56 protein-coding genes and 1 pseudogene (1 of these 57 only partly in view) are annotated in these 57,236 nt (G+C 54.9%); 23 read left to right on the forward strand and 34 right to left on the reverse strand.

The features are described from left to right. Window positions 1-406, reverse strand: the beginning of a protein-coding gene (locus tag CLV58_RS15925) for a sensor histidine kinase (RefSeq protein ID WP_106138825.1). Its footprint begins 1,622 nt before the window's first position; 406 of the gene's 2,028 nt are visible here — the first part of the coding sequence; its start codon is at window positions 404-406; its stop codon lies beyond the left edge, outside the window. Between the two features lie 79 nt (window positions 407-485). Beyond that, window positions 486-1,175 carry a LytR/AlgR family response regulator transcription factor gene (locus CLV58_RS15930; RefSeq protein WP_245882348.1) on the reverse strand — a complete coding sequence of 230 codons (690 nt, stop codon included), beginning with the start codon at window positions 1,173-1,175 and terminating at the stop codon, window positions 486-488. Window positions 1,176-1,364: 189 nt separating this feature from the next. Between CLV58_RS15930 and CLV58_RS15935 the strand changes: the two genes are divergently transcribed. From CLV58_RS15935 to CLV58_RS15960, 6 genes are read left to right on the forward strand one after another with little or no spacing between them, the layout of a single operon-like run. Beyond that, window positions 1,365-2,213 (forward strand): hypothetical protein, encoded by an 849-nt coding sequence (locus tag CLV58_RS15935; protein WP_106138827.1) that lies wholly within the window; start codon window positions 1,365-1,367, stop codon window positions 2,211-2,213. A 25-nt stretch (window positions 2,214-2,238) separates the two neighbouring features. Next, window positions 2,239-2,847, forward strand: a complete 609-nt coding sequence (locus CLV58_RS15940) for a cupin domain-containing protein (protein ID WP_106138828.1) — start codon at window positions 2,239-2,241, stop codon at window positions 2,845-2,847. Between the two features lie 15 nt (window positions 2,848-2,862). After that, window positions 2,863-3,474 carry a hypothetical protein gene (locus tag CLV58_RS15945; protein WP_106138829.1) on the forward strand — a complete coding sequence of 204 codons (612 nt, stop codon included), beginning with the start codon at window positions 2,863-2,865 and terminating at the stop codon, window positions 3,472-3,474. Next, complete coding sequence (locus tag CLV58_RS15950; RefSeq protein ID WP_106138830.1) at window positions 3,471-4,019, forward strand: hypothetical protein; 549 nt, start codon at window positions 3,471-3,473, stop codon at window positions 4,017-4,019. Before CLV58_RS15945 ends, CLV58_RS15950 begins: the two co-directional genes overlap by 4 nt. A gap of 2 nt (window positions 4,020-4,021) precedes the next feature. Further along, complete coding sequence (locus CLV58_RS15955; RefSeq protein ID WP_106138831.1) at window positions 4,022-4,714, forward strand: hypothetical protein; 693 nt, start codon at window positions 4,022-4,024, stop codon at window positions 4,712-4,714. Window positions 4,715-4,716: 2 nt separating this feature from the next. Continuing rightward, window positions 4,717-6,249: an IPT/TIG domain-containing protein gene (locus CLV58_RS15960; RefSeq protein WP_106138832.1), complete on the forward strand. Its 1,533-nt coding sequence runs from the start codon at window positions 4,717-4,719 to the stop codon at window positions 6,247-6,249. Between the two features lie 122 nt (window positions 6,250-6,371). On the opposite strand, the gene CLV58_RS15965 is transcribed toward CLV58_RS15960, so the two are convergent. The 20 genes from CLV58_RS15965 to leuS all read right to left on the reverse strand — a co-directional run bounded on the left by CLV58_RS15965 (window position 6,372) and on the right by leuS (window position 24,407). Then, window positions 6,372-7,073, reverse strand: a complete 702-nt coding sequence (locus CLV58_RS15965) for a class I SAM-dependent methyltransferase (protein ID WP_245882349.1) — start codon at window positions 7,071-7,073, stop codon at window positions 6,372-6,374. A gap of 23 nt (window positions 7,074-7,096) precedes the next feature. After that, on the reverse strand, window positions 7,097-8,299 hold the full coding sequence (locus CLV58_RS15970) for a glycosyltransferase family 87 protein (RefSeq protein WP_106138834.1): 1,203 nt from the start codon (window positions 8,297-8,299) through the stop codon (window positions 7,097-7,099). Between the two features lie 133 nt (window positions 8,300-8,432). Continuing rightward, window positions 8,433-9,095 (reverse strand): Uma2 family endonuclease, encoded by a 663-nt coding sequence (locus tag CLV58_RS15975; protein WP_106138835.1) that lies wholly within the window; start codon window positions 9,093-9,095, stop codon window positions 8,433-8,435. A gap of 39 nt (window positions 9,096-9,134) precedes the next feature. Then, window positions 9,135-10,388, reverse strand: coding sequence for a sulfate adenylyltransferase subunit 1 (locus CLV58_RS15980; RefSeq protein WP_106138836.1), 1,254 nt, complete (start codon window positions 10,386-10,388; stop codon window positions 9,135-9,137). Continuing rightward, window positions 10,389-10,631 (reverse strand): HepT-like ribonuclease domain-containing protein, encoded by a 243-nt coding sequence (locus tag CLV58_RS29185; protein WP_106138837.1) that lies wholly within the window; start codon window positions 10,629-10,631, stop codon window positions 10,389-10,391. It lies immediately after the preceding gene. Beyond that, entirely contained in the window at window positions 10,583-10,819 is a 237-nt protein-coding gene (locus CLV58_RS15990; RefSeq protein WP_106138838.1) for a hypothetical protein, read from the reverse strand. The genes CLV58_RS29185 and CLV58_RS15990 overlap by 49 nt, the downstream gene beginning before the upstream one ends. Further along, the gene (locus tag CLV58_RS15995) at window positions 10,803-11,093 is read right to left on the reverse strand and encodes a nucleotidyltransferase family protein (RefSeq protein WP_106138839.1); all 291 of its coding nucleotides are present in this window, start codon (window positions 11,091-11,093) and stop codon (window positions 10,803-10,805) included. Before CLV58_RS15995 ends, CLV58_RS15990 begins: the two co-directional genes overlap by 17 nt. An 18-nt stretch (window positions 11,094-11,111) precedes the next feature. Further along, the gene (cysD, locus tag CLV58_RS16000) at window positions 11,112-12,008 is read right to left on the reverse strand and encodes a sulfate adenylyltransferase subunit CysD (protein WP_106138840.1); all 897 of its coding nucleotides are present in this window, start codon (window positions 12,006-12,008) and stop codon (window positions 11,112-11,114) included. A 17-nt stretch (window positions 12,009-12,025) separates the two neighbouring features. Continuing rightward, on the reverse strand, window positions 12,026-12,616 hold the full coding sequence (locus CLV58_RS28050) for a hypothetical protein (RefSeq protein WP_146141449.1): 591 nt from the start codon (window positions 12,614-12,616) through the stop codon (window positions 12,026-12,028). After that, a complete protein-coding gene (locus tag CLV58_RS16005; protein ID WP_106138841.1) occupies window positions 12,613-13,347 on the reverse strand; it encodes a phosphoadenylyl-sulfate reductase in 735 nt (244 codons plus the stop codon). Before CLV58_RS16005 ends, CLV58_RS28050 begins: the two co-directional genes overlap by 4 nt. Window positions 13,348-13,356: 9 nt before the next feature. After that, window positions 13,357-14,451, reverse strand: coding sequence for a Gfo/Idh/MocA family protein (locus CLV58_RS16010; protein ID WP_106138842.1), 1,095 nt, complete (start codon window positions 14,449-14,451; stop codon window positions 13,357-13,359). Further along, window positions 14,448-14,906, reverse strand: a complete 459-nt coding sequence (locus CLV58_RS16015) for a PIN domain-containing protein (RefSeq protein WP_106138843.1) — start codon at window positions 14,904-14,906, stop codon at window positions 14,448-14,450. Before CLV58_RS16015 ends, CLV58_RS16010 begins: the two co-directional genes overlap by 4 nt. Next, entirely contained in the window at window positions 14,903-15,250 is a 348-nt protein-coding gene (locus CLV58_RS16020) for a UPF0175 family protein (RefSeq protein ID WP_106138844.1), read from the reverse strand. Before CLV58_RS16020 ends, CLV58_RS16015 begins: the two co-directional genes overlap by 4 nt. A gap of 27 nt (window positions 15,251-15,277) precedes the next feature. After that, a complete protein-coding gene (locus CLV58_RS16025) occupies window positions 15,278-16,504 on the reverse strand; it encodes a trans-sulfuration enzyme family protein (RefSeq protein ID WP_106138845.1) in 1,227 nt (408 codons plus the stop codon). Between the two features lie 106 nt (window positions 16,505-16,610). Beyond that, entirely contained in the window at window positions 16,611-17,672 is a 1,062-nt protein-coding gene (locus CLV58_RS16030) for a sulfite exporter TauE/SafE family protein (RefSeq protein ID WP_106138846.1), read from the reverse strand. Between the two features lie 272 nt (window positions 17,673-17,944). Continuing rightward, entirely contained in the window at window positions 17,945-19,078 is a 1,134-nt protein-coding gene (locus CLV58_RS16035) for a glycoside hydrolase family 76 protein (protein WP_106138847.1), read from the reverse strand. Between the two features lie 583 nt (window positions 19,079-19,661). After that, window positions 19,662-20,522: a glycerophosphodiester phosphodiesterase family protein gene (locus CLV58_RS16040; protein WP_106138848.1), complete on the reverse strand. Its 861-nt coding sequence runs from the start codon at window positions 20,520-20,522 to the stop codon at window positions 19,662-19,664. Window positions 20,523-20,531: 9 nt separating this feature from the next. Beyond that, the gene (locus CLV58_RS28990; protein WP_281257920.1) at window positions 20,532-20,660 is read right to left on the reverse strand and encodes a hypothetical protein; all 129 of its coding nucleotides are present in this window, start codon (window positions 20,658-20,660) and stop codon (window positions 20,532-20,534) included. Between the two features lie 127 nt (window positions 20,661-20,787). Next, window positions 20,788-21,306 (reverse strand): hypothetical protein, encoded by a 519-nt coding sequence (locus CLV58_RS16045; protein ID WP_106138849.1) that lies wholly within the window; start codon window positions 21,304-21,306, stop codon window positions 20,788-20,790. A gap of 230 nt (window positions 21,307-21,536) precedes the next feature. Further along, window positions 21,537-24,407: a leucine--tRNA ligase gene (gene leuS, locus CLV58_RS16050; protein WP_106138850.1), complete on the reverse strand. Its 2,871-nt coding sequence runs from the start codon at window positions 24,405-24,407 to the stop codon at window positions 21,537-21,539. Between the two features lie 252 nt (window positions 24,408-24,659). On the opposite strand from leuS, the gene CLV58_RS16055 reads away from it, so the two are divergent. The 9 genes from CLV58_RS16055 to CLV58_RS16095 all read left to right on the forward strand — a co-directional run bounded on the left by CLV58_RS16055 (window position 24,660) and on the right by CLV58_RS16095 (window position 35,421). Next, window positions 24,660-26,504 carry a hypothetical protein gene (locus CLV58_RS16055; protein WP_245882351.1) on the forward strand — a complete coding sequence of 615 codons (1,845 nt, stop codon included), beginning with the start codon at window positions 24,660-24,662 and terminating at the stop codon, window positions 26,502-26,504. A 272-nt stretch (window positions 26,505-26,776) separates the two neighbouring features. Beyond that, the gene (locus tag CLV58_RS16060) at window positions 26,777-27,709 is read left to right on the forward strand and encodes a D-2-hydroxyacid dehydrogenase (RefSeq protein WP_106138852.1); all 933 of its coding nucleotides are present in this window, start codon (window positions 26,777-26,779) and stop codon (window positions 27,707-27,709) included. 142 nt (window positions 27,710-27,851) lie between these two features. Next, the gene (locus tag CLV58_RS16065; protein WP_106138853.1) at window positions 27,852-30,563 is read left to right on the forward strand and encodes a DNA gyrase/topoisomerase IV subunit A; all 2,712 of its coding nucleotides are present in this window, start codon (window positions 27,852-27,854) and stop codon (window positions 30,561-30,563) included. A 26-nt stretch (window positions 30,564-30,589) separates the two neighbouring features. Further along, window positions 30,590-31,291 (forward strand): SanA/YdcF family protein, encoded by a 702-nt coding sequence (locus CLV58_RS16070; protein WP_211300865.1) that lies wholly within the window; start codon window positions 30,590-30,592, stop codon window positions 31,289-31,291. Between the two features lie 179 nt (window positions 31,292-31,470). Then, window positions 31,471-32,085 (forward strand): CAP domain-containing protein, encoded by a 615-nt coding sequence (locus CLV58_RS16075; RefSeq protein ID WP_106138854.1) that lies wholly within the window; start codon window positions 31,471-31,473, stop codon window positions 32,083-32,085. Window positions 32,086-32,210: 125 nt separating this feature from the next. Further along, window positions 32,211-32,996: a hypothetical protein gene (locus tag CLV58_RS16080; RefSeq protein WP_106138855.1), complete on the forward strand. Its 786-nt coding sequence runs from the start codon at window positions 32,211-32,213 to the stop codon at window positions 32,994-32,996. 299 nt (window positions 32,997-33,295) lie between these two features. Beyond that, complete coding sequence (locus tag CLV58_RS16085) at window positions 33,296-33,856, forward strand: DinB family protein (RefSeq protein WP_106138856.1); 561 nt, start codon at window positions 33,296-33,298, stop codon at window positions 33,854-33,856. A 142-nt stretch (window positions 33,857-33,998) separates the two neighbouring features. Further along, window positions 33,999-34,406, forward strand: a complete 408-nt coding sequence (locus CLV58_RS16090; protein ID WP_106138857.1) for an EVE domain-containing protein — start codon at window positions 33,999-34,001, stop codon at window positions 34,404-34,406. Between the two features lie 418 nt (window positions 34,407-34,824). Continuing rightward, window positions 34,825-35,421 (forward strand): MiaE family protein, encoded by a 597-nt coding sequence (locus CLV58_RS16095; RefSeq protein ID WP_106138858.1) that lies wholly within the window; start codon window positions 34,825-34,827, stop codon window positions 35,419-35,421. A 78-nt stretch (window positions 35,422-35,499) separates the two neighbouring features. Here CLV58_RS16095 and CLV58_RS16100 read toward each other — a convergent pair whose 3' ends face one another. Next, window positions 35,500-35,661, reverse strand: coding sequence for a lmo0937 family membrane protein (locus tag CLV58_RS16100; RefSeq protein ID WP_106138859.1), 162 nt, complete (start codon window positions 35,659-35,661; stop codon window positions 35,500-35,502). A gap of 250 nt (window positions 35,662-35,911) precedes the next feature. Between CLV58_RS16100 and CLV58_RS16105 the strand changes: the two genes are divergently transcribed. Further along, complete coding sequence (locus CLV58_RS16105; RefSeq protein ID WP_106138860.1) at window positions 35,912-38,911, forward strand: PD-(D/E)XK nuclease family protein; 3,000 nt, start codon at window positions 35,912-35,914, stop codon at window positions 38,909-38,911. A gap of 8 nt (window positions 38,912-38,919) precedes the next feature. Here CLV58_RS16105 and CLV58_RS16110 read toward each other — a convergent pair whose 3' ends face one another. The 6 genes from CLV58_RS16110 to CLV58_RS16135 form a co-directional block, all read right to left on the reverse strand. Next, window positions 38,920-39,417, reverse strand: a complete 498-nt coding sequence (locus CLV58_RS16110) for a hypothetical protein (protein WP_106138861.1) — start codon at window positions 39,415-39,417, stop codon at window positions 38,920-38,922. Between the two features lie 170 nt (window positions 39,418-39,587). Further along, window positions 39,588-40,733, reverse strand: a complete 1,146-nt coding sequence (locus CLV58_RS16115) for an efflux RND transporter periplasmic adaptor subunit (protein ID WP_106138935.1) — start codon at window positions 40,731-40,733, stop codon at window positions 39,588-39,590. Window positions 40,734-40,779: 46 nt separating this feature from the next. Continuing rightward, the gene (locus CLV58_RS16120; RefSeq protein ID WP_106138862.1) at window positions 40,780-44,034 is read right to left on the reverse strand and encodes an efflux RND transporter permease subunit; all 3,255 of its coding nucleotides are present in this window, start codon (window positions 44,032-44,034) and stop codon (window positions 40,780-40,782) included. Window positions 44,035-44,137: 103 nt separating this feature from the next. Beyond that, window positions 44,138-45,544 (reverse strand): TolC family protein, encoded by a 1,407-nt coding sequence (locus CLV58_RS16125; RefSeq protein ID WP_106138863.1) that lies wholly within the window; start codon window positions 45,542-45,544, stop codon window positions 44,138-44,140. A gap of 227 nt (window positions 45,545-45,771) precedes the next feature. Continuing rightward, window positions 45,772-46,188: a type II toxin-antitoxin system VapC family toxin gene (locus tag CLV58_RS16130; protein WP_106138864.1), complete on the reverse strand. Its 417-nt coding sequence runs from the start codon at window positions 46,186-46,188 to the stop codon at window positions 45,772-45,774. Further along, entirely contained in the window at window positions 46,170-46,391 is a 222-nt protein-coding gene (locus CLV58_RS16135) for a hypothetical protein (RefSeq protein ID WP_106138865.1), read from the reverse strand. The genes CLV58_RS16130 and CLV58_RS16135 overlap by 19 nt, the downstream gene beginning before the upstream one ends. Before the next feature lie 268 nt (window positions 46,392-46,659). Here CLV58_RS16135 and CLV58_RS16140 point away from each other — a divergent pair, with 268 nt between their 5' ends. The 5 genes from CLV58_RS16140 to CLV58_RS16160 all read left to right on the forward strand — a co-directional run bounded on the left by CLV58_RS16140 (window position 46,660) and on the right by CLV58_RS16160 (window position 52,283). Continuing rightward, window positions 46,660-47,337, forward strand: a complete 678-nt coding sequence (locus CLV58_RS16140) for a response regulator transcription factor (RefSeq protein ID WP_106138866.1) — start codon at window positions 46,660-46,662, stop codon at window positions 47,335-47,337. Then, window positions 47,334-48,641, forward strand: coding sequence for a sensor histidine kinase (locus CLV58_RS16145; RefSeq protein ID WP_106138867.1), 1,308 nt, complete (start codon window positions 47,334-47,336; stop codon window positions 48,639-48,641). The genes CLV58_RS16140 and CLV58_RS16145 overlap by 4 nt, the downstream gene beginning before the upstream one ends. A 67-nt stretch (window positions 48,642-48,708) precedes the next feature. Beyond that, the gene (locus CLV58_RS16150) at window positions 48,709-49,098 is read left to right on the forward strand and encodes a DoxX family protein (RefSeq protein ID WP_106138868.1); all 390 of its coding nucleotides are present in this window, start codon (window positions 48,709-48,711) and stop codon (window positions 49,096-49,098) included. 789 nt (window positions 49,099-49,887) lie between these two features. Beyond that, window positions 49,888-51,225, forward strand: coding sequence for a phage integrase SAM-like domain-containing protein (locus tag CLV58_RS16155; RefSeq protein ID WP_106138869.1), 1,338 nt, complete (start codon window positions 49,888-49,890; stop codon window positions 51,223-51,225). A 551-nt stretch (window positions 51,226-51,776) separates the two neighbouring features. Next, window positions 51,777-52,283 (forward strand): hypothetical protein, encoded by a 507-nt coding sequence (locus tag CLV58_RS16160; protein ID WP_106138870.1) that lies wholly within the window; start codon window positions 51,777-51,779, stop codon window positions 52,281-52,283. 7 nt (window positions 52,284-52,290) lie between these two features. On the opposite strand, the gene CLV58_RS29060 is transcribed toward CLV58_RS16160, so the two are convergent. The 4 genes and pseudogenes from CLV58_RS29060 to CLV58_RS16170 all read right to left on the reverse strand — a co-directional run bounded on the left by CLV58_RS29060 (window position 52,291) and on the right by CLV58_RS16170 (window position 54,042). Next, window positions 52,291-52,452, reverse strand: a complete 162-nt coding sequence (locus CLV58_RS29060; RefSeq protein ID WP_342748919.1) for a DUF4113 domain-containing protein — start codon at window positions 52,450-52,452, stop codon at window positions 52,291-52,293. A gap of 36 nt (window positions 52,453-52,488) precedes the next feature. Beyond that, window positions 52,489-52,719, reverse strand: a pseudogene (locus CLV58_RS29065) (DinB/UmuC family translesion DNA polymerase); the annotation flags it as partial. A gap of 12 nt (window positions 52,720-52,731) precedes the next feature. Beyond that, window positions 52,732-53,574, reverse strand: a complete 843-nt coding sequence (locus tag CLV58_RS16165; protein WP_342748918.1) for a Y-family DNA polymerase — start codon at window positions 53,572-53,574, stop codon at window positions 52,732-52,734. A gap of 3 nt (window positions 53,575-53,577) precedes the next feature. Further along, on the reverse strand, window positions 53,578-54,042 hold the full coding sequence (locus CLV58_RS16170) for a LexA family protein (RefSeq protein ID WP_106138936.1): 465 nt from the start codon (window positions 54,040-54,042) through the stop codon (window positions 53,578-53,580). A gap of 140 nt (window positions 54,043-54,182) precedes the next feature. Between CLV58_RS16170 and CLV58_RS16175 the strand changes: the two genes are divergently transcribed. Further along, a complete protein-coding gene (locus tag CLV58_RS16175; protein ID WP_106138871.1) occupies window positions 54,183-54,500 on the forward strand; it encodes a hypothetical protein in 318 nt (105 codons plus the stop codon). Between the two features lie 373 nt (window positions 54,501-54,873). On the opposite strand, the gene CLV58_RS16180 is transcribed toward CLV58_RS16175, so the two are convergent. Next, a complete protein-coding gene (locus CLV58_RS16180; RefSeq protein WP_245882353.1) occupies window positions 54,874-55,884 on the reverse strand; it encodes a hypothetical protein in 1,011 nt (336 codons plus the stop codon). Window positions 55,885-56,187: 303 nt separating this feature from the next. Here CLV58_RS16180 and CLV58_RS16185 point away from each other — a divergent pair, with 303 nt between their 5' ends. Next, the gene (locus CLV58_RS16185; RefSeq protein ID WP_106138872.1) at window positions 56,188-56,934 is read left to right on the forward strand and encodes a hypothetical protein; all 747 of its coding nucleotides are present in this window, start codon (window positions 56,188-56,190) and stop codon (window positions 56,932-56,934) included. Window positions 56,935-57,236: the final 302 nt, after the last annotated feature.

A 57,236-nucleotide genomic window follows, 5' to 3' on the forward strand; every position in this document is an offset into this window, starting at 1 on the left:
ACCGGATGTTCTGTTCGGCCACACCCAGGTTATTGACCGTACCCGCCAGATTCCAGGTGTCGTTTAGCGGTTTGTAAATCGCGACGGCTTTCAGCAGGTGATACCGGCACGAATCATAGTTGCCTTTTTCGCTGTAGGCCCGCCCGATGTAGGTGTTGAACACACCGATCCCTCTGGGCCAGTTCATGCGGGTAGTATGCTGCAAGCCCAACCGGCTGTAATACAGTGCCTGATCGACGCTGAGAAAAAAGGATTCGTCGGTAATCACCCGATACAGTCGGCCTTTCACCGTGTCGTTGGCCGCCCGGGGCAGTTCGGCCACCAGCGAATCGATCAGCGCACGGCCCTGCTTCTGGGCGTGGGCGGGTATCGAAAACAAAAGGAGAAAGAGTAAAGCACGAGTCATTTTTTTCGACAGGATTTACGGGATTGACAGGATTAACAGCCGGGTCACCAGGCGGATATAACCGAATAAAAAAATCATGTCAATCATGTAAATCCTGTCGAAAAACAGACCGGTAGCTCCGGCCGACCGGCAACGTAAACTGGCGAACGTGAACCTGTTGGGCGTCGATCCGGTCGATGTAGTGCCGCTGTACGGCGTAGCTCCGGTGGATGCGCAGAAACGACTGAAATGGCTCATTCTGCAACAGATTCCCGATGGACGACAGCACCGTGTACGGCTGGGTCGTCGTCACAATCCGCGTATAGTCTTTCAACCCTTCCAAGTAGATCACCTCGTGCAGATTGAGTTTGATCTGCCGGTGGCCGTCCTTGATAAAAATCGTATCGGCTCCCAGACTCAGGTCGAATAGCTGGGCTTTTCGTTTCAGCTCGAAAAATTGTTCAACCCGGCTCACGGTGTGTCTGAACCGGTCGGCCCGGATGGGTTTCAGCAGGTAGTCGAGCGCATCGACCGCAAAACTATCGGCGGCATAATCGGGGTAGGCCGTGATGAACACACAAACTGGCACCTGCATCAGTTGCGCCCGCAGTTCCAGCCCGCTCAGGCCCGGCATATCCACGTCGAGCAGCAGCACATCGACGGCCCGATGCTGCAGGCTGGCCAGCGCGTCGGTAGGCGACTCGAACATTCCCACAACGTCGAGCGTCGGATACTGTCGGGCGTGGGCCAGTGCCGTCAGCCGATCAATTTCATTGTCATCGACAATCATACAGGAAAACGGGGGGTGCTGCATGGCCGGGCGGTGGTTTACCCAAATGTAAGCGCTTCTCTAACAACAAGTCAACCACTCGCCCAAGGCAATGAGCCATTGGTCGATTTAAACCGTCGTTGGTCGATTCAGTGTTGCGAAAACCTGTCCGCCGGGGCAGTTTCGTCCCATCAACGCCGACAGTATACTATGAAAAAGCTGCTGTTTCTGCTCTTGCTGGCCGGTTGTTCGCCTGGCGTGGATTCGCCCGACAACCCACAACCTGACCCCGGCACTACTAATCTTGGCAACGGCCAACCGGGCGTAGTGGGGCTGGACGGTATCGACGCCTGGGATAAACTGGCTTCGTCCGAAAAAGAACGTATTAAAAGCTGGAACACGCTGTTTCTGCACCAATCGGTTGGGCAGGATCTGGAGGAAGGTGCCAAAGCCAATGGCATTACGTTCGACTATTTTGGCTCGAAAGACGTAGTAGACAAAGGCTCCCAGGGCAAGGGGCTGCGGGGTGGAATTTTTGTCGATGTCGGCGGCATTTCCAACGGCAATCCCGCCGACAAAATGCGGGTATTCAAAGAAGCCGCGCTCCGGAGCAAAACCACCCTCAGGATTGCCATTTTCAAATTTGGCTATGCCGATATTCTGGACGCCAACCGCGACGGGGTCAAAACAGCCTACAAAACCTTTGTCGATGAACTCCGGCAGCAGATTCCGGGGCTGCGGTTCGTCCACGTAACGCCCCCGCTCGTGTACGCCACCACCGCCGACGAAGGCAACGCGGCCAAAGCCAGCGTGGGGCAGTGGATGCGCGATACGTTCAAAAACACCGACGTCATTTTCGACCTGCAGTCCCTCGAAACCAACAACGGAGCCTGTCAGCAGAATACCGTACCGCGCATTTGTCCCGACAACCGGGCCAGCATCACCGACCCGTCGGAAGTGAATGGCGTAGACAGCGACGGGCAGGGCCATCTGGGCAAAAAAGCGGCCCAGCGGATCAGCAAAGCCTTTTTATACGCCATTTATCAGGCGGGAAAATAACCTACAAACGCAACAATCAGGAACTATGGAACGTCGCGATTTTTTAGTCACCTCCGCCCTGCCGGGCCTGCTGTTGGGCATAAACCCAACCACCGCCGAAGCCACCAGCTTCGATCCGCTGAAGCCTTTCTACCTGCCCCCGATGCCCCCGCTGGAACCGGGTCCGCGCGGGCTGAACATCCGGACCCGCGTTCGGCAGAGCCAGACCAACGGCCAATTTTCCTGCGTGGAATTTGCCCTGGCCGCCAAAAAAATGGGACCGGCCCCGCACCTTCACAAGGCACTCGATGAACTGATGTACGTCGTGGAAGGCACCATTACGGTACTGGTTGACCAAACGGAATACCAGGTACAGGCGGGCGGCTGGCACCTGCGGCCCCGGGGCATCGTGCATACCTTCTGGAACGCCACCGACAGGCCCGCCGTCGGGATCGACTGCTATTTTCAGCAACCGTTCGAGGACTACCTGGAAGCTTCCACCTACACCATTCCCGAATACGCCCGGACCCACGGCCTGTCGATGGACGCGCCCGACATTCAGGCCAAATATAAAGCCCTGCACCAGCAGTTCGGCATGGTTGGCTTTCCCGAAAAACGACAACCGATAATCGACAAATATGGCTTGATTGCGTAAAAAACTGCTTTTACGATGGCAAGCCGTACCCGAATTCTCCTGTTCGTTGTCGTTCTGATCACCCTGAGCTGGGGGGTGTATGAGTGCAAGTATTACTACAGCTACTACGCCGATCTGAAGGACCGCCCGTGGGCCTACAGCCGCGACGAAAACACGCCCCTGCTGGTGGGAACGTGGCAGGGCGAATTCCGCGATCCCGACAACGTAGCCAAAACGATCCGACTCACGATTGAGCCGCCCGTTTCGGACGAAGAACGGTCCCGGAAAGCGGCCCGCCGAACCCGCAAACGAAGCAGTTTTTCTCGGACCGACAAGAAATGGTTCGGCGGAGAGGCTACCGTCACCAGTGTTCGGGGTAAGGAAGAATACAGCCTCAGCGGCCACGTCAGGACCGACGACGGGCACCAGCTCGGGCCGGTTCGGTTCTCGACCGACGACGGTATCGGCCCAGTCCGCAGCAATTTTAATCTGCACTCCGCCAGCGAAGGTGGTACGTGGCAGGACGACGAGTTGACGCTCACGATTGGCTTTACCTATACCACCAAAACGGGGTCGAGCCACTGGAGCAGCGCCGACCCCCGCTACGACAAAAAAGCAACGATTCATTTCTCGCGCATCAAACCATGAAAAAGCTATTGACTTTTAGTCTGTTACTGACCGTTCTGCTGGGCAATTCGGGCGCGGGTTGTAGCGGCTCAAAAAGCGACGATCCGCAACCCGATCAATTCATCAGCCTGATTGGTCGGTGGGAACTGACCGAGGGCGAGGTCTACGTCCAGGATGCCGGGCAACCGCAACGCATGATCGGAAAATCGGGGCCGGGGCTGGCGTATATTTTTTATACCGACGGCTCCTACGACGGCTGCGTACTGCCCGGCTCCGAATGGGACAATACCAGCCAGTTGGGGCAGTCAGGAAGCTGGAACTGCACATCCAACAAGCCCGGCCGGTGGGCGCTGAAGGTGACCAAACTCGACGGAAAAACCATCGACGACGGCACGCTGACCCTCACCGCCCCGACGCTGCCCAGCCCGTTCGTGCTGGAAAAACTGTTTGTCGGCACGGCTTCCGGCGGCTCCGCCAACGTGACGGTGCTGGTGGGTGATACGCCCGTAAAAACCGATGCCAGCGGACGAACCTCCTGGGCTACGTATCATTTCGTCAAAAAATAGCCATGACACCCCTGCTCCTGCGTTCGCTGCTGCCGGTATTCGTGCTGCTCATCGGGCTGTCCTGTTCCCGACCAGAACCCGTCCCCGCCGACCCCATCGCCAATACGCAGTGGTACGGTACGTTTTCGTACAATGGCGAAACCCTGCTGCGGGTATTCACCATCCAGTTCGGCAAGGACAACGCGTTTGTGTGGCAGGATCTGAGCGGTTCATATTCGGGCCGTTGGACCCGTACCGACAACGACGTAACGATTTCGTTTACTGTCAACAACATTCAGACCCGTTTTCAGCTTGTCGGGACGAATCAGCTCACGAATCCCAAAAACCTGAACCATACTACCTGGACGGTTAAACAACTGGCCCGCATCGAGTCCGAAGCCACTCTGAAAATCGGAACTGTGCTGCCGAAAACCAACTGGGCGGGCAGCCTGCTGCTGGCCTTCGATGCCGACAACCCCAACACCCTCGTGTTCCGGCCCGGCGCAGTAACGTACTACAATGGGCGGGGCGATTACACCACGACGGGGCCGGTTCTGCAAGTGAAAAATGCCCACTGGAACGCTACGTATTCCGTCCTGTTCTTCGGCGTGTTCATCAACGAAAAAACCCTGATCGGCAACTTTCAGCAGAAATCACTATCCGACCAGACTGGTCCCTACAAGCCCCTGCCCCTCGAAGAATTTACCCGGAAATAATCATGAAAACCCACTGGCTTATCCTTCTACTCGGTCTCGTCTGGGCCTGCAAAAAGCAGGAAACACCCAATCCCTTCGGAATCGAACGGTTCGACCCCGTGCAGGGCGTCGCTGGTACGACCGTTACGATCCAGGGAACGGGTTTCTCGACCGACGTTACCAAGAACAGCGTAAAATTCGGGGGGAGTTCTTCCGCCACGGTTACGTCGGCCAACCCGACGCAACTGGTCGTCACCGTGCCGGGCACCGCCAGAACGGGCCGGATCACCGTGGAAGCCGACGGCCAGACGGTGACCTCCGCCACGGATTTTACGGTACCGACCGGCCCCGGCCTGACCAGCTTCAGCCCCGAACAGGGCGAAGAAGGGGATGCCGTTACGCTCAAAGGCTACAACTTTACCAGCACGCTGACCGTGAAATTCAACGGAGTGGCCGTTCAGCGAACCAACCTCGTCCAGATCGGGACGTCGGAGTTGCGGGTTGTAGTGCCGGACGGAGCCACTACGGGTAAAATTACCCTTGAAGACGCCAGCGGTCAGACCGCTTCGTCGAAGGAGTTTACGGTTATCGTTCCCCTGTCGGGCAAAGCGACCGTTAGCAAACTAGCGGCCCTGCCGGCCTACGCCAGTGCCGGAGCCGACGGGGTTCGGCTGGCGTTGGGCAACGGCTCTGCGGGAATCGGGAACAATCTGTTTATCACCGGCCCCGGTCAGAAAACCGTTTACCGGATGGACCTCGTCACCCTGGCCGTGGCCCCCTTCCAGACCATCGCCAACGCCCCCGTGAGCATTGCCGTTGCGGGCGACCAGCTGGTGTTCGGCGATACCGACGACGGCTATTACTACACGTGTCGGTTCGACAGGCTCTCCAGATCGACCACGGCCAATGACCAGGCGCGGTCTTTCTCGCTGAAACCATCGGGCCCACTGTACCGGGAGTTCAATTTGATCGGTACCAACAGTGAGAACGAGCTCATCGGCATCAACAGCAGCACGGCCGGTGGAAATACCGCGTCCAGTTTTACGGCGACGATTGTTAATTCCCAGCTTAAGGGATCGCCCCAGCGGGCCAACGCCCATCTGGCCACCAACGGCAAAAGTGTGTTCGTTTTCTGCAATCAGACGCTCTGGAGACTCCAGGCCGACAAAACCCTGAAACGAGTGGCCGGATCGCCCGGTCAGGCGGGTTACGTGGATGGGCCGGCCGATGCCGCGCGTTTTCAGGATGGCGGCTACGCCCGGGGCAATGCCATCACGGTCGATCAGAACGACAACGTGTACGTCGCCGACTACGGCTCCGGGTGCATTCGCCGGGTGGATGCTTCGGGTACCGTAACGACCGTTGCCGGGAATCAGAAACTGGCTAATTCGACGGGTAGCACCAAGCCGGGACGCAGCCATCGCATGGCATTCCGGTTCGATCAGTTCGACCTGGCCATTGATCCGAATACGGGCGTGCTGTACGTGATCGCCAACAACAACGAGTCCGGTACTACGCTTCGGTTCGCCCTCTATAAAGTTATTTTCGATGCTTAATCCGCTCTACATTGTGACGGCCTGCGGTAATATCACAGACGTTACCGCCGAATTGACATAAGCCATGCCTTGCATACCCGACAATTGATATTCGTTTCTAGTCGGCGGGGGGCTGCGTGTTCCTAAAACTGAATCAGCAGGCTCTGCCGTTCCTGCTGCATGGTGATCGGTTCGTCGATAAAACGGGCGTTCAGCTTCAGGCGTTTGCACATCGCCAGCCACTCATTTTTTGGAATCACCAGAAAGCCGTTTTCCTGCCGCACCTTGTAGTAACTCGAAAAGCGCAGCCGGAACAGCAGGTTCAACATCGACAGAAGCTTGCCTTGGCGTAACGACCGACCCAGAATGCTTAGCACATCGCCAAGAACGCCTTCTTCCACAATCAGGTCACAGACCAGTGCTTTCGCCCCCGGTGCTGCCAGCGCTTTGATATTGGCCAGCAGTTTTTCTACCTCGGCCGCGTCGCGGTAATACTGCACCACGCTCATTACGATAATCAGATCGAACTGTTTACCGGCAACAACGTCGAAATTCAGGTAGTCGTCGGCGGGGATGTCGTGGAAAAATACGTTGGCATGGGCCGCATGTTTAGCGCGGGCAATCTCATTGTACCGCTGCGAAATATCGAGGCCGTGTAGTTCGCCGACGCGGTCGTGCCAGGCATCTTCGAGATTGGCCGGACCGGAGCCGATGTCGAGTACACGCAGCGTCTTGTTCAGCGGAGCATAGCGCTCAACCCGGTCCAGGAAGTACGCGTAATTGGCCGACATTGAGTTGTCGAACTCATTTTCTTTTTGCCAGAAATCAAGCCAGGTGGAGGGCATTATCGGTGTACAGTTTTCGGTTTCTAGTTTACGGCGGTCGATGTTCCGAGAGTACCGCCGTGGCCTGGTTGTAAATGGACCGATTGATCGGTCACGGTGGGGGGCGCGGGCAGTAGCATTAGCCAGACAATGCGGAACCAGATCAGTACGCAGGGCAGGGCTTTTAGCGCGTAGGGCAGCACGAAGGTCTTGCGCAGGTAAGGGGGGAAAATATCAGTCGGCGATAGAACGGTCAGCACGAAGCAACTGATAAGCAGTACCCGGTCGAGTGTCGTACGTGGACTGACTACCCACCAGCAAACAACGCCGGTTATGGCCGTGATATAGGTTGGCGACTCGGCTACCGGATTGAATATGACCTGAAAAATCAGCACCGACGCCAGCATCAGTATCCGGTAGGTGTACTCCCGATAGCGACTAGTCCGAAGGTAAGTCGTGCAGAAAATAACCACGCCGACACCGATGATAGCCGCCGTAGGAACCGTCGGCGAGATCGACAGGTGAATCAGGCGGTGAATGGACGTGTTCGCCCAGATGTCGCCGTCTGACTTAATCATCAGCTGCGTTACCCATAGCTCATACTGATGGTACAATTCGGCTGGCGTAGCGAAGAGCAGCGGGAGGACAGCTAGTACAATGGTCCACAGCACCATCGACGCCAGGAACTTCAGTTTTTGCGGGTACAGAATAAACAGACCGGCCGCTACGAGACTGTATATCTTTACGTTGAAGCCCAGCATGATAAAAAAGGCGGCCCAGAACGGCTGCTTTTTCTCGAAGCTCAAAAACGCAAACACCGACAGGGCGGCAATCATCGGATTGGTCTGACTGTTGACGAGTGAGGTAAACAGTTCCTGCACGCCAAACCAGTACGCAAATACTTTCTGCTGATGGGTAAGCGGCAGCTTGTAGATGGCGTATACCCACACACCCGTAAACAGGAAATGCCAGAGAAACAGCCCGACTGAATAGGGAAGGGCGAAAATGGGGGAGAACAGAGCCGCGAAGGTCGGCGCGTAATGGTAATGGTCGGAGTACTGCTGAGGATATTCGGCGTACAGGCTCTGATTGTTGATGAGGTGTTCCAGCGAATAGTAGAAAATGCTGTAATTGTTCGAGCCCTCCCAGAAAACGATGCGAACACTGGCGAACAGGGTCAGCACAAAATATACGGCGAAAATAAACCGGAAATCGCTGAACAGCGGCTTTTTAAAGAAGTCGATCATGCAGACTAAACGAGTCGGTGGGCGGTATTAAACCAACCTGACAATCGACAAAGATAAGGAGAAAGCGTCGGTAAGTGGGACCACAAAAAAGGACCGGCCGTAGACCAGTCCTTTTTGTTCCGTTATCGGTTAGTTACGCAGTAAGCAACGCACGCAAGGCGGTCACATTGGCTCCCGCATCGAATACTGCTTTGACCGGTATGGTAAAGCCGGTGATCACCTGACTGCTGACGGACTGACCAACTCGGAACAGACCCGTTGCGGCATATTCGCTCGTGTCCGCATCGATAGTAAACGTTTCGATCGTCTCGCGAAGGGGATCAACGAGCCAGTACTCCGTTACATTATGAGCGGCATAATCTTCAAACTTTACCCCCCGATCGTTCTGTTGTGTACTCTTCGATAGGACCTCGATAATCAGGTCGGGAGCGGGGTAATAGAGTTGATCCGGTTCGATAATAGCGGCTTTCTCATTGGCAAAGAAGACGATGTCCGGTTCATAACTGTTACGAGACAATTCAATAAGTGCTTTTTCAACGCGAACCATACCCATGCCTCTATCGTCAACAAAAGCATTTAGCAACATACCCAACCGTAGAACAGCAGCATTATGCCGTTCTAAAGCTGGCGAATGAACGACGACTTCGCCGTTGATAAACTCGGCTTTCATGTCGTCGTCCATCCACTCGTAAAAGGCTTGTCGGCGTTTGTGTTCGTCGTTCAGTATAGCCTGCACCTGCCGGATAATTTGCGGGGCCTTCGGCGACTCTAGTAACTGGGCTGCTAATTCGGTCATTGTCTGGTGTGTTTTTCCAAATATACCGAAAAAAGTGGGTTAGGCTTCGCCGATCAGCATCAGCGCGCCAACGGTTACGTTGCTGGTTTCGTCGATCAGGATAGCGCCCCCGGTTGCCCGGTTCTGCTGATACGAGTCGAAGCTGATGGGCTGGGCCGTCCGCAGGACGATCTTCGCCATGTCGTTCAGTTTCAGACTGTCGACGTCTTCCGTTTCTTCGTAGGTGTTGACGTTCAACTGGTACGCGATCTCCCGCACAGAGCAGCGCGTCCGGGCGGTACCCACCTGCAAAACGTATTTGTTACCGACTTTAAACTCTTTGGTGTCCATCCAGCACAGCATGGCTTCAACTGTCTGACTACTCGTCGGCAGGGCGTCGGACCGGACGATCAAATCGCCCCGGCTGATGTCGACATCGCTCGACAGGTGCAGCACGACCGATTGTGGCGCTTCGGCCATATCGAGGTGATTGCCAGCAATTTCGATAGCGTCGATGGTCGAGGTTTCGCCGGACGGAAACACCGTGATCGTATCGCCTTTGTGGAACGTACCGCTGGTAATCTTACCCGCGTAGCCCCGGTAGTCGTGCAACTCGGCGGTTTGCGGACGAATGACATACTGCACCGGAAAACGGCCCGGTAGCTGAACGCCAAAATCGTTGCTCAGCTCGACAGTCTCCAGATGCTCCAGCAGCGTCGAGCCGTCGTACCACGGCATAGCGCCCGACCGGTCGACTACGTTATCGCCATTTAACGCCGACATTGGAATGTACGTCACCTGCTCAACGTTCAACTTCTTCGCCAGGTCGGCATACTGAATGCATATGTCCGAGAACACATCCTGCGAGTAATCGACCAGATCCATTTTGTTCACCGCCACGACGATGTGCGGAATACCGAGCAGGCTGGCGATGAGCGAATGACGGCGGGTCTGTTCAACGACGCCGTGTCGGGCATCGACCAGCACGATGGCCAGCTGGCAGTTCGACGCACCGGTTACCATGTTGCGAGTATACTGAATATGCCCCGGAGCATCGACGATGATAAACTTGCGTTTGGGCGTCTGGAAATACCGGTACGCTACGTCGATGGTGATGCCCTGTTCGCGCTCCGAACGAAGGCCGTCGGTTAGCAGGGCGAGGTCGATTTCGCCGTCGTCGCGGCTTTTGCTGGCCCGCTCGATGGCTTCGAGTTGATCGACCAGAATTGATTTTGAATCGTAAAGCAGCCGCCCGATGAGCGTGCTCTTGCCGTCGTCAACCGAGCCGGCGGTTATGAAGCGAAGTAAATCCATTTACTGAATGTCAGAAAAATTGATGTGTCGATAGTAATTACTTTCTTTCGACAGTGTATAATCTGCTGTTGCAAACAGGCCGCTTGTCAAGCCGTCTCGAATGAGTTGCTCAAGCTGCTGTTTAAAGGTGGGCAAGCTGAAGCGGATGGTTTTGAACACAACCAACTTGTCGATGCCGACGTAGTCATGCGCGATCAGGTTACGGAGCCCTTTGATGTCGATCCAAGGAATGGACGGGTCGATTCACCAAGCCGGTTTACCTGCTCACCGATGTGCAACAACTGCAACAAGCAGGCATTAAAATCCTTTTGATCGTTCGCGTCGAAAAAGGCAAAAGGATCTTCATATCCGTTGGCATAAATCGTTATTTTGCCAATAGCTTCCAGAATACGCAGGCAATAAACGAGATCCGTTTTAGGCGCGGGTTGCATACCGAATATCGTTCAGAGCGCGGTTTAGAATTATTGGTTCCGCGTAGGCCCGCAACATCACATCCACCGAATAACGTAAATCGTTCTGGAGTTTTTCGCGCAGCGCAATCAACTGCTGATAGGGAATTGGCTCGTCAATCAAGAGGTCAATGTCCCGAAACGATTCGCCACGTGCGAACGAGCCGAACACGCCAATCTGAGATAAACCAAACTGGTCGAATACCTGCTGATCACGCAGATACTGTTCAAATGAGCCAAAATCGGTTACGAGCATTGCGTCAGCTGTTATTGCTTAAAAATACCCCCCTTTTTTGCGGTCTTCCATAGCGGCTTCGGAGAGCTGATCGTCCATGCGGGTTTCACCCCGTTCGGAGATGCGCGTTGCCTGAATCTCGTCGATGACAGCGTCGAGCGTAGCGGCTTCCGAGGGCGATGCGGCCGTACAGGAAATGTCGCCGACGGTGCGAAACCGAACCTGACGGGTGACGATCTGATCATCGGCTTCGGGTTTGATGACGCCCCCGGCCGTTGCCATCAGCTTGCCATCGCGCACGATCAGCTCCCGCTCATGGGCAAAGTAGATACTGGGCAGGTCGATCTTCTCGCGTCGGATGTAATTCCAGACGTCGAGTTCGGTCCAGTTCGAAATGGGAAACACGCGCACGTTTTCGCCCTTGTGAATCCGGCCGTTGTACAGATTCCAGAGCTCCGGTCGCTGCCGCTTGGGGTCCCATGAACCGAACTCGTCGCGCACGGAGAAGACCCGCTCTTTAGCCCGTGCTTTTTCCTCGTCGCGCCGGGCACCACCGATACAGGCGTCGAACTCAAACTCTTCGATCGTGTCGAGCAACGTGAAGGTTTGTAGCCCGTTGCGCGTGGCATTGCGGCCGGTCGGTTCTTTCAGCTTCTTCGTGCGGATGGTATCTTCGACATAACGCACGATGAGTTTTTCGCCGATGCAGTTCGCCAGATCGTCGCGGAAGTCGAGGGCCTCCTGAAAGTTATGGCCCGTGTCGATATGCACGAGCGGGAACGGGAATTTACCGGGCCGAAAGGCTTTCAGCGCTAAGTGGACGAGCGTAATCGAGTCTTTACCGCCCGAAAACAGCAGGGCGGGGCGCTCAAACTGTCCAGCCACCTCCCGCATGATGTGAATCGCTTCCGATTCAAGTTGATCCAAGTAGTCCATATAGTTATTTGAGATGTCTAATTGAAAAATTTGTAGACATCAGGGTTTGTAAGTAAACTCGATAAGACACCTGATAATACATCACTGCCAAAACTGCCGAGTTTGTCTTTGAGACTACTCTTTTTGTCTTCGAGATCACTCTTTGATTTTATGATAGAGTCGATCTCGTTAAACTGCTTACCAGTCAGTTCTTCTCGCAATGAGCTGATTACTACGTTAAGATTAACCGTCTGCGATTGGTTGACGTGTATGTTTATACCGTTATGACCAGAAGAAGAATTTTGAGATGGAAGGCCAAGAACTGTGAGTTCTCTGACAAATGCAGTTAGAAGTTTACGAGATTGATCAATGCAGTGAACTAAATTGTCTTGAGGTACATACATCGGAGGTTCGTATGAGTCAAACCTTGAACGTGAGCCTAATCGAATTGGTGGTGTGCTGTGCCAATATTTGATCTCTTCTAGCTGCTTAACTTGTGAACTACTTTCCCCAAAAGATCGACGTAAGATATTAGCACTCGACTGCTGCCATATTTTAAAATCACTCCCATTCTTGATAGTAGAGATTTCTTCTATTTGGCTATTCAGTATTGATATATAGTCGGTCATGCTTTAAATGATTCTTCATGACTATGAAGGCCGCATTCCTTTTTTGAGTTGTCTTCCCACCACCAGCGACCGGCGCGGAAGTCTTCGCCCGGCTGAATGGCGCGGGTGCAGGGCTGGCAGCCGATGCTGACGAAACCCCGGTCGTGCAGGGGGTTATAGGGCACGTGGTTAACGTTGACGTATTCCTTCACCTCATCGAACGTCCAGTTCATCAGCGGGTGAAACTTGAACAGATCGTGGGCGTCGTCGCGTTCAACCTGTGTCATCGTCTGCCGATTGGGCGACTGCTCGGCGCGGATACCCGTAATCCAGATTTTCTGCCCCGACAAAGCCCGGTTCAACGGTTCGACTTTGCGGATGCCGCAGCACTCTTTCCGGTTTTCGACCGAATCGTAGAAGCTATACGGCCCTTTCTCGGTCATCAGCTGTTCTTCGGCGGCCCGTTCCGGGAAGAACGTTTCGATTTTAGCTGCATACCGGTCGTTGGTCTTTTTCCAGACTGAATACGTTTCGGCAAACATCCGGCCCGTGTCCAGTGTAAAGATGCGGATGGGAATGTCGTTGGCCAGAATCATGTCGGTGATAACCTGATCTTCGTACCCCAGACTGGTCGAAAAGACAATCTGACCGGGGTATAATTCGGCCAGCCGACGCAGCGCATCGACTTCCGACAAGCCCGCCAGTTGCTCGGTCAGGCTCTCCCGCGTGTGGTTGGTTGGTTCTACTAGCATAACAAAGACTCAATTTAATTGAACAACCTTTCCTGTTTTGGCTGATTGACGGGCTGCGTCGAGGATCTCCACGACAATCAGGTTGTTTTCCAGCGACGTCAGCTCGTCGGGTTTGGTTTCGCCCCGTAATAGTTTCGCCAGATATGTAAAGGGATTCGTGGCCGGCGCGTCCGACGCGGTAGCCTGCAACTCGTGCTCAGCTTTTTCGTTGGGCAACCGCTCCCGCATCCGCGTCGCATCGATCGTTGTTACGTAACCCGTCCGGCCATAAACGGCCATGTCTTTGCGGCTGAACGGCCAGTTCCACGACGCCTGAATAATCGTTTGCGTCTTCGGATAAGTCAGCACAATCGTTGCTTCGTCGTCCACCTTCGGATAGATGTCGGGCTTGATCTGCTGCGTGACGGCCATCACCGTGGTGGGCCGCTGATTATGCAGCAACCAGGTAGACAGATTCGCGCCATAACATCCAAAGTCGAACAGGGCACCGGCCCCATTGGCAACCGGGTCGGTCAGCCACGCCAGAAACTCCGGGTCGACATTGATTTCTTTCGGACCCTCGTGACCATCGTGCACGACGATCTTACGAATGTCGCCAATGGCTTTGTCACGGTTCGCGATGGCGTAGGCTTTGTGATTGCTGCCGTACCAGGTCGTTTCGTAGTTTGTCAGCAACTGTGTATTGTGCTTCCGCGCCAGTGCCGCCATTGCTTTTGCGTCGGCGTACGTCGTCGTCAGGGGTTTTTCAACCATGACATGAATACCGGCCGGCGCACAAACCTCGACCGTTTTGCGGTGGTCGACAATCCGGCCGTAGTCGGTAACCGCTTCGGGCTTCGTTTTGGCGACCATCTCCGCTACCGTTGGATACACCATACTCATCGGATACCCGTACCGTTTGGCGAATCGCTCGGCCAGTTCGCGGTTGGGTTCTGCAATACCCACGACCTCGATCTCCCCCGACTTGCCGATCGTGCTCAGAATCTGATGCACATGCGAATGTACCAGTCCGGCCACGCCCACCCGCAGCGGCTTCTTCTGCGCGAAACCTTGGGTGAGGGTAAGTAATAGGAATATGATCAGGAGTCGATATCGGGTTGTCATGCTCCGAGGTTGTTCAAACGTATGTACGCAACGTTGACGTACTGACTATGTAGGTGGTCGAAATCTCGATCCATTGTAAGTAGCGTAGCGCCAAGTACAGAGGCTGTTGCCGAAATCCAAAGATCGTTTTTGCTCATGTTCCGGGCGGAGCCGGAAAGCGGATTGGTAGCCAAGCGTCCCTGGCTGTATGCGTCGATAATCGCGTAACGCTGAATAACAGTCTCTACGTTTATATCTGTCACAAGGAAGCGATTCAAGTAGTCGTTCAATAGCGTCGTTCGCTGTGTGCCCCAATTATTTTGCAAGGCAAGTGAGCGTAATTCTCCTACTGTCACGACTGAAATAAACGTGTCATTCTGACTGCTCAGAATATCGTACGTATCATCAATGAACTGGGCCAACGGATGCTTTCGCAGGTACGCTATGACAATGTTCGTATCCAGCACATACCTCATTTGGCGACCATGCTGATGAGTTCATCAAATGATTCCTGGATATCCATTTTATCCGCAATGTGATCAAGTTGCTGTCTGTCTACGCCAGTATAGTGTTTCACTTTTTTCATCGCTTCGATATCAAAATCTAGCTGTTTAGTGGCAAGCATATCGGCTATCTCACTACTGAAAATAGAAAACCCGTAACGACCAATCGTCTCAATAAACTCCCGTTTCGAGACTCCCGCTAAATCAGCCGCTTGCCCGTACGTGTAGATGCCGTTTTCCATGAGAAAGCCAGCGACGCGCATCCGCATATCCTGTTCATCTTCGGAATCCGGTAAATTTATTGTCAGCGTTTTCATACGATCAGCGTTAGTCTGGGGGGGTATTTACGCTACGTTTTCCTTAACCACGTCGGCCGTTACCACGGTGGCCGCTACCACGTCGGCCGATTTTTCGATGGCCTGCGTGAAGTCAGCGATGAGGTCTTCGATGGCTTCCAGGCCAACCGAAATCCGGATCAGGCCGGGCGTGATGCCGAGAGCGGCTTTCTCTTCCGGCTTCAGCTTGGCATGGGTCGTCGTGTTCGGGTTGGTAACGATGGTGCGGGAGTCGCCGAGGTTCGACGACAGCGTTGGAATCTGTAGGGCAGCGAAGAAAGCACTGACCCGCTCGAAGCCACCGTCCAGTTCAATCGTCACGATGGCGCCACCGGCGCTCATCTGCTGCTTCGCCAGCTCGTACTGTGGGTGCGAAGGCAGAAATGGGTATTTCACCAGTGCTACATCGGGATGCACGTCGAGTGCTTCGGCCAGGGCCAGGGCATTACTACAGTGCCGATCCATGCGCAGCTCCAGCGTTTCCAGGCTTTTCGACAGTACCCAGGCGTTGAAGGGCGACAGCGACGGACCCGTATGCCGGGCGAAAAACCGAATTGGCTGAATCAGCTCTTTCGAGCCCACGACAATCCCACCCAGCACGCGGCCTTGCCCATCCATGTATTTCGTTGCCGAGTGAATCGATAGATCAGCGCCGAGGTCGATGGGTAGTTGCAGGATGGGGGTAGCAAAGCAGTTGTCGACGTTCAGGATGAAGCCGTATTTGGCTTTCAGCCGGGCAAGCATTGTCAGGTCAACCAGTTCGAGGCCGGGGTTCGACGGCGTTTCTAGGTAAACCATTTTCGTTGGGTTCGCCTGAATCGCTTCTTCCCACTCCGCTTCGGTTGCCGTCGCATCGAGGTAGGTGTGCGTGATGCCCCACTTGCTCAGAATCTGGGTGATGATCTGATGCGCTGAACCGAACAGGGCCCGGCAGGCCACGATGTGATCGCCTGATTTAAGCAGAGCCGCCATGCTGGCAAACACTGCCGCCATACCCGTACCCGTCGCGATGCCGTCTTCTGCGTTCTCCAGCATACACACCTTATCGACGAACTCGGTGACGTTGGGGTTCGAAAAGCGGCTGTAGATGTTCCCGTCTTCGGTTTCGTCAAACAGGGCTTTTCCCTGTTCAGCACTCTCGAAGGCGAAACTGGACGTCAGATACAGCGGCACGGAATGTTCGCGGTTTTGCGATTTGGCCGCCTGGGTACGAATGGCTTTGGTTTGCTTTTTCATAGGAGTAGAAGAAAGAAGATAGACGTAAGAAGAAAGATGTTACAGCGAAACAAAACTCAAAGTGAGTAACTGTCTATCTTCTTTTGTCTATTCTCTTTTTTCTTGTTTAAAAGAACAAAATAATCTTTCTGAGGCTGACGATGATAATGACGATACCGACCAGAATCATCATCGTTTTAACAGGCAGGCGCTGGGCGAGATGCGCGGCAATGGGTGCAGCAATCATACCACCTAGAATCAGCCCCAAAATTACCATTCCGTAGTTGCCTAAACCAGCGTAGAGGGCGAAAACTACGGAACTGGCGAACGAGACAAAGAACTCCGCCAGGTTGACCGAACCGATTGTGTAGCGCGGATGACGACCGGCGGCAATGAGCGTCGAGTTGACAATCGGGCCCCAGCCGCCACCGCCAATGGCATCGACGAAGCCGCCGAACCAGGCCAGCAGACCGATTTTGCGAACCGGCTTTTTCTCCGTTCGCTTCACCAGTGCCTTCTGCAAAATCAGGACGCCCAGAATGGCCGTGTATACCGAAATGACAGGGGAGAGGTACTTAGCAATGATTTCCATGTCCGACAGGGCGGTGATGAGAAACGCGCCCAGTGCCGCACCGATGACGCCCGGTATCAGCACGGCTTTGAACAGGCGGCTGTTGACGTTGCCGAACTTGAGGTGCATATAGCCCGACACGCCCGACGTAAAGATCTCTGAACTGTGAACGCTGGCCGTCGCGAACACCGGACTGATGCCGACACTGGTCAGGAACGTGGTGGCTGTGACACCGTAGGCCATACCCAGCGCGCCGTCGATCATCTGCGCGACAAAGCCGGCCATTAGGTAATAGAAAATATCGGGTGTAAGCTCAACGGAATGTGCGATCAGCGAGATGCGATCCAGCGTGAAGTAGCTGAACAGCAAATGACCAACGATCATCAGCGCCAGCGACGCGAAAACGTAAATCGCAATCTCGGTACGTGTCCGTCGGCGAAGCAGCAGCGAATCGGTAGTCAGTGTGGCTGTGCCGGGAGCCATGATCTTAGCCGCCGGAAAGGTAGTTCGCAACGCCTTAGCCTGCTCGTTTGCCCGTGGCCCCTGTACCGTTACTGTCAAGCCATTCAGGTCGATGGAGGGAGCGTCCGGTTTGATCAGCTCGTCCGATTGATTCATAGTTCTTAAATTCTATCGACTTAATAGGTTTTTATATCTATGAAAAGCGGCACGTTGGAGTGCCGCTTTAGTGCAGGGTTAAGTGCTGCAAATGTACACAACTAACCGAATATGTGCGCAGTTGATTCACGGGGTTCAGGAGAAAGGCGCGTGGTGCACCTATGTTTTGCCCGTATGGATCGTACCACTGTTCGCTGATATAGGTCGACCATAACCAGCTCGCTTTCTCTTTTTTCAGCCAGACAACCGGATCGTATCCTGCTGGTTTGCTGCTAGAATATCCGGCTGCGCTCCAGAAGTGAGGTTGCTTCGAGGAGCATGATGCCGCTGAGCTGCGTAGGCAGGTCGGTGTGACCACCGGCGGGCGGGCGTTGCCAGAACGTGCCGAACGCCAGCGCCGGGCGGGCCGTACCCTGCTGCCAGAGGGTTTGCGCGTTGGTCCGCAGAAAGGCTGCGTATCGGTTTCGGCGGGGCTTGTCGAGGCCGGGCTCCAGGACCAGTTGCGTGAGGTAGCGTACGAGGACACCTTTGAACAGGCCACCGTCGCCTTTGCCTTCGTCGCGCATCAGCCCGTTGGTCGTCAGCGTCGGATCGGTCAGCGACAGGTCGGCGGTTTTGACGGCGTCGGTCAGGTAGGCCCGGTCTTTGGTGATCTTGTACAACTCGTGCGCGCCACCGATCCAGACGCCCTGGCAATACGTGAATTTCCAGCGGGTGTTCAGCTTACCGTCGTTGTCCTGGTTGATGCCATCGTAGACCAGGCCGGATGCCGCATCGACCAGTGTCTTTTTCTCCCAGTTGTAAATGCGTTTGGCCCAGGCAAGATCGGCAGGGCGACGCAGCAGGCGGTGGAGCCGGGCCGCGAGGATGATCGCGGGGCCGTTGGCGGGGGTATTTTTGTAGTACCGCTGCCCTTTCCGCCAGGCAATTCCTCCGCCCATGGTTTCATTCCAGCCTGTTTTGATGTCTTCCCAAAGTGTCAGCGTCGCCGTGAGCCATTTTTTGTCGTGCGTGGCTTCATAGACCCGCAGCATCGCCAGCGCATTCCAGAGCATGTCGTCGTAATATTCGTTGAGAAAGGTGTTGCCGTTTTTCCGGCGAACCCCGTCCATCCATTCGTTCATCCGGGTCAGGTAGCGCGGGGAGCGGGTGCGCAGATAGGCGTCGGTCAATACGTCGAGGGCGTGGGCTTGTGGCCAGTAGTGAAAAGTCGTGTCGCCCCGGTTTGAGTTGTGGTAGTAATGTGTGTTGGGGTCGTAGAAATCCCGGTCAAGCGTTGCGGCAGCACTGTCGGCGGCTTTGTTCCAGTTGATGGTAGCGGTGGCCGATGACGGGGCTTGGCCGTGGGCGACGCTGATGAGTAGGCAGAGCGCACAGAGGGGCAGAATACACCGGAAAACTGTCATGGAGAATCGTTGAGTTCACGCCCCAAAGAAGCGTAGCCGATCACTCCTTTACTTGATCTAGCTGCGATTTTACACGAGCTACCCCATTTTTTAAATTCGCCGAGAGGCAGGGTGGTTGTCAACGACTGGTCTTTTCACCTCTAAATCCCCAGACGGGCAGGGCTGTTAAGTTCTTGAATTGGCGCTGACTTAGCCCAATTTCCTTCGGTCCACTACCCCCCAGCCCCCTAAAGGGGGAGTAGTTTCTTCGTGGAACGCTCCCCCTTTAGGGCTAACCTTGTAGGGGTTTTGAGCCTTCAAAACCGAGCACTTCGCAAAGGAGCTTTTTTACCCCTAAATCCCCTGAAGGGCGGTCGGCCGCTGCCGGACTTTTTCTAAGTGCGAGTAAAGTCCCCTTCAGGGGATTTAGGGGTAAAAAAGCCTGTCCATAAAGCCAGTTAAGTACAGGACGTGAAACCCCTACAAGATTAGCCCTTTAGGGGGCTGGGGGGTAGTGGACTAGAACTTAACAACCCTGTCCAGCAGGACGGTTGGCAGCGACCGACCGTCCTACTGGGGATTTAGGGGTGAATCAACGCAACGCTTACGGACGTACGGCCTGCCAGACTTCTAGGGGGCGGTCGGTCGACATGACGTCGGCACCGTTGCGGGCAAACTGTTTGTATACCTGATCACCCTTGGCGGCTGCCTGTTTGTCGAGGTTACCGAGCGTACCCAGGATGCAGGCAATGCCTTTCTGGTGCAGAAACTGGTACAGGTCAGCGTCGGGCTCTTTTACACCTACGAACGCAAGCATGCGGTTGTCGGGAATACCCAGGTCGTGCAGCCGATCGTATTCGGCGCGGTTCCGGATCGTCACTGAGATCATCAGGTTCGGGTCGAGTTTGTTGACCTTCGCTGCGTCGGGCGCGTTGTAGGTAATCACGGCTACATAGTCGCCGGCACCCGTCCGGTGTACCATGTCGATCACCTTGTCGAATGATACATTCCGCTTCACGTCGAGGGTAAACGTGACTTTGCCTTTTCCCCAACGCAGCACCTGTTCGAGCGTCGGGATTTTGTAGGGCGTCAGGTTGCCCATATTGTCTTCGAGCCGAAACGGAGCCAGTTCGGCATAGGTTTTCTCGATGAGCTTACCCGTACCGGTGGTGGTACGGTCGAGCGTCTGGTCGTGCATCATCACCAGTACGCTGTCTTTGGTCAGGTCGATGTCGCACTCGATCACGACCGGCATTTGTTTCGCCAGATAGGCAAACGATTCGAGGCAGTTTTCGGGGTATCCTTTCAGGTCGCCACCGCCCCGGTGCGCTGAAATTTTGGGAGTTTGATTCGGGTGGTATCCGAAGAAATCGGCTGATTTTCCCGCCGGAACGCGAGTATAGGTCTTTGGCGAACAGCCCGCCAGCGAAAGCACCAGCAGACCCGCAGCAATGCAGTTTTTCATTGGGCAAAGCTAGCGAATTCGGGCGCAGATAGCGGTAATGAACAGAGCCATGATATGAAAAGGACTGAACTTGCCGGCCAGTATGCTGCCTTCTACAGCTGCAATGACATGGATAAGGCCGATGGTCGAGAGGGGCATGGTCGGTTCGGGTTGCGTTGACTGTACGAGCCGACCGGTACCTGACCTCACCGTAATCGCAATTCCGACGAACAGGACTTATACTGGCGTGAACCGGGGCGTCTGTCCGGCCAGCGTTCAATCGAAACTACCGCTGTTCGCTCAGTACGACCGTTCCGGTCACGTGTTTGTCGATCAGAACAGCCAGGAAAGGCCGTGTCGTGTAGGTCTGAGTGGCCCCTGTCTTCTTCCTGTAGCTGAATACCAGCTTTCCATCGGCGCGTTTGACAAGGCTTACCGGCAGTAGCTCCGTGGCCCGATTCGTTTCGGGACTGATAACCGCAATGACGGATTGGTTGGCGAAATCGATCGACGTGGGCAGGCCATTCGTACCCATAACCGCAGCCGCGCCAAACAGCTTGTCGAACGTAGCCCGATCGTCAATTCGGGGGTTGGCCGGTGCGTTCTTGACCGTGTTTTTAACAAAATAGCGCTGAATTACCGTAAACGGAACAGTTACCATCGGTGGAGCTACAGCCTTGATTTGTGGCAAATGCCGGGCCGTTGATTTGGACAGATTGGTTGTAACACGCTGCGTAGCTTCGCTGGTGAAACTAGCGAGTGTTGCGACTAGCGCTAGTCCGAAAGCCATCTTTTGATAGATCATGATGCGTTTGAGAGAATGGTGAAACAAGGCAGTAGAGAGTTTGCTTGACGAACAGGACAGAACAGGCTGCGACTTTGCTAAAGAGAGCGCAAGACAATGACAAGCGTTGTAAGCGAATCGCCGTTTTCATCGAGATATAATGACGCTACCTGGTGCCTGAACGTCCTGTACGACAAAGGTCCGACCAGCTAACCAGTCGGACCTTTATCGAATGAAGTACGCGAACGTAATTAGATCACCACGTTGACGATGCGCTTGGGCACGACAACGACTTTCTTGGGCGTCTTGCCTTCCAGCCACTTCTGCACAACCTCGTCGGCCAGTACCTCGCTCTCGATTTCTTTCGGTGCCCGGTCGACGGGGAAGCTGAGCGTGGTACGCACTTTTCCATTGATCTGAATTGGGTACTCGAACGAGTCTTCGACCAGGTAGTTCGGGTTGAAGACCGGGAACGGTGCGTAGGATACCGTACCGGGTTCGTTGCCCAGTTTGGCCCACAACTCCTCCGCAACGTGGGGCGCGTAGGGCGACAGCAGCAGCACCAGTTCCTGCAAGATGCTCCGCTTGTGACAGTTCAGACTCGTCAGTTCGTTGACGCAGACCATGAAGGCCGACACTGACGTGTTGAACGAATACGTTTCAATGTCGTTCTCCGCTTTCTGAATCGTGCGGTGCAGCACTTTCAGTTCGGCAGGCGTGGGCGTTTCGTCGGTGACAATCCATTCGCTTTCCCCGGTTGCCGTGTCTTTGTAGAACAGCCGCCAGAACTTACGGATGAAGCGATACACGCCGTCGATGCCATTGGTATTCCAAGGTTTGGCCTGCTCCAGCGGCCCAAGGAACATTTCGTACAGCCGCAAGACGTCGGCCCCGTACTTGGCGACGATGTCGTCGGGGTTCACCACGTTGAACTTCGACTTCGACATCTTTTCCACTTCCGCACCAACGATGTATTTGCCGTCGGGTTCGGTGACGAACTCGGCACCTTCCGTCAGATCAGGGCGTGACTTTCTGAACGCATCGATGTCGAGCACGTCATTGTCGACAAGGTTCACGTCGGCGTGCAGGGGCGTTACATCTTGTCCGTTGATCTGGTTGAGCGACACGAACACCGGCGCAACGCCTTCGACACCAGTGCCTTTGATCCGGTACACGAAATTACTCCGGCCCTGAATCATGCCCTGGTTGATAAGCTTTTTGAACGGCTCATCCTGTGGCACGTAGCCCCGGTCTTTCAGGAACTTGTTCCAGAACCGGCTGTAGAGCAGGTGACCCGTTGCGTGCTCGGTACCACCGATGTACAGGTCCACGTTCTGCCAGTAATCGACCGACGATTCGCTGGCGAAGCGGTCGGGGTTTTGCGGGTCCATGTAGCGATACCAGTACCACGACGAGCCCGCCCAGCCCGGCATCGTGCTCAGCTCGTAGTCGTAGTCTCCCTTGTATTTCCACCCCTCGGCGCGGCCCAGCGGGGGCTCGCCCGTCTCGGTCGGCAGGTATTTGTCGATGGCGGGCAGTTCGAGTGGCAGGTCGCTCTCGTCAATCAGGTACGGTAAACCAGCTTCGCCGAAATACACCGGTACGGGTTCGCCCCAGTAGCGTTGCCGACTGAAAACGGCGTCGCGCAGGCGGAAATTGACTTTGCCTTTGCCCAGACCACGTTCTTCCAGCCAGCTAATCAGCGTCGCCGTGGCTTCCTTATAGGTCATGCCGTCGATGATGCCCGAATTGATATAGTGACCTTCTTTGGTGTTATCGGCCTGCTGATCGATGTCTTTCTGAGCGTCGAGAACCGGAATGATCGGCAGGTTGAAATGCTTCGCGAAACCGTAGTCGCGCTGATCGCCCGACGGAACGGCCATGACCGCACCCGTGCCGTAGCCTGCCAGCACGTAGTCGGCCAGGTAGATGGGGACCGGCGCGTCGTTCAGCGGATTGAGACAGTAGCTGCCCGTAAACACGCCCGACACACCTTTCACATCGGCCATCCGGTCGCGCTCCGAGCGCATCTTGGCTGCGTTAATGTAGTCTTCGACGGCCCGCTGCTGTTCGGGTGTCGTCAGGCTCGGCACCAGTTCGTGTTCGGGAGCCAGCACCATAAACGTCACGCCAAAGATGGTATCGACGCGGGTGGTGAAAACCTCGATATAGTTTACGGCGTTTCCGGTTTTCGGTTTTCGGTTTTCGGTGGCTGACGTACTGTCCGTAGACTGTAAACCGGAAACCGGAAACCGAACCGATGCGCCGACGGATTTGCCGATCCAGTTGCGCTGCTGTTCTTTGATCGATTCGGTCCAGTCGATGGTGTCGAGGCCGGTGAGCAGCCGGTCGGCGTAGGCGGTGATCCGCATCATCCACTGCCGCATCAGCTTCTGCTCGACGGGGTAGCCACCCCGCTCGGATACGCCGTCTTTTACTTCGTCGTTAGCCAGTACCGTGCCCAGGGCCGGGCACCAGTTCACGACCGCATCGGCCAGGAACGTCAGGCGGTACTTGAGCGTAATCGCGTATTGCTCCGTTTCGCTCAGGGCGTTCCACTCGTCGGCGGTGAAGCTTGGTGCGTCATCATCACAGGCTGCCCGAACGCCCGCCGTTCCGTTGGCAGCAAACTTGGCGATCAGCGTTTCGATAGGCTCGGCTCGGTCCGTTTCCTGGTTGTACCAAGACCGGAACAGCTCCATGAAAATCCACTGCGTCCACTTGTAGTAAGCCGGGTCCGACGTGCGGATTTCGCGGGTCCAGTCGTAGCTGAAGCCGATATTTTTCAGTTGCTCGATGTAGCGCGTCAGGTTGGCATCGGTGGTTACGGCCGGGTGCTGCCCGGTCTGAATGGCGTACTGCTCGGCGGGCAGACCAAAGGAGTCGAAGCCCATGGGATGCAGTACGTTATACCCTTTCAGTCGTTTGTAGCGGGCAACAATGTCCGACGCGATGTACCCCAGCGGGTGGCCGACGTGCAGCCCCGCCCCCGACGGGTAAGGAAACATATCGAGCGCGTAGTACTTTGGTTTGTCGGTGTCGGTTTCGGGGCTGAACGTGTTGTGCTCATCCCAGAACTGCTGCCATTTTTTTTCGACTTGCTGGTGATTGTAATCGGCCATACGGAGTAGATGGGGGGATGTCGGCACGACGATCCCGCAAAATGAATTGCAAAAATAGCCGTTTACCGAGACTTTTGCCCGACCAGATTTTTATTGACAGGATTACAGGATTGACAGGATTTTATTTAAGTCATAACGTGTCAGGTCAGGCTGGGCTGACGTTCCTGACCTGACCCCAAGGCGATGAATGAATCACATAAAATCCTGTCAATCCGCCCGGCGGCCCGGCTGTAATCCTGTCAAAAACTATTTATGTCTAGCTTAGCCACTCCTCCAGTCGTACCGCATCGGAAAATCCGCTATCCGCTATGGTTGGCGTGGATGGGGTTGGGCGTGCTGACGGGGCTGCTGGCGATCGGCATCGTGGGTGATTTCAGTCGGCCGCTCTCCGACGGTACCGATACCGATCAGTTCGAGTACGTGGGCTATGTGTTCATCAAAAACCTGACGCTCTGGCCGTGGCCGTACCTGCACCTGCTCAACAACCAGACGTTTTACCCGTATGGCATCAACCAGATTTTTCTCGACTGGGGCTTCGAGCGTGACTACTGGTACGCGGTCTGTTACTGGCTATTCGACGGACCGGGACCGTACCTGCAATACTATTACGTCTACACCCTGCTGCTGACGGCATTGGGTAGCTGTGCGCTGCTGACGGCGCGCTATGGTTTTGTCAAAAGCGCGCTGTTTGGGCTGGCCGTGTCGGTCTTTAATATGTATGCGACCTGGAAATTTCCGGTGCATATGAACGTCTGCATCGACCACTGGACGGTACTGTGTATGGTAGCGACGTACCGCCTGCTGCGCGACGTACTCGACCGCCGACCGCTCTCGCTGCCGTTTGTGCTGGGCTGGGTGTGGCTGCACGTGCAGGTATTGGGTCAGGAACTGGCGTACGTGGCCGGCTATGCCCTGACGTTTACGACGCTGGCGCTGCCCGTGCTGGCCTGGGGACTGTGGCGGTGGTATGCATCGGCTACTGCGCCGGAGCTAATATCCACGCAAGCAAACAGGGCGATTCTGGCAAGCCCAATCTTTAGGGGCGTACTCAAGCCCGATCCAGTTGGTGCCTTGAGCGGGTTAATGATTGGGCTGATTCTGATGAGCCTATGGTTGTATCTGCCGCTGACGATTCAGATTGCCTTCGGGGCGTGGGCGTTTGACTTCGCCGAGGTGCCACTGGCCCCACTCTGGTCGAATCCGGCGCGGCTGCTGATTCCGTATCTGCCCGGCCTGCACCCGTTCGATCGTGAGTACTCGGCGCTGATTCACGATGCGTACGAAAGTTTCGGGCAGGGGAGTCCGGGGCTGGGGTTGGTTATCCTGGCCGGGCTGGGTCTGTGGCAGCTTCGTCGACGGATGGCGTTGTGGTTGCCGGTCGTACTGATGCTGGTGCTTTGTCTGCTCTACCACCCAACGCTGTTACCGACGCTCAAACTGTTTCCCTGGTTTACGTATAACCGCCACGGTGGTCGGGCCAGTCTGGTGTACCCGGTGCTGTTTGGGTTGCTGGCCTTATCGGTGCGGTGGCCCCGGCATCGCGTTGGCGCACTGGTTGGCATAGGCGTGCTGGGGTTACTGGGCGCGGAATGGTACACGGTTTACCGGCTCCGTAGCTCTGTGCCGACACCGATGGTATCCGACGACGTACTGCACTACTGCGCCGTGATCCGGCAGCAGCCCGGTGTGGCCGTGCTCGATTTTCCATTCTGTACGGTCGGGGCCGATGGTATAGGTCGGAACGAAGGACTTTGTCCGTACTACCAGCAGCAGAACGCGGTGTTTACGTTTCGGCGCTTCTACGACAAAAAAGGTGTCGGGCAATACTTTGGGCGGCTGCACCCCGATCAGATTCAACCGTTTCTGCGCGACAACTGGCCCCGTCTGCTGGCACCCGGCCATACCTTCACGGACGCAGACTGGCGTTTTCTGGATAGTTTCTTGCGAACCAATCACTTCGCCGGTATCAACCTGTACCCCGACCTGCTGACTCCCGCGCAACTGGCTGGCTTCTACCAACGGTACGGCCCGCCCATCGCGCAAACCCGCTTCCCCGAAGCCGGACGCGTCGTGTTTGTGCCTGTAGCCGACTTGTAGCCCAGACGTCCACGTCTGGAGGCCGTCAGGCCAATTGCATCAAAGGGAATAACCGGACGGATGGGTTAGCCGTGGACGCCACGCGGTGGACGCCACGCGGTGGTCGTCACGCGGTGGTCGTCACGCGGTGGTCGTCACGCGGTGGTCGCCACGCGGTGGGCGCTATCGTGGCGCGGACCGATCCAGGCTACAGGCTATGCAAAATAATCCAATCAATCGAATCAACTGTTACTACCGTATAACCAGAATCGACAACCTAACTACGCTTCATTATGCAACTCTTCATATATCCGACACTGACTGAACCCGTAAAAAAGCAGGTACAGCAGGGCGTGTCCGACGACGTGACACTGGTGTTCCGGCAGGACTTGCCCGAGTCGGAGCAGGAGCAAGCTTTTCAACAATCGGACGCGCTGTTGGGTAATCCACCGCCTGACTGGTTTGCTAACGGCCCGGCCAAACTGGCCTTCTGGCAGATCGACTCGGCGGGTTTCGACAAATTCAGCCAGGTGGAAACGGCCGCGCAGGTCGCCAACATGGGCGATTATTTTGCATGGCCCTGCGCTGAAACCATGATCGCGGGCATTCTGGGCTTGTACCGGCGTATTCCGGAGCTGGCCCAGCTCCAACAGCGCAGCGAGTGGATCGGCGCGCCTTTGCGGGAACAGATGCAGGTGATGCGGGGGAAGCGCGTGCTGATACTCGGTACCGGGACCATCGGGCAGGCCGTCAGGCAGATGCTGACGGGCTTCGACTGCACAGTCCGGATGCTGGCGCGCACCGATCCGCAGGCCGACCTGCACACGACGGAAGAACTACTGGCGGAACTGCCTGACACGGACCTGGTCATCAACTGCCTGCCCGGTACCGCACGAGGGTTCGTCTCGGCCGACGTCATCGCTGCCATGCCCCCGACCTGCGTGTATGCCAACGTCGGGCGGGGGAGTACGACCGACGAACCGGCCCTGATCGACGCGCTGCAAGCGGGTAAACTGGCCGGGGCGGTGCTCGACGTCACGGAAGTCGAACCGCTGCCCGCCGACAGTCCGTTGTGGACCCTGCCGACCGTGCTGCTGACCCAGCATACCGGTGGCGGACTGCCCAATGAGGATGGTGGAAAAGTAGCGCAGCTGCTGCGGAACCTGAGCCGTTTTCAATCAGGACAACCCCTCGAAAATGCGATTGAACTAGGCCGGGGCTATTGATCGCAGCCGGCTACGCTTTCAGGCTTTGTAGCGAATAGGACGGGTTTTTTTAACATTTTTTCGTATATTTAGGGAATCGAACGGCGGCTGTTTTGGTCACAGGCAGCCGTTCGATATTCATAGCAAGTTTGTGTAATCATTCATGATAGACGAAGAAAATCTGGACCCGATGGACGAGTCGGCTGAGCAGCCTGGCGATACCACTCCCGCCAATGCTGAGCCACTATCGACCACCGAACCCGATGGACAGTCGGCTGACTCCTCTCCTGAAAGTCAGGTGCTGCATGACCAGACGGTCGTGTCGGGCCTGTACGAAAACTACTTCCTCGATTACGCGTCGTACGTGATTCTGGAACGGGCTGTTCCGGCCGTCGAAGACGGTTTCAAGCCTGTTCAGCGACGCATTCTGCACGCGCTGCGCGAGATGGACGATGGTCGCTTCAACAAGGTGGCCAACGTAATCGGGCAGACGATGCAATACCATCCCCACGGCGACGCGTCGATTGGTGAAGCACTGGTCAACATTGGTCAGAAAGAGCTGCTGTTCGACACGCAGGGAAGCTGGGGCGACGTGCGTACCGGCGACGGTGCGGCTGCCCCCCGCTACATCGAAGTACGGCTGTCGAAATTCGCCCACGATACGGTTTACAACGAGAAGACGACCGAGTGGCAACTGACCTACGATGGTCGGAAACGCGAGCCGGTAACCCTGCCGGTGAAGTTTCCGCTGCTGCTGGCGCAGGGCGTGGAAGGAATTGCCGTGGGCCTGTCGACAAAGGTGCTGCCGCACAACTTCAACGAGCTGATCGATGCGTCGATTCAGATTCTGAAAGACAAGCCGGTGCAACTCTATCCCGACTTTCAGACGGGCGGTCTCATCGACGTCAGCAACTACAACGACGGGCATCGGGGCGGTAAAGTCCGGGTGCGGGCCCGCATCGAAGAGGTCGACAAAAAGACGCTGGCGATCCGCGACGTTCCCTACGGCGTAACGACCTCGCAACTGATCGATTCCATCGTCAAAGCGGCTGAGCTGGGTAAGATCCGGATCAAAGCGCCGAGCCGTAACGTGGCCGCCGTGGTCGACAATACGGCCCGCGACGTCGAGATTCTGGTGCACCTGCAACCCGGTGTCTCGCCCGACGTTACGATCGACGCGCTGTACGCCTTTACCGACTGTGAAGTCAGTATTTCGCCCAACGCCTGCGTCATCATCGGCGACAAGCCCCACTTCGTCAGCGTTACCGACATTCTGAAAGTCAACACGCACCAGACCGTCAGTCTGTTACAGCGTGAACTGGAGATTCGCCGGAGTGAGCTAATGGAACGGCTGCTGTACAGTTCGCTGGAAAAGATCTTTATCGAAAACCGCATCTACCGCAAAATCGAGGAGTGCGAGACCTTCGAGGCCGTTCTGCAAACGATCGACAAGGCGCTGAAACCGTTCAAGAAGCAGTTTTACCGTGAGATCGTCGAAGATGACCTGATCCGGCTGACCGAGATCAAGATCAAGCGGATTTCGAAGTACGACGGCTTTAAGGCGGAGGAACTGATGCGGAAGCTGGAACAGGAACTGGCCGAAGTGGAAGACAACCTCGCCAACCTGACCCGTTACGCCATCGCGTACTTCAAAGACCTGCAAAAGAAATATGGCAAGGGGCGCGAGCGCAAAACCGAGATTCGGGGCTTCAACACCATTGCCGCCAGCGTGGTGGCCGCTGCCAACCAGAAGCTGTACGTCGACCGCGAAAACGGCTTCATTGGCTACGGGCTGAAAAAAGACGAGTACGTCAGCGACTGCTCCGACATCGACGATGTTATCGTGTTCCGGCGCGATGGGGTGTGCATGGTGTCGAAAGTGCAGGATAAAGTATTCGTCGGTAAGGATATTATTTACGTATCGGTCTTTAAGAAGAACGACGAACGGAAAATCTATAACCTTGTGTATCTGGACGCGAAATCGGGCATCTCGATGATCAAACGATTCCCCATCACGGGCGTTACCCGCGATCGCGAATACGATCTGACGATGGGTAGTCCCAAGTCGAAGATCACGTACTTCAGTGCCAACGAGAATGGGGAAGCCGAGGTAATTACGGTGAACCTGACGGCGCAAAGCTCGGCCAAGATCAAGCAGTTCGACTACGACTTTGCCAGCGTCGGTATCAAAAACCGCTCGGCGCAGGGGAATATCCTGACCAAATACCCCGTGCGGAAGATTACCCAGAAAAGTGGCGGGGTATCGACCCTGGGTGGCGTCGACATCTGGTACGACGAACACCTGGGCCGGCTCAACCGCGACGAGCGGGGCCGTCTGCTCGGTAAGTTCGATGCGAAGGACAGCATTCTGGTGATCTACAAAGACGGCCAGTACGAACTGACCAGCTTCGACCTGACGAATCGCTACGAGCCCAACGAGATTCAGTCGTTGAGCCGGTTCGAGCCGGAAACGGTGGTGTCGGCGGTGTATTACGAAGCCAATCAGAAAGCCTGGTACGTGAAGCGATTCAAGGTAGAGACAACGACGCTCGATAAGAAATTCAGCTTTATCGGCGACGTGAAAGGATCGAAAAACCTGGCCGTGACCACGGATCGTTACCCACGGATCGAAATCGTACATCAGGTAAAAGATCGGGGGCCGGTAGAAAAAATGGTGCTGGAGCCGGAAGGGTTTATCGAAATACGGGGCTGGAAGGCCCTTGGCAACAAACTGCCCTTTGCCCGCGTAAAGGACGTTAAACTGCTGGAACCAAAAGTCGTCAAAGAAGCACCCGCTGCCGTTCGGGAGCCGGAACTGGTAGAAACTGATGAGCCGGAACCAAAAGAAACGGCACAATTAGGGTTGTTTTCTTAATTTTAGCCATACGCTGCGATCAGGTTATGAACACCACCTTTGCCACCGATTATGCCGACGACATGCCCCATACGGAGGATGCGAGCGTGCGCGTGGTAAAGCGCATTCTGAAAGGTATCATCATCCTGTCGTTTGCGGGGGTGGTGCTCATACTGGCCAGCAACTGGTGGGTGGTGTACAATACGCGGCAGCAGACCTACTTCGATATTCACAAACTGCCCGCCAACGATGTTGGCCTGGTACTGGGCACCAGCAAGTTTGTGCGCTCGGGCAAGGAAAATCTCTTTTTCCGCTACCGCATGGAAGCGACGGCCCGGCTCTGGAAAGAAGGGAAAGTAAAATACCTTGTGCTGAGCGGCAACAACGATTCGGAGTACTATAACGAGCCGGCTGATATGCAACGGGCGCTCGTCAAGCTGGGTGTCCCGGCGTCGGTGATGACGCTCGACTATGCCGGGTACCGCACCTTCGATTCGGTCGTTCGCTGCAAAGAGGTATTCAACCAGGAGAAAATCACGATCATCTCGCAGAATTTTCACAACACGCGGGCGCTCTTCATCGGGAATCACGAAGGTATAGAAGCCGTCGCGTTTGCGGCACAGGACGTGCCCGACGGCTACTCGTTCCGCACGCTTATCCGCGAATACCTGGCCCGGCCCTACGCCATTCTGGACGTATACTTATTACGCCCCAACGTAGAAACCGGTAACTGGCGCGTCGGGAAATAAGTGCTCGGTATCCTATCCGGTATATAGTTTACGGTTTTCAGCAACGGGTTCACACCTGTTGCTGATTTTGTTTGCAGGGAAGGCCGTCCCCGACAGCTGGAAGCTGCCCAAGACAATAAGCGCACGGATGTACTAAGTTGAGAAAACTGCCGTTTAATCAACAAATCACCTTACGCTTTATGCAACGTATTTCTTACCTGTTTGTCGCGCTGGCGCTTCTGGCCAGCGTGACCGCCTGCCAGACCGAGTCGGATTCGTCAGTACAAACACCCGCACCGGTGCAATCATCGACTTATATAGAACGTAGCGACCTTACCTCAGATGGGATTACCGTAACGCCCGATTTGTCGGGAGCCAGAGTGGCTGCGGCTACCTCCGCGCAGCAGCAGGAAATGCTGACCTATATCAATCAGGCCCGGTCGAAGTCGTGTCAGTGCGGAACGACGACGTACCCGGCCGTTCCGGCCCTGGCGCTCAACACGCAACTCAACACCGCTTCCGACGCGCACGCGGTCGACATGGCGACCAACAATTACTTCAGCCATACGGGGCGTGATGGGTCGCAACCCTGGGACCGGATGACGCGGGCCGGCTACAACTGGCGGGCAGCGGGTGAAAATATCGCAGCTGGTTACACAACCGTTCGCGCGACGGTCGACGGCTGGCTTAAATCGCCGGGCCACTGCAAAAACATCATGAGCGCCAATTTCACCGAAGTCGGCGTGGGCTATGGCTACAATGCCAATAGCACCTACAAACACTACTGGGTGACGGATTTTGGCAAGCGCCAGTAAGGCCGTTGTTCGGCAAGCTCTCCACTCGTTGCTTTCCGGCAATGGATGAACAAATGGTGAACAGATGTGTATCGGCGGGGGGATCTGTTGGGGACGTTGTATGTTTGCGGCATTGACCATGCCGTATGAAACATTTCTCCTTACTGATTGCATTCGCTTCGCTGATGACTTCCTGCGCCAGTTTGCACCAACGATCCGAGATTCTGGAACTGGACGATATTTTTCAGGTTCGACCCCGGCAGACGCTGTTTACGTATCAGAACGGGGAGGTCGTGTCGAAACTAAACACGCAGTTGACAAAAGCTGGCCTGTACGAACGCAACGATACGCTGTTTGCCGAGTTTATCGCCCAGTCGCTTCCCCCGGCTGATACCGATCCCGGTACACTCGATCAGTCGGACTCGGCGGCTGTGCTGTTTGTGCACCACAATCCCGTGCTGAAGCGCATCAAGGAAGAAAGTCCCTGGTTCAATTATCAGCTTAAATCGTTCGACGTCGATCTGTTTACCGTGCCGTTTAAGTTCCGGTTTCCGCAGGAAGGCCGTCCGGGGCAGTTGAATACCAACCCGAACGTGGGCGTTTACGTTGGGCTACGCTATGACCGTGGTGGTTATCGAACACTGTTCTTTCGGCGGGAACGCCGATCCGAAATCCGGTCGCTGAGTTTCGGGCTGGGTAGTTTTGCCAGTATCGGCTCGGCACTGGTCAGTTCGTTTACGACCAACGGCGTCGTCTCGGATGAATACGAAGCATTGGGGCTGAATTACGGATTGGCCAGCATTGTCGGCTACAAAACGTTCACGGCAGGGCTGGCGCTGGGATTCGAAAACCTGATAAGCGCCGATAACCGGGTCTGGATTTACCACAACAAGCCTTACCTCGGGGTGACCATCGGGCTGAATCTAAACTAATCGATAGACGGCTGGCCTGGTAATAACGGATAGTACGCGATACCCGTTTAATCAGGCTGACGCGCCGTGTATGTTGCCGTGGACACCATTATTGCCGTACCTTTGTCATAAATGCAATTTTAATAGCGTTACTGAATACGAGCTATTGGCTGGTTGCCGCAAAACCGCCAGAACTACGCAGACAATACTATGTTGCAGCAGTAGCCAACATAAATCGATTCGAATAAGTAGTACACAGTATTGCGACTGCTTTTCGACAGATTTTTACCAACGCTCACTGCTGTAGCCCCCCGATCACTATGGTGCCTAATGACGAATTAATACGGATCATCGACCTGCTGAACACAACCTATGAAGGTGAAGAAGCCTGGCATGGTCCGTCGGTGGTGGAAGCGTTACGTGGTGTGACGCCCGACATGGCTGGTCGCCGAATCGCGCCCAACACCCACAACATTGCCGAACTGGTGTTTCACATGACCAGCTGGCGAATCTTCTGCGTCAAGAAAATGCAGGGCGACGCCAACTTCGATATCCTGACGCCCGATAAGAATTTCGGTGCGCTCCCCGACAAGATTGATGATTTCGAGTGGGAAGCCCTCGAAATGGAGCTGAGCCTGAGTCAGGAGGAGTTGATCAACGAACTCGACAAACGCGACGACGACGAATTTCTGGAAGACATCGTACCCGGTCGTGATTACACGTATTACGACATGCTGCACGGTATCATCAACCACGACCTCTATCATACGGGACAGGTGGTGATCCTGAAGAAAGCCCTGGGTGCCGGATCGAAATACGCCGACGAGGACGATTACAACGACCCCTACGGCAATGGACAGGACCACGACGATTATTATTGATAAATCTTGGTTGAATGATTGAATTATAGAATGACAGAATGATTGACGGCTCCCCGTGCGTCTATAGTCTGTTGCCCCATGATTCGTAAGTCTACCATTCAACAATTCAATCATTCGATCAGTCTATCACTCAACATTCCCCTTGAACTTCTGGCTTGTTAAGTCTGAACCCGACAAGTACGGGTGGGACCATTTTACTACGCAGGGCCGCGCCGTCTGGGATGGTGTACGCAACTACCAGGCTCGCAACAACCTCAGCGCCATGAAACTCGGCGATCAGGTCTTGTTTTACCACAGCGTTACCAAACCTGGCGTGGTTGGATTGGCTAAAGTCGTGCGGGAAGCCTACCCCGACCCGACAAGCCCCGACGATCCGCGCTGGGTGGTTGTCGAACTGGAGCCGGTGATGAAATTCGCCAAGCCGGTTACGCTGGCCCAGATCCGTGCGGATTTGCTGTTGGGGCGCATGGCGCTGATCAAACAATCGCGGCTGTCGGTAATGCCCGTCCGCCCCGACGAGTTCGACCTGATCCTAAAAATGGGCCAGTAAAAACGGTATACGGTTCATGGCAGGACTGTTAAGTTCTGATCCGCCCTACCCACAGCCCCCTAAAGGGGGAGCTGTTCGTGTGCAAATTTCACCCCCTTTAGAGGTTGTTTGGGGAATGGTTTTGTCATCCCGAGCCTGCGAGGGATCTTCACTAAAAGGCGGTTTTCTTTGCTATTTTCCGAAGATCCCTCGCAGGCTCGGGATGACAAAAAAGGCTATTTTACATGGTTGACGCCTTCCCCAAACAACCTCTTAGGGGGCGGGGGGTAGATGAACCGAAGGAAATTTGCCTATTATCATTGCTAAATCGGAGAACTTAACAGCCCTATGGTTCATGGTATTCAGTTTACGGTGAGTAACTGTCGTTAGCGTGAGAACCGTGAACCGTATACCGAAAACTGTAAAACCTGGAAGCAACATGGCACTCACGACGCTTGGCCTGGAACTGCCGACCGACCCACGCTGGGTCAATATCGCTGAGATGAACATTGGCGACATCCTGATCGATCATGCCTACTGCGAGCAGAAAGCGGCATCGTCGTGCATTTCGCTGATCGTACAATATTCCGACAAGGCCGAACTGGTAGAGGTACTGACGCCCGTCGTGGCCGAAGAGTGGGGCCATTTCCAGCGTGTGCTGAAAGAGTTGAACAAGCGCGGCATTCCCCTGGGGCGGCAGCGCAAAGACGAGTACGTCAATCAGTTGCGTAGTCGCCTGCGTCGGCCCATCGGTGATCCCAAGGAACAACTGATGGATAACCTGCTCATCAACGCCCTGATCGAAGCCCGCAGCTGTGAACGGTTCAAACTACTGTCGGAACACATCGCCGACGAAGGGTTGCGGAAGTTCTACCGGGAGCTGATGATTTCCGAAGCAGGGCACTACCGTAATTTTATCGAACTGGCGGAAACGTATTTGCCCGCCGAACGGGTGCGTGAACGCTGGAAGGAGTTTCTGGCCGTCGAAGCCGACATCATGGCTAATCTGGACGTTCGGGCGGATCGCATGCACTAACAAACGTATAGCTATTAACAAGAAAAGCCAGTTCTTTTCAGAGCTGGCTTTGTTTGTTTTCGTAGGGAGTGTGGATTATCAAACCCCGCGCCCCTGAATGAGTCGAAGAATGATAGCAATGACGGCGATAACCAGCAGTACGTGAATGAGACCACCAAGACCAAAACTGTTGAAGCCCAGAAAACCCAGCAGCCAGATGATGATCAGTACGACTGCGATGGTATAAAGTAAGTTGCCCATGATCGTTGGAGTGTTTAGCGATGGAATTAGGTGAATTTGCTGTTATTAACCGGACGGGGGGCAATATGTTCTGAAATTCGAGAGAAGGGTGAAGGATACAGCGTTCGTTTGCGGCCGAAACCACACAGGTGAGCAACGATCAGTCGGGCAGAACGATAACCCTGAGCGTGGCGACCGCGAATTTGTCGGATGGGTGGGCGGTAGTTCGTCGGCGGTGGGGTATCTTTACTAATTGACTGAGTAGACTTTAATGACGTTTCTCCAACAGGCGGCTCAACGCATTTACGAGTACCACGGGGCCAGTATGCGCGATGTCTGGGTAATTCTGCCCACGCGCCGGGCCGTGTCGGTGTTCCTGGGCGAACTGGCGCAGTGTTCCGATCGCCCCTTCCTGGCCCCGCGTGCGCTGGCCGTCGATGACTTTATAGCCCAGGCTGCCGACCGGCAGCAGATCGACTCGGTAAGCCTGCTGTTCGACCTGTTCGATGTGTTCCGCGAAATCGATCCGACCGTTGAGTTCGAGCAGTTTGTGGGCTGGGCACCGGTACTGCTTACGGATTTTGACCGCATCGACCAGTACCTGATTCCGGCCACCCAACTGTTCGATAACATGACGGCGGTTAAACGGCTCGAAGCCTGGAACCTGGAACTACCCAAAGGTGCCGCCACTATCACCGAAACCGAAGGGACCAAACGGTACTTCGAACTCTTCGACAACCTCGCCAAAGCGTACAACGAACTCCGAAAGCGTCTTGACAGCCAGGGCTTAGCCTACCGGGGAATGGCGTACCGGCGTCTGGCCGAGAACGTCGGCACGCTGATCCGGGACAACACGGCTTACGAACGGCTGTGGTTTGTGGGGTTCAACGCGCTGAGTGCCGCCGAAGAACGGATTATCGAGGTGCTGTCGAAGGCCGGGAAAGCTGCGCTGATCTGGGATGCCGACAACTACTACGTCGACGATCGCTTGCAGGAAGCCGGTACGTTTCTGCGCAAATACCGAAATAATAGTCTGCTGTTCAGCCGGGAGAATCACGACGACCTGAACCAGCCGTCGCAACTGCTGACAACCCCAAAAACGATGCGGGTGGTGGGTGTCCCCAACGCCAGCATGCAGACAAAAGTCGCCGGCAAACTGTACCAGGACTGGCAACGGGACGACGCTGTACCGGGAGCAGCCGCGCAGAAAACGGCGATTATTCTGGCCGATGAAACGCTGTTGGTGCCAACGCTCTACGCGCTCGACGAAAGCGTGACGAATCTGAACGTGACGATGGGCCTGTCGCTGCGCAGTTCGCTGCTGTTCACGCTGATCGACACCCTGTTCGAGATGCAGCGAACGGTGCACGAGTTTCGGGCCCGCGATGGTCGCCACCTGAAAATTCCCAAGTTCCACCACCGGCACGTGGTCAAGGTGCTGAACCACCCGTTTGTGAAGCAGTACGAGCGGATTCACCAGTGCATGTGGCCCGGTGGGATAGGTCATAGGGGTGAGGAACTGCCACCCGAACCGCTGTTTCAATGGATGGCTAAGGACATTGTGCAGAACCAGCGCGTATACCTGACCCGCGACGACATGCTGGAACTGAGCAATAACGAGCCACTGATCGACCTGCTGTTCAATCGCTGGAAAGACGATCGGCCCGGCCGGGTCATTCTCGTGTTTTACGACCTGATCGACAAGCTGCGCGAGGTGTACCGTACCAGTCAGGATGCGATCGAGATCGAGTACCTGTACCTGTTCCATACGCTGCTCCGGCAACTCGAAACAACGCTGCGTCGACAGGCCGAACTGCGGAAGGCAGACCGGCAGGCATCGCCCGTGACGGTAAAGAGTTTCCGCACGTTTCTCTACGAACTGATCCGGCAAACCAGCATCCCGTTTACCAGCGAAGGTAACAGCACGTTGCAGGTGATGGGTATGCTCGAAACGCGGGGGCTGGATTTCGACCGGGTCATCATCCTGTCGGTCAACGAAGGTATACTGCCCAAAGCACGGAAGATGAACTCGCTGATTCCGTTCGACATTGCGCAGGAAATCGGCCTGCCGACCTACCGCGAACAGGAGTCGGTGATGGCCTATCACTTCTACCGCCTGCTGCAACGGGCGCGTGAGATTGTGCTGATTCACACGACCTCGACCGACGCGTACGGATCGAGTAAGGGAGAACCCAGTCGCTACATCCGGCAGATCAAACACGAACTGATTCCAGCCAACAAACTGATTACGCTGACGGAACCGACCGTACGGTTCGGGCGGGAGAGCGACGCGAAGCTGGCCGAAAAGCAGGTAATGAGCGTACCCAAGACGGCAGAGATTACAGACCGCATCCGGTCCATGCTGACGCACAAGGGGCTGTACCCGTCGCAGTTGAATCAGTTCGTCAGTTGCTCGATGCGCTTCTATTTCAGCCGAATCGTGAACATCAGCGAGGAAGACGATATCGAAGAACGGATGGGTGCGGCCGACTTCGGAAACTGGCTGCACAAGGTGCTCGAACGGCTCGACCTTGACTACCGGCTTAAAGGGCAACCTGTCAGTGAGCCGATCATCCGCAGCCTGCTCGAAGAAGAATTTGCCAACAGCATGAAAGGGCGGGTCGTCGAATCGGGCATGAACCTGCTGCTCTACGACATGGCCCGGCAACTGATGCTCGACTTTCAGCGGCAGCAGAACAGCCTGCCCGACCTGACCGTGATCGGCACGGAGCAGACGCTGCGCACGAAACTGCGGGTGTCGATGGGCGAGGGGCGCGAACCGCTGGAGGTGACGATTGCCGGTAAGATCGACCGGATTGAGCGCTTCGGCGACCGTATCCGCATCGTCGATTACAAAACGGGGAAAGTCGACCTGAACAGTAAAATCGGCCCTGAACAACTCCGCGAAAAACTACTCAGCGACGGTGGACAGGAGAAGATGCGGCAGCTGTGGCTGTACCGGTACCTGGCCCTGAAAACGATTCAGGAGAAAGGCGGCCTGCCCCGTAGCGAGACCAACGGCGACATCTATCCGGCCGTGGGCATGCCCGTCGAAGCGGGTTTCTATTCGTTCCGCGACGTCAATGGCGGCTTCAAAACCAATCCCGTGCAATTCGGCGATGGGCAGTCGGTAGCCGATTACATTGCCGAATCGGAAGAACTACTGGGCGAACTGATTCGGGCCATGCTCGACCCGGACGAGCCGTTCAAACGCACCGATCAGCTCGCGACCTGCGAATACTGCGATTTCAAAGGCATCTGTGGCCGGTAATCGACAAATTACTTGCCGGTCGGCCGCTGCCTGTCTGCTTGGTTCAAAAGTGAGCGGAGTTTACCGTTGGCCAGCGTTGGCAGCAATTGGGCATCACGCTGCCCGGCGATCTCCAGGTTGTGTCGGGTAAGCGGGACGAGTTCGCTGGTCGGACTGAGGCTGAAATAGATCCGGTCCTGCGTTGATCCGCCGAGGTCGGCCTGTCGGTAGATTAGTAACGGCTGACTGTCGATTTCTTCGTAGAACGCACCCTGATAGAGCCGGAAGCGCGGGCCACCGGTTTGCTGTATCCCCCACAGCTGACCGGGATGCCGGGTCTCGGTCGCGCCCGTCGGTGTGATTAGTTGCAGGCGGTAGGGATGCTGGCGAATCCGGGCAGCACGGAAGGGGGTTGTACCGACGAAGCGGTTCCCCGTTTCGCCGACGTACACCGCCCGATACGACGGTTGGACACGGTGACAGCCGCTCAGTGCCAGCAGCAGTAAACAGATTCCGAAAACGTACAACAGCCCCTGTTCATGCTGCCTTTGGTCATCCCGAGCTTGCGAGGAATCTTCGCGAAGGGAATCAGGATGGCTATTGGCCGAAGCTCCCTCGCAAGCTCGGGATGGCAAAAAATACACTGATCGTGGCCCGACACCCGACTTGTGAAAGCGGAGAAGTGGTTGCCTGTAACTCATCGCTGCCGGGCGTTAACAGACTGACCATCCCGAATCTCCTCGGATGCGGTACGGACGATCGTCGTGCCCGGTTGCAGATCACCGAACACTTCGACCAGGCTGTCGACAACATTGCCCTTCTGTACCGACACCCACTGCGCCCGCCCGTCGCGCACGCGAATGACGAACTGTTTTTCGCTCGAACTGACCACCGATGTTTTTGGAACGAACAGCGTTTTACCTGACCGTTCGATCGGCAGCTTCACGTCGGCGTACATGCCCGATTTTAACTGGTGACTGGCGTTGTTGACGTCGAACTCGGCCATCATCGCCCGGTTGGCTTCGACCAGACTTTCCGCCGACCGGGCTAGTCGGGCCGTAAATGGCTTCTCGGGAATAGCGTTGACGGTAAACGACACGGAACTGTTTCGGGGGAGTTCATTGGCGAAGGTTTCCGGGATGGCTACCGTCAAACGCAGCGTCCGGTTGTCTTCCAGCACGAACAGCGGTTTGCCGCTGTCGCCCGCACCGACCAGTGCGCCGGGGCTGATCGACCGCTCGATGATAACGCCGTCGAATGGGGCTGTGATGGTGAGGTACTGCCGCAGGTCGGTCTTGGCCTGGTAGTTCGATTTGGCCGCCTGTACACTACCGCGCGCGACGGCGACCATGGCGCTGTCGGCCTGCATACGAGCGTGGGCCTGATCCAGTTCGTTCAGCGATACGGCTCCTTCCATCTGCGCCGTCTGCACCATTCGCTGATAGGTCAGCCGGCTGGCACGGGCGCGGGTTGTCTGCTCGACCAGTTGCGCCTGCTGGGCCTGTAGCTGCGCCTGTGCCTGCCCCAGTTCGGCAAGCACTTCGGGGGCTTCGAGTCGGGCCAGTACCTGCCCTTTACGAACAGCGGTGCCCCGGTCGACGGCGACGTCGCGTACGTAGCCCTTTACCTTGGCGTACAGGCTAACCCGATTCCAGGGTTTCAACTCGCCGGGCAGCGTGACCTGTCGGCTGGGCTGTAGCGACTGGACCGTTGTCACGACGACGGCCTGCACGTCGGGTTGCTTGCGGGCGGGTTTATCGTGGTCGTTGCTCACCGCCGATGAGCAGGCCGTCAGGCCAGCGGAGAGCAGGGCCGGGCCGATGAGTTTTAAGGTTGTGCGCATGACCAATGATTGAGTGATGGAATGACTGAATGACTGAATGGTTTCGTCAGGCATGTTGGGTGAGTGTCTGGAAATACTGGCTTTCGGGGTCTTCGGGGTCGAGCGACACCGATTGCAGGGCCGCTTTAGTCTGAAACTGCGTGAAGACACAAGGCAGAATCAGCAGAGCCGCCAGCGTCGATGCAATGAGTCCGCCGATGACGGCCTGTCCCAGCGGGGCAATCTGATCGCCCCCTTCGCCGAAGCCCGACGCCATCGGAATCATCCCCGCGATCATGGCGATACTGGTCATCAGAATGGGGCGAATCCGGCTTCCGGCCGCCATGACCACCGCCTGCCGCGTATTGCCTGTTTCGAGTCGCAGGTTCTCCGCGTTGGTGACCATCAGAATGGCGTTGGCGACCGATACGCCCACCGACATAATCAGGCCCATGTACGATTGCAGGTTGAGCGTCGCGCCACAGGCCAGCAACATCAGCAGTGCCCCGGCGACTACCGCTGGAATTGCCGCCAGAATCACCAGCGATAGCTTGAACGACTGGTAGTTAGCTGCCAGCAGTAGGAAAATGATTACAATGGCGACCAGCAGGCCCGTTTGCAGACTGCTCAGCGTATCGGTCAGCAGGTTGGTTTGTCCGCCCAGTTCGACCAATACCCCACGGGGTGGCTCACCCGCGTCGTGAATGGCCTGTTCGACAGCTTTGCGGGCCGAGCCAAGGTCTTTGTTGTGCAGGTTGGCCGTGATCGTGACCAGCTGATTCGGTCCGGCCCGGTCGTATTCGCCGGGGGCGGTACCTTCCGAAAACGTTGCGACGTCCGACAGGAGCGGGTGCATGTCGCCACTGCGCAGCGGAATGTTGCCGATGTCGCTGGTGCTGCTCATCTGGTACTCCGGAATCTGCACCTGTACCTGGTAGGCCAGCCCTTTCGACTGATCGAGCCATAGGTTTTTATCGGTGAAGCGGCTTGATGAGGTGGCGGCTACCATCGAGCGGGCCACCTGCGTCGACGTCACCCCCAACTGACCGGCCCGTTCCCGATTCATCGTCACGTTCAGAATCGGGTAAGCGAGGGGCTGGGCAATCTGCACATCGCGCAGAAAGTCGATCTTCGCCATCTGCTGCCGAATCGTCTCGGCAAACCGGCCGGCTGCTGCTACGTCTTTGGCGGCCACGGTTACCTCGATGGGCGTCGACGCACCCTGACTCATGATCTTTTCGGTCAGCTCGATCGGCTCGAACGAAACGCTGGCCGCTGGCAGTGCCTTCGCGATGCGAGCCCGCAGGTCTTCCTTCAGCTCATCCATTTTGACCGGATGTTCTTCGTTGAGCGACACCTGCAACACGGCTTCGTGCGGTCCGCTGTTGAACACGAAAATGTTGGACGTACCGTAGCTGGAGGGCACCGTGCCGACGTAAGCCGACGAAATCTCGACCGCGTCCTCGCCAGCGGCTTCCTTGATGATATCGAGTACCTTGAGCGTTGCCATCTCCGTGCGCTCTACCCGAGTACCGTCGGGAATACGCAGACGCATCTGAAACTGATGACTGTTGCCGTGCGGCAGAATGTCGGTGCCGATGACGAGAAAGCATAGCACGATAATCGCCAGAGTCCCCGCCAGATAACCGCCCACGACCCAGCCCCGGCGGTCGAGAAAGCGTTCGAGCACAGCTGAGTAGCGCCGTTTGAATTTCTCGAAACCCGTTGGATTTGGGGTTGGTTGCTGCGCTTCCCGGATTATGTCGTGGCGTTCCTGGGCGTCAAGCGTGTGGGTTGGGGCTTCGTAGGAAACCCCACCGTGGGCCGCATGGTCTTTCAGCAGCCAGTTGGCCAGCACGGGTACAAATGTCTGCGACAGCAGAAACGACGCAATCATGGCAAAGCCTACCGACAGTGAGAGAGGCAGGAACATCGAGCGTGGCACCCCGCTCATGACGAAGGCCGGGGCAAACACCGCCAGGATCGCCAGTAGAATCAGGAATTCGGGGAAGACGATTTCCTTACAGGCGTCCCAGATGGCGACAGGCTTTGGCTTGGCTGACGTGCCTCGACCCATTTCCAGATGCTGGTGAATATTCTCGATCGTCACCGTCGCCTGATCGACCAGAATTCCGATGGCCAGCGCCAGCCCCGACAGGGTCATGATGTTGATCGTTTGCCCGAACAGGTTGAGCAGAATTACGGCCGTCAGAATCGAAATCGGAATGGTCAGTACCACGATGATGACGCTCCGCCAGTCGCGCAGGAACAGCAGCACCATCAGGCCGGTCAGCACGGCCCCCAAGATGCCTTCCGTAACCAGACTTTTCAACGAGTTGATCACGTATACCGACTGGTCGAATTCGTAGGAAATCTTCACGTCTTCGGGTATCGCATTCTGTAACTCGGGCATCGCCTTGCGAATGTTATTGACCACCGCCAGCGTCGACGCGTCCGATTTCTTGACCACCGGTATGTACACCGCCCGCCGACCATTGACCAGCGCATAACTGACCGTGACGTCGGCCCCGTCTTCGACCGTACCCACGTCGCGCACAAACACGGTTGGTCCTGCTCCAACCCGGATCGGGATGTTCAGGAAATCCTCGGGTTCTTTAATCAGCGAGTTGACCGGCGTCATCAGCGTTTTGTTGCCGATACGGATGTTCCCGGCGGGCGACGGCTGGTTGTTGGTCACGATCGCGCGGATCACTTCTTCGGGCGTCAGTTCGTAGCTGCGGATGCGTTGCGGATCGACCCGTACGACGATGGTGCGCTGATTGCCGCCGAAGGGTGGGGGGCTGGATACGCCTTCGATGCGCGAGAACATGGGCCGCACCCGCGACGAGGCAAAGTCCTGAATTTCGTTGAGCGACCGGCTGGGACTTTCAAACACAAGCTGCCCTACCGGCACTGAGCTGGCATCGAAGCGCACGACCTGGGGCGGTACCGTACCCTCGGGCATGTACGCCTTGGCCCGCGACACGTTGTTGGCGACTTCGGCGGCTGCCTGCGCCATATCCGTGCCGGGGTAAAACTGCAACTTGATCAGCGACAGGCCCTGAATGGTTTTAACGTCGATGTCGCGGATGCCCGACACGTACAGGAAGTGGTCCTGGTAGCGCGTGGCGATAAAGCCGTCCATCTGATCGGGGGCCATACCGCCGTAGGGCTGTACCACGTAAATCGTCGGCAGGTCGAGGTTCGGGAAAATATCGACGGGGATGGTAAACAGCGACATCACTGAAAAGAACAGGATCGTCACCACCCCCACGACCACCGAAATGGGTTTCCGCAGCGCAGAGCGAATGAGTTGTTGCATAGGGATTTACGGTTTTTAGTTTACGGTTTTCGGTATACGGTCTTAGGTGGTAGGCGTTTTCATGACGGACTACCGTAAACTGTATACCGAAAACCGTAGACCGTCATTTAAGCTGATTCATGAAAAGCGAGAGATCGCCGTCGGCGGCTGCTTTCAGGAGCAGGTAGCGCCAGACATTGCTGGTCGCGACGTAGCCGTCGACTTCGGCGCGGTTGAGCGTGACGACACTTTGGAGTAGGGTCGGCAAATCGGACAGGCCGTTCTGGTAGCGGTTCCGGGCCTGATTGTAGGCTTGCCGGGCCGCCCGTAGCTGCACGGGAGCCTGTCGGGCCTGCTCCAGCGCCACCTGATACTGCGTTTCGGCTTCCTGATGCTGCCGGTCGATGCGCAGCCGCTGCTCGTTGAACAACTGCTGGAACCGTTCGATCTGATACTGTTCGCTGCGGTAGTCCTGCCGAACCCGCAGGATGCTGGTGAGGTTCCAGCGGGCTACCACGCCAACCAGGTAGTTGCTGACCTGATATCCCAGCCCGGCGGCCGGGTTTGTCTGATAGACTTCCCCCTGATTGGAAAAGCCTGACCCCCGCGCCCATCCCGACCCGATCAGCGAAATCGATGGCAGGCCCGTGCGTTGGGTAGCCAGACTCCGGGCCGACGATAAGGCAATCTGCGATTGAAACAGGCGGAGTGCCGGGTTCTGGGGCGAAATGGAGTCGGCCCCGAGTGGGCTGGTGGGCAGCGCGGTATAGAACCGCATACTGTCGACCTGCAAATCAGTACGAACCAGACCCGTCAGTTCCGACAGGCGCAGCCGCTGGACCTGCTCGTTCTGCTGACTTTCCAGCAACAGCAGCCGCGCCCGCACCGCTTCGGCCGTTGCCAGTGAGCTATCGACCCCCGCCCGCATGCCCGACCGAACGCCCGAATCGACCACGCGCTTGAACGTCTCGGCTCGTTCCTGATTGCTGCGCTGAATCTGCACCAGTTTCTGATTGATCAGCAGCAGCAGGTAGGCATCGATCGTGCGGACCTGATGTTGAAACAGCTCGTTGTCGTAGTCCGCCTGACTGCGCTGCACGTCGGCTTTGGCCAGCGCGACGTTAGTTTTGATGCGCCCAAACGTGATGGCCCGCCACTCGATGACGGCGCTGGTGTAGCTGCCCAGTGCCGCCTGGTAATAGTTCTGCGGCCGTACCCCACCGGAAGTCGAAATGGCCGTTCCGTCGTTGGGAAAAAACGAGCCGTTGACGCTGTTGCTGGTCGAGTAGGTGTACTGATCCTGCACGATCAGGTTGGGCAGGTACTCGGTCCGGCTGGACTGAAGTCGGTGCTGGGCACTGCTGATTTCGGCCTGCTTGGCGCGCAGCAACGGATATTGCCGGACGCTCTGTTCAACGACCTGGGGCAGCGTGAGTGATTGCCCCGCTACCGGCCCGGCCGACAGGCTCAGTGCCAGTAACCCGATGGTAAAAGGACGATAATAAGGAGGTGATGTTTGTACGTGCGTCATGGCTGGCAACGTACCCGTACCGGTGTTGGCTCACGGATACCTGCTGCAAATCACCATGTCAATTCTGGAAACATTTGGGAAACGACCGCTTTCGCCGAAGAAACTAGCGGTGCTTCTGGCGGGGTTGGTATAGCCAACATTCACTTTATATCGGGTGAAGCTTACGTTGTGACACAGACGGCGAATCAGCTGTGGTCGTACTCGCGTTCTGTTGTCAATAAACAGGTTCACGTAGTTTCAGGGCCGTACTGATGGCTGTATTTAGGTCGGTAGAAATTAATGCCCTCGACGAAGGCAAAGTCTTTTTTGTTGAATGTGAATAGTTCGACAGGATAAGTAAGTGCGGTTGCCGCAATAATCATATCCGCTATGCCCGGTCGCTTCGCGTAATGCTCCCATGTCAGCGTAAGCAGTCGTCGTGATATTTCAGCATCCAGCCCGATTATGTTGAATTTGTTTATCGTCTCGATCGTCCTGCGCTTTTCGCTACGCTTCATGCCGACGTACATCTCCGCTTCGGAGATTACACTCAGATACAGCCGGTCGAAGCCCAGTTCGTCTAATTCCTGAACCATAATCGGTACTCCCCGAAAGTAGTCGAACAGGACGTTAGAATCGCAAAGAACTAACTTCTTTTTGGCCATGCTTTCGCCCGAATCGATGCCATTGTACGTTCATCCTTGTCCCAAATACCGCCGAAGGCAGCTGGTGTCTCGCCAGATTTGGCATTACTCATTCGGAGGAGCGGAACGGTGACGTCGGCTTCAGGCTCCGTTTTAATTCCGTTTTCAAGCAGCAGCTTTACGGCTCTGGCGTAATCGTCATCGTTGACAGTCAGTGTTTTCATTAGCTTATAGCGTAGTAAACAATATTACAAAATCACTGCCTAAAAGTCTAACGGATAATTTGCTCATTCGGGCGTTTGAAGAATGAAGTAAGATATCCCGGTTGGGACGGCCGCTTTACTGAGGAAAGCAGATGTGAGTATATATGTTGTCTTGGTTTCCCAGGTTCATTGAAAAACCTATTGCCTAAGCGTAGTGCTCTTGCGTTCACTTCCCAAATCTTTCCAGAATTGGCCGCTACTTTCGTTAACGAATCAGACGACGAATGGTATGAAAGTGCTGGTGGTAGAAGACGAACTGGGCCTGGCCGAAGGTATCACCGACTACATGGTGAAGGAAGGCTACGTCTGCGAAACGGCCGATACGTTCCAGAAAGCCGACGAGAAAATACACCTCTACGAGTACGACTGCATCATTGTCGATCTGACGCTGCCCGACGGCAACGGCTTTCAACTGGTCGAGACGCTGAAACGACTGGCCAGTACGACCGGGATTATCATCATATCGGCCCGCAATGCGCTGGAAGACAAGTTGAAAGGGTTGGAAATCGGCTCCGACGATTACCTGACCAAGCCGTTTCACCTGTCGGAACTGAACGCCCGCGTGAAGTCGCTGCTGCGTCGGCGGCAGTTTGGTGGGCATACCGAAATTCGGTTTCGGGAACTAACAGTAGTGCCCCATGCCCGTACGGTGTTTGTTAACGGACAGCCGACGGCACTGTCGCGGAAGGAGTATGATCTGCTGCTGTATTTCCTGTCGAATACCGACGTCGCCCTGACAAAAGCGTCGATCGCGGAACACCTGTGGGGCGATAACATCGACTCCGCTGATTCGTTTGATATGGTGTATTCGCATATCAAAAACCTGCGCCGGAAACTGCTCGACAAAGGAGCCGCCGACTACGTACAGTCGATCTACGGCATTGGGTATAAATTCGGTCAGCCGTGAAACTGCTCGCGCAAACCAACCGCATCTACCTGGGCTTCTCGCTGGTCGTTTACCTGCTGACGGCGCTGGCCTTTTACCAGATCAGCCGGCTGCTGATCTATGACGAGGTGGAGAGCCGATTACGCGTGGAGAAGCAGGATTTCGAAGCCTACGCGCGAACGCATAACGCCTGGGCGAGTAGTCCCTATTTCGTTGAAAACAAAATTGAGATTACGCCGGTACCGGGACCGGTACAGCCGGGCGAAGCCTTTGTCGACACGCTCATCTACAACCACTACGACAACGAGATGACGCCGTTTCGGCAACTCACGTTTTTCACGCCCATTCACGGGCAGTTGTACCGGGTTGAAATTCGGAAGTCGCTGATTCAGACCTACCGGCTCATCGAGGTGATTACCGTTACGATGGTGCTGTTTCTGGGGCTGCTACTGCTGGGTATGTTCTGGTTTCAAAGTCGGCTGTCGGGGCGGCTCTGGCTACCCTTCTACGATACCCTGTCGCGCGTGAAGGCGTTTGATTTACGGCAGGGTAGTCCGCTACAACTGCATCCGTCATCGATTACGGAATTCAGCGAACTCAACGACGTACTCACTAAGATGGCCGATAAGATGCAGCACGACTACCAGGGGCTCAAAGAGTTCACCGAAAATGCGTCGCACGAAATGCAGACCCCGCTGGCGCTGATCAACGCCAAAGTCGAGCAGCTTATTCAGTCGAGCCAACTGACCGAAAACCAATCCGACTGGATCGACGGTATCTATCAGGCGTCCCGGCGGATGGCGCGGCTCAATCAGGGGCTGTTGCTGCTGGCCAAGATCGACAACGGGCAGTTCGGCGACACGCATACCGTCGACCTGACGGCCGAGCTGATGCAACGACTGACGGACATGGACGAGGTTATCACCCACAAGCAACTGACTGTCAGCAGTGACCTGCGCGAACCGTTTCGGGGGCAACTCCCCCCGTTTCTGGCCGATAGTCTGGTAACCAACCTGATTAGCAACGCCATCCGCCACAATCAGTCGGGGGGGGCTATCCACGTCTGTTCATCGGCCGAAACGCTTGCGCTGAGCAATACGGGGTTCGCTCCGGTGACCGATCCGGGCACCTTGTTCGACCGCTTCAAAAAGGGTGCTGCCAATGCCGAGTCAGTCGGACTGGGCCTGGCCATTGTCCGGCAGATTTGCCACAGTTACGAGTTGGGTGTCGACTACCAGTATCAGTCGGGCATACATACCCTGACGCTGACCAGGCAGTTCGCTGGTACTGAACGTGTAAATGGCATGGGTATCGCTGCGTCGTAGACTGGCAAAACTCTGGACGGTCTGATGCGTTATGGAAGTAACGAACATATGCAACTGACTTACTGGAATGACTGAAAAGACAGCGAAAACACTAGCCCGCGTAACACTGGGGTCAGCCCTGATTTTTGCCGGCGTGAGCCACCTGACGTTTGCCCGCAAAGGGTTTCAGGCACAGGTGCCCGATTTTGTGCCACTCGACAAAGACGACACGGTCGTTTATTCCGGCGTCGTGGAAATGTTGCTGGGCGGAAGTCTGGTATTTGCCAGTGAAAAGCAGCAGAAAACGGTGGGGCAGATAGCGGCCGGATTCTTCACCACCATCTTTCCCGGTAACATCGAACAGTACACGAAACACCGCAGTTCGCTGGGTCTGGATACCGACCGGAAGCGATTTGTACGCTTGTTTTTTCAGCCTGCACTCGTGTATTGGGCCTTGAAAAGCACTGATAATATATAGTAATTCGGTGGGGCAGGCACCAACAGGCAATCGGGGCGATGGATGTACTAATCCGTAGCCCCGATTGCTTTTTGTAGTGTCGGAGCCGAACAGTAGGCGGGGGAAATTACGGTTAAATCGGGTACCAGTGTATACGGTACACACCGTTTTACGGTGACGGAAAGCCCTAGAGTAGTCTAAAACAGAAGAATGGTAACCCTGCAAAAGTGCTATCGCTCATGCCTTAATTCAGGTGTCAGGCGTATATTGGATAGGGTCGTACCCGGAATTTTACTATTTCAGATAATACGGACGACAGCGAACCAAGTGTAGAGGTGTATTGTTCTGGAATACGAGAAAAAAAGTTTGGTATTTCAAAAAAGACGGCTGTTCTGCGGCCGTCTTTTTTACGATTATTGAGCATCCGTTAGCGCGCAGGGAGCTGTGTATTTTCGACAGGCGAGTGTAGAAGGAAGAACGGTAGGCTCCTTCTGGTCGTCATGAGCCTGTGTAGGTACGAACGTCGTTCGTAAGACTGGGGTAATTTGCGCTGACAATCAGCGAATTGGCGTATTTTTGAAGCGCCTATAAAAGGAAAAATGCCCTCTTACACGCTGGTAGAAGGCATTTTTGACCCGTATTATGAATACAACCTGAACTGTTTGGTTAGGGCATTTCGTCCAGCACAGTCCAGTAAAAAATGCCCTTCTGGGCTTCCAGTGGCATTTTGCTTACATTTGTGAACGCCGAATCGTGGACTGGGATGGACATTTTTCGGGAGGTGTTTGAGCAAATGTTTGAGTAAAAGCAATGGGAACGGTTAGTGTAGTGTTGTTTCACAAGCCGCGAAAGGATGGAAAGTTCGCAGTTTGCATTCGTGTAGGTAAGGATCGTCGGTACAGCTACGAGTCGGTGTGTTACGTCAAAGCCACGCACTGGAACGACCGGCTAAAGGTAGTGCATACCTACGACCCCCACCACCTGACTTACAATAAGCTGATCAAGGACCGCTACAAGGAGATCGAGCAGATACTGGATGTGTACGACGATAACGACTGGCCGTACACAGCGCAGGACATTCTGGACATTAACTACAAGAAATGGGCGGAGGAACAGAAAGCCAAATCGGAGGTTGCCCAAGCGGCAGTACCTGACGGGCTGATTCTGTTCTGTAAAAAGGTGATGGTGACCCGGTTCTACAAAGCTGAGCAGGTAGTCAACGCCGAGAAGTACGAGATCGAAGCGGAATTGTACCGCCGTTATCTGGCCACACTGCGGCCCAAGAAAGTTGATATAGCCATGTCCACGCTCACGGTCGATTTCGTGAACGGGTTCTTTAGATATCTGCGGGAAGATGCCAAGCGCAAGGTCAGTAAAGATTCGACCTTACAGCGGCATCTGGCCCAATTGATGGCGATACTACGATACGCTCGTGATCAAGGGGTTATCAGCAAGGTGCCGACGCTGGAGGTACAACTGAACGTGCTAAAATCGAAGAAGGTCAAACTGAACAACGCGCAGATTGACCTGATGCTGAACGGACCGTGGCCGGAGGAATGGGCGGCTACCAAAGGCGGTCAGACTTCGTTACAGGCCATCGACACGTTTCTGCTCCAGTTCTACCTCTACGGAGCGCGGGTGGCTGACGTGATGCTGCTTCGCAACAGGAATATCATTAGCCGGGGCGGGGTGCCAGTGAAGATCGAGTTTTATCAGAAAAAAGGGCGTCGTAAGGAGGGTAAGCGGTTGATGTCGATCCCTATACCGCCCCCCGCTTTGTCGGTTGTGTCTCGCTACTGGAAAGCCGATAAGCCCGAAGCCTATCTGATACCGTGGCTGGAATACGAGCCGGACGTAACCCGAACGACGGCAGAAAACAAGCTGCTGATGGAGGAGGATATAGGCCGGGCTACGTCGCGTATGAACGCGGGTCTGCGTCGGTTGGAGTCGATAACGAATACCGAACTGAGCGGGTTTACCTCCCACTCGGCGCGGCACAGCTATGCTCAGCGGGCTAAGCGAAAGGGTAAGTCAATCGAGTGGATTAAGGAAACGCTGGGGCATAGTAATTACGATATTACGGCGGGGTATCTGGATGATCTGGACGCCGACGAGCTGAACCAGAATATGCAAGACGTTTACGACTAAAAAAACGTACAATGATCTTTGTATTAGTTAATCATATTTACCTCCCCGAATATATGAGTTCAGGTTCTGGTAATCGCATTACCATAAGTATGTGATGGAACGGAAACATCTATATTTTTCTATGTCCGAAGAACTCTGGCGCGTAGGAGACAAAGATGACTGTATTCTACTTAAAGCGTACCAAGCGGTAAGCTGTCGATCAGTTAGTACTTATTTCTCCTTCCAAACTGTAGTATAGCAGGGCAATATCTACTGTCGATAGTGATGACAGATCGAATCATAGCCAGCCCTGGCTTGCCGCACGCGATCGTGGCATCTTGTCTATGGTAGCTGACAATACACCTAGCTGATTATCTGGCTAATCCGTGAATAGACATTGCTGTCTCTAAGAGATTTTGTAGCTATGTAGTTGGGCAAGGATTCACTCAATCGTTTACAGCTGACCTGAGCGACTATGTTACCTTATAATAAATTGCTCTTTCTAATCGTGGCTTAATGAGGGGAATAATGCGTATTTTAGTCAAACTATAATCATCAATCAGATCCACATCATGACTAAACTTTACTTTATTGTTATAGCTCTCTTAAGTATACTAGTGGGTTGTAACAAGCCAGGCGTAGACGCCAACTCGACCACTCCCAGATCTGGCAGCGAATATTTCGTTTCGTTTAAGATGGGACAGAAGACTTACCTTCTTGATAAATCGGCAAGTATTAGCAATTTAAAGGCTTCCGGTGTTCCAGGAGCCTTTTCTTATTTTCCCGGCAAAGTGAGCATCAGAGGGATCGGTGATACTCCACTTGATATTGCCTTGGGAACAAATCAAGCATCAACCGGCAAACCTGAAAGTAGGCCAGTGGTCAGTGGGTATTTTAACCAGGACCAGTTTACCTCATACTTCGTCAATTATACGCCCAATGAAGATATGGGTACACTAAACATCACCAGTATCGATAACAACGTAGCAGAGGGCACATTTACCATGGTGGTTACCATCAAGGGAACGTTGAACAAGGTACCAATAACTGATGGTAAATTCAGGGTAAAATTTATGTAGCCCACGGTCAGCGGACTGTAAGTATCTCTTTCCAGTCAGTTGTGCGCCGGGGCGACATCCATTGGCGTTTGTGGTGCCAACTTGAATCATACCCTGCACCAGCCAGCCGTACCCGGTCGCGGCCGTAGCGTTTATTCAGCGCATCCATAACACCAGATAGCTTGCTCATCCGTCCGTCGGGCTCGTCGATGAATAAATGCTGTTGCAGATGCGTGTCTGGCACCAGGCCGCTCAGCATGACGCCTACTTTCTGGTATTCGTAGCCAGACTTGAAAACGGCTTTCAGCAGCGCATGGGCGTAGCTGACCAACTCGGCTGTGCTGTTACTGGCGTGAGGAAGCTCGGCGGTACGGATACCGTGATACTGCCTGGCAGGCTGGCCGTTATGGGCTGTGATCTTGTGTCGGTTGGTATGCAGAAATACGGTAACTGCGCCGGCGGCAGAGCCTTATTTACGTAGCTTTTCGGCCGCGCGGCTCAGGTGTGTAACCATTGCCTGGCTGATCGTGTCCAGATCGGACACACCCCGTCCGAAGGATGGTGCCGTACAGATGGCCTTTTTGTTCGGTGCTTCGGTTTCGAGCATCTTGCAGGGCGTACCCCGTAACTCGTAGGCTAGGCGAAGGCCGTTGACCGTCAGCTTCTGGTTGATCCAGTCGTCAGGTAGCGCGGCAAACTGGGCGGCCGTGCGAATACCGTTACGTTTCAGCATACCGGCGTAACGCCAGCCGATACCCCACAGATCATCGACGGAGAAGTCGGTCAGGGCATCGTTGATACGGCCTGGTGTGTCGAGCAGCAGGACGCCCGTTTGCGGTTCTTGTCGCTTGGCGTAGAAATTAGCAATCTTACACAGCGTCTTTGTCGGCGTGATACCAACGGATACCGGTATACGTGTCCACTGAGCGATGGTCTGGCGGATGGTTGTAGCCAATAAAGTGAGGTCGGCATATACCGACTCGTAGCCGGACAGGTCCAGAAACGCTTCATCAATACTGTATACTTCGACCTGCTCAACGAATCGCCCCAGCGTGGCCATGACCCGGCTGCTCATATCACCGTAGAGCGTGTAGTTACTGCTGAAAATACGAATGCCCTGCTGCTCGATGTGCTCGCGCAACTGAAAGAAGGGTGTCCCCATTTTTACAACTAGTGCCTTCAACTCGTTCGATCGAGCGATCAGGCAGCCGTCATTATTTGAAAGCACACCAACAGGCTTACCGATCAGGGCCGGGTTGAAGGCCCGCTCGCAGGAGACGTAGAAGTTATTACAGTCGACAAGAGCCAGCATAAGCTACAGCGGTTTCTGAATGACAAACGTAACGACGCCAAACACCCGGAAGTCGTCGCCCTCGTGGACGTAGATCGGCGTGTATTTGGGATTGGAGGGCATCAGCACAATCATGTCGCCGTGTGACGGGCCTCCGGCATAATGCACCCGCTTCACCGTGTGTTCACCGTTGATCCAGACCACGCAGATTTTACCGTCGACAGCTTCGCGCGACGAGTCGACGATCAGTATATCGCCCGGCTCAATTCGATCACCGGTCATACTGTCGCCGGTGACCCGCACGAAGTAGGTTGCTTCGGCATTACTGATGCACAGGTCGTTCAGATCACAGACGCGTTCGACATAGTTTTCGGCAGGGGAGGGGAAGCCGGCCCGTACTAGTGATCCGTAAAAGGGGACCCTCAACCGCTGTCCGACAGCCGCCTTCTGCATAAAATCGTCGCAATCTGTTTCGGTAAACTCGCTCATATAATACAAGTAGATCTATAAACCAGGTCACTATGATATAACTTTGTTATATAGAATGCAAATTTTAGGTTGATATAAATTGGAAATGCACAAATTCTTAATTATATTGAAAGAAACCAATCTACAAACCATCTCAACTTATGCAGACTGTCTATATTAATTACCCCGAACCCCACATCACCAGATATACTAATGTCGATTCCAGGCAGATCAGAAAGCATGGTAAGGAGGAACAGCGGTACATCCGGATTACTCATACGACTTTGTCTGAAGAACTCAGCAAGTTTAAGAGAAGAGTGTACAAATTCGGTAGCAAAAAAGCAATCAATGATATGTACATTGATTTGGACTTGAATGATCCGGAATTTGAACTGGCTGTTCTGAAGCATATACAGCAGCTAATCGGTAAGCATTACAAACCGCTTTCACCTATCAGAACAAGCATAAATAAAGCTTGATAAAGTTTTCAAAAGTTAAACTAAAAACATGAGTCATCCCGAAGTTTGGAGGACGATCTGATAGCTATTGAACAAGGCCGCCAAGGCTGATCGTAGCCGATAAAGCGGTGTCAGTGCAGACTGGCACCGCTTTCCGGTTCGATGACACCAGCCTCGAAGCAAGGCTGAACGCTCCTCACTTTGCTCCACGCCCAGTAACGCCAGCAGAAACGCGTATACCAAGGCTACCATCATCATCAACTTGAGCCGATTAAGCCAGAACCACAACCGGGGCGACTGGATGGACAACTCACTTTTGGCAAAGCGCCAGCAGGTCTCAATTTGCCAGCGCCGGGCGTATGCTAACACCACCGACCAAAGCTGGTCAACATCATCACAGGGCTGATTGGTTAGCAAATAAATACCACGGCTCTTTTCCTTTCCCTAGTCGGCAGACAACTAACCAAAGTGCCTGCTCTGGGTAATCCGGGTGAGTAACGGGCAAGGCTAGAGCCCCACTCCGGCGCCACTGCTGGTGGTGGGCATCCCAGACCTGACGACGTACCCGAGCGGGTTTGCCACGAGCGATCTTCCAGGCATTACGTAGCCCCTTCTCATCAATAAGTTGATAGCGCTTGGGCCAGCGTACAACAAAGGGTACCGCCTGGCTGATCAGCACGCCCAGCCAGCGTTTACCCGCGTAGCCCCGATCGAACACATGCCACAGTCCCCGACCAAAGGCGTTGACGGCTTGCTCTAACAGATTGGCCTGTAGCGTTAGCCGATCCTGCGCATACTCACCCCGTGTGGTGTACCAGCGGAAGAAGGCTACGCAGGGGTGGATCTTCAAGCCCGCCAGTAGCAGGCCCATCCACTCAAAACCAGGCACATGCACCGGGTGTCCACCGGGCGGATTAAAGAAGCCGGGTTTGATGCGCTTTAGTCGCTTGGCTTTACTACTGCGTACGGCGCATAAGCCTTCGGATCGAATGCTCTCAGGCTTTTCAATGACACTTTCATCCCAGAGCAAGACTCCAACCTGGTTCTGCTGCTGAAGTTGGTGAGCCACCTGCTGGGCTTTGGCCAGCAGGAATTCCTCGATCAGCGAGTGATTCCAGTTTTTACTTCGTAGTAGGTTGCTGATGCGCTTAGTCCCAGCGGGTGCCTGGGCTTCCCCCAATAACTTACCACCTAACTCACTGAGCAACAAACCCAGACTGTTATGTCGGAAGCGGATAATGCAGCTCAATAAGGCGCTAAAGGTTGTCACTAGTCGTCGATCAAGCACCTGATCCAACTGCTGAGTCAAGGGCTGGACAAACTGGTAGAGTTTTCGCTGAAAATAGTCAGCCTGCTGTTTGATAAGGTCAGTTTGGGTACCGACTTTTACGGCGTCCTTGGACATAAGAAAACCTTCCGGTTAGTAGTTCGCACCACTAAATTCGGAAGGTTTTCGCTTTTAAGTCAATCTCAAAGTTCGGGATGACTCATGTTTTCGCTTCTATCCACACCATACCTGCTTTGAGCAGGTTGATAGGGTAAAGGTACTACCGAGTGCTGCTTGATGGAAATCGCCGTTACTGTGTTCATACAGGTCGCATGCGCCGATCTCATTTGTTGCAGTAAATTGCTGCAAGTAGTTGGCCGTCGCTGGCTTATGTATTAATAATCGTATTTGTTTACCACTCATTTTCAATTCTACCACGTCATGACCTCTGAGATTCTCGAACGGATCAAGCAGCCCATTCCCGATCAACTTTCCGTTACGACACAGACAACACCCGTTGTTTACTTCGGTGATTTTAACAAAGCGTCTGCCTGCACTATCTCGATCAACCCAAGCCACTGTGAATTCTACGGTAATACAGCTGTCCTCACGGGTGCAAAAAAACGGCTGGTTTCCAGAAAAGAGCTTAATAGAGCTGACGCGGAAGCATTGAGCCAGCAAGAAGCAGAAGAGGCACTTGACTACTGCAACAAATACTTTCGGCGCAATCCTTACAAAACTTGGTTCAATAAGTACGATGAGTTCCTGAAGCCGTGGGGCCTGTCATACTATGATGATTCAGTGGTTCATCTGGATCTAGTACAGTGGGCCACCACACCCCTGTGGAGTGGCCTTAGTCAGACTCAGAGAAACGCTCTGCTTCAATCAGATCTCCCTTTTCTGAAAACGCTTTTACAGAAGAAGTTCGATCGCATTTTCCTGAATGGCAAAACCGTTGTCAGCGCCGTTGAGCAGCACCTTGATCTGCACCTGACGCAATACAAGGCTACATTCAGTACACATGGGAAGAATCGAAGCACCAACTTCACAATCTATCATGGGTATTACAATGATTCGGAAGTAATTGGCTGGTCGTCCTACCTGCAGTCCATTGTAATTCCCGGTTATGAGGACGCTCGACAGCTTGCCTTAATTATTAAAGCCCGGCTAGAGTCAGACGAAAAATAGCCTGCCCTATAGCCGGTAATTACAATGTTGTTTGCTGTTCAGCGCATCATATCGGGTGGGCAAACTGGGGTCGATCCGATTTGGTTGGTAGTTGCAAATGAACTCGGCACATTCGCTGGCGAGTTTTCACTTGAGGAGTTGTCCACTGAAACGGGTTTCAATCGGCCATTGGAAGCTGACTATGGCTCGACGAGTACGTACTAGCCAAATAAGGAAGTGCGCTGAACGCAGAGCGGTGTCAGTGCTATTACGGTATCTTGTACGATGCTTTGGTTGCGAATGAGCGCCGGAACTGATAAAAA

The organism is Spirosoma oryzae (assembly GCF_003002825.1).
Classification (GTDB): Bacteria; Bacteroidota; Bacteroidia; order Cytophagales; family Spirosomataceae; genus Spirosoma; species Spirosoma oryzae.

Excerpts from the sequence above, each read along its gene's own strand:
- CLV58_RS15955 (WP_106138831.1), top strand. The coding sequence starts at position 4,022 with ATGACACCCCTGCTCCTGCGTTCGCTGCTGCCGGTATTCGTGCTGCTC.
- CLV58_RS16135 (WP_106138865.1), bottom strand. The coding sequence starts at position 46,391 with ATGAAAACACTGACTGTCAACGATGACGATTACGCCAGAGCCGTAAAG.
- CLV58_RS15950 (WP_106138830.1), top strand. The coding sequence starts at position 3,471 with ATGAAAAAGCTATTGACTTTTAGTCTGTTACTGACCGTTCTGCTGGGC.
- CLV58_RS16055 (WP_245882351.1), top strand. The coding sequence starts at position 24,660 with ATGTCTAGCTTAGCCACTCCTCCAGTCGTACCGCATCGGAAAATCCGC.
- CLV58_RS16095 (WP_106138858.1), top strand. The coding sequence starts at position 34,825 with ATGGCACTCACGACGCTTGGCCTGGAACTGCCGACCGACCCACGCTGG.
- CLV58_RS15970 (WP_106138834.1), bottom strand. The coding sequence starts at position 8,299 with ATGATCGACTTCTTTAAAAAGCCGCTGTTCAGCGATTTCCGGTTTATT.
- CLV58_RS16165 (WP_342748918.1), bottom strand. The coding sequence starts at position 53,574 with ATGCTGGCTCTTGTCGACTGTAATAACTTCTACGTCTCCTGCGAGCGG.
- cysD (WP_106138840.1), bottom strand. The coding sequence starts at position 12,008 with ATGGACTACTTGGATCAACTTGAATCGGAAGCGATTCACATCATGCGG.
- CLV58_RS16100 (WP_106138859.1), bottom strand. The coding sequence starts at position 35,661 with ATGGGCAACTTACTTTATACCATCGCAGTCGTACTGATCATCATCTGG.
- CLV58_RS16045 (WP_106138849.1), bottom strand. The coding sequence starts at position 21,306 with ATGATCTATCAAAAGATGGCTTTCGGACTAGCGCTAGTCGCAACACTC.
- CLV58_RS16180 (WP_245882353.1), bottom strand. The coding sequence starts at position 55,884 with ATGTCCAAGGACGCCGTAAAAGTCGGTACCCAAACTGACCTTATCAAA.
- CLV58_RS15975 (WP_106138835.1), bottom strand. The coding sequence starts at position 9,095 with ATGACCGAATTAGCAGCCCAGTTACTAGAGTCGCCGAAGGCCCCGCAA.
- CLV58_RS16075 (WP_106138854.1), top strand. The coding sequence starts at position 31,471 with ATGCAACGTATTTCTTACCTGTTTGTCGCGCTGGCGCTTCTGGCCAGC.
- CLV58_RS16160 (WP_106138870.1), top strand. The coding sequence starts at position 51,777 with ATGACTAAACTTTACTTTATTGTTATAGCTCTCTTAAGTATACTAGTG.
- CLV58_RS16015 (WP_106138843.1), bottom strand. The coding sequence starts at position 14,906 with ATGAGGTATGTGCTGGATACGAACATTGTCATAGCGTACCTGCGAAAG.
- CLV58_RS16020 (WP_106138844.1), bottom strand. The coding sequence starts at position 15,250 with ATGAAAACGCTGACAATAAATTTACCGGATTCCGAAGATGAACAGGAT.
- CLV58_RS16065 (WP_106138853.1), top strand. The coding sequence starts at position 27,852 with ATGATAGACGAAGAAAATCTGGACCCGATGGACGAGTCGGCTGAGCAG.
- CLV58_RS15945 (WP_106138829.1), top strand. The coding sequence starts at position 2,863 with ATGGCAAGCCGTACCCGAATTCTCCTGTTCGTTGTCGTTCTGATCACC.
- CLV58_RS16105 (WP_106138860.1), top strand. The coding sequence starts at position 35,912 with ATGACGTTTCTCCAACAGGCGGCTCAACGCATTTACGAGTACCACGGG.
- CLV58_RS15990 (WP_106138838.1), bottom strand. The coding sequence starts at position 10,819 with ATGCAACCCGCGCCTAAAACGGATCTCGTTTATTGCCTGCGTATTCTG.
- CLV58_RS16085 (WP_106138856.1), top strand. The coding sequence starts at position 33,296 with ATGGTGCCTAATGACGAATTAATACGGATCATCGACCTGCTGAACACA.
- CLV58_RS16175 (WP_106138871.1), top strand. The coding sequence starts at position 54,183 with ATGCAGACTGTCTATATTAATTACCCCGAACCCCACATCACCAGATAT.
- CLV58_RS29060 (WP_342748919.1), bottom strand. The coding sequence starts at position 52,452 with ATGAGCAAGCTATCTGGTGTTATGGATGCGCTGAATAAACGCTACGGC.
- CLV58_RS16035 (WP_106138847.1), bottom strand. The coding sequence starts at position 19,078 with ATGACAGTTTTCCGGTGTATTCTGCCCCTCTGTGCGCTCTGCCTACTC.
- CLV58_RS16130 (WP_106138864.1), bottom strand. The coding sequence starts at position 46,188 with ATGGCCAAAAAGAAGTTAGTTCTTTGCGATTCTAACGTCCTGTTCGAC.
- CLV58_RS15980 (WP_106138836.1), bottom strand. The coding sequence starts at position 10,388 with ATGGATTTACTTCGCTTCATAACCGCCGGCTCGGTTGACGACGGCAAG.
- CLV58_RS16070 (WP_211300865.1), top strand. The coding sequence starts at position 30,590 with ATGAACACCACCTTTGCCACCGATTATGCCGACGACATGCCCCATACG.
- CLV58_RS16140 (WP_106138866.1), top strand. The coding sequence starts at position 46,660 with ATGAAAGTGCTGGTGGTAGAAGACGAACTGGGCCTGGCCGAAGGTATC.
- CLV58_RS16155 (WP_106138869.1), top strand. The coding sequence starts at position 49,888 with ATGGGAACGGTTAGTGTAGTGTTGTTTCACAAGCCGCGAAAGGATGGA.
- CLV58_RS28050 (WP_146141449.1), bottom strand. The coding sequence starts at position 12,616 with ATGACCGACTATATATCAATACTGAATAGCCAAATAGAAGAAATCTCT.
- CLV58_RS16005 (WP_106138841.1), bottom strand. The coding sequence starts at position 13,347 with ATGCTAGTAGAACCAACCAACCACACGCGGGAGAGCCTGACCGAGCAA.
- CLV58_RS16115 (WP_106138935.1), bottom strand. The coding sequence starts at position 40,733 with ATGCGCACAACCTTAAAACTCATCGGCCCGGCCCTGCTCTCCGCTGGC.
- CLV58_RS28990 (WP_281257920.1), bottom strand. The coding sequence starts at position 20,660 with ATGCCCCTCTCGACCATCGGCCTTATCCATGTCATTGCAGCTGTAGAA.
- CLV58_RS16080 (WP_106138855.1), top strand. The coding sequence starts at position 32,211 with ATGAAACATTTCTCCTTACTGATTGCATTCGCTTCGCTGATGACTTCC.
- CLV58_RS16125 (WP_106138863.1), bottom strand. The coding sequence starts at position 45,544 with ATGACGCACGTACAAACATCACCTCCTTATTATCGTCCTTTTACCATC.
- CLV58_RS15935 (WP_106138827.1), top strand. The coding sequence starts at position 1,365 with ATGAAAAAGCTGCTGTTTCTGCTCTTGCTGGCCGGTTGTTCGCCTGGC.
- CLV58_RS15965 (WP_245882349.1), bottom strand. The coding sequence starts at position 7,073 with ATGCCCTCCACCTGGCTTGATTTCTGGCAAAAAGAAAATGAGTTCGAC.
- CLV58_RS16120 (WP_106138862.1), bottom strand. The coding sequence starts at position 44,034 with ATGCAACAACTCATTCGCTCTGCGCTGCGGAAACCCATTTCGGTGGTC.
- leuS (WP_106138850.1), bottom strand. The coding sequence starts at position 24,407 with ATGGCCGATTACAATCACCAGCAAGTCGAAAAAAAATGGCAGCAGTTC.
- CLV58_RS16170 (WP_106138936.1), bottom strand. The coding sequence starts at position 54,042 with ATGAGCGAGTTTACCGAAACAGATTGCGACGATTTTATGCAGAAGGCG.
- CLV58_RS15960 (WP_106138832.1), top strand. The coding sequence starts at position 4,717 with ATGAAAACCCACTGGCTTATCCTTCTACTCGGTCTCGTCTGGGCCTGC.
- CLV58_RS16060 (WP_106138852.1), top strand. The coding sequence starts at position 26,777 with ATGCAACTCTTCATATATCCGACACTGACTGAACCCGTAAAAAAGCAG.
- CLV58_RS16025 (WP_106138845.1), bottom strand. The coding sequence starts at position 16,504 with ATGAAAAAGCAAACCAAAGCCATTCGTACCCAGGCGGCCAAATCGCAA.
- CLV58_RS16030 (WP_106138846.1), bottom strand. The coding sequence starts at position 17,672 with ATGAATCAATCGGACGAGCTGATCAAACCGGACGCTCCCTCCATCGAC.
- CLV58_RS16185 (WP_106138872.1), top strand. The coding sequence starts at position 56,188 with ATGACCTCTGAGATTCTCGAACGGATCAAGCAGCCCATTCCCGATCAA.
- CLV58_RS15930 (WP_245882348.1), bottom strand. The coding sequence starts at position 1,175 with ATGATTGTCGATGACAATGAAATTGATCGGCTGACGGCACTGGCCCAC.
- CLV58_RS16040 (WP_106138848.1), bottom strand. The coding sequence starts at position 20,522 with ATGAAAAACTGCATTGCTGCGGGTCTGCTGGTGCTTTCGCTGGCGGGC.
- CLV58_RS16150 (WP_106138868.1), top strand. The coding sequence starts at position 48,709 with ATGACTGAAAAGACAGCGAAAACACTAGCCCGCGTAACACTGGGGTCA.
- CLV58_RS16010 (WP_106138842.1), bottom strand. The coding sequence starts at position 14,451 with ATGACAACCCGATATCGACTCCTGATCATATTCCTATTACTTACCCTC.
- CLV58_RS15995 (WP_106138839.1), bottom strand. The coding sequence starts at position 11,093 with ATGCTCGTAACCGATTTTGGCTCATTTGAACAGTATCTGCGTGATCAG.
- CLV58_RS15940 (WP_106138828.1), top strand. The coding sequence starts at position 2,239 with ATGGAACGTCGCGATTTTTTAGTCACCTCCGCCCTGCCGGGCCTGCTG.